This window comes from Herbaspirillum rhizosphaerae, from assembly GCF_046025915.1.
GTDB classification, from domain to species: domain Bacteria; phylum Pseudomonadota; class Gammaproteobacteria; order Burkholderiales; family Burkholderiaceae_D; genus Herbaspirillum; species Herbaspirillum rhizosphaerae_A.
Genome location: NZ_JAQQFR010000009.1, coordinates 1 through 57,671, shown reverse-complemented (window position 1 = coordinate 57,671; position 57,671 = coordinate 1). Strand labels below are relative to the sequence as shown.

Here is a 57,671-nt window from a genome sequence, read left to right as displayed (position 1 = left end):
CTGCAGCCGCCCGCCGGGCTGCCAAAAAAACGGAAGCAACGCATTCTGACGCAGACAAGCTTGCCGCAGCCGGTGCCGTGAATGCAAATCCTGCACCAGCAAAGGGTATCGACAAGTCCGATGGCAAGAAGCCTGAAAAAGACGCCTATTACCATCAGGTGGATCGCTCCGGCAAACAAGAGCCGCTGGTGCTTTACGATCAGGACGCCGAATTGAAATACGATTATCCGGCGAAAAAGGAGGAGGTTACGCCTCCTGCTCCTGCTACCTCCGCTGCCCCCGCGCATGGATCGTCAACGAACTAATGGGTTGACCAGGAAAATAGGGCATCGAAACGATCCGCATCGGTATTGGTTAGTCAGATAGCAGAGTAACGACGACCTGACTGAGCGGCTGCGCTGCAGTCTGTTCCCCCGAACATCGGCCTCACCGCCGGCTATGGGGTGCCCGACAATTCATCGTTTTGGCGGGCAACCCTCTGCGTTGCCCCTCTGAGTCGGGGGCAGGATGGCATTTTCGACGTCATCGCGCCTTTCGCCCCCAATAATCGCCTCGGAAAAGCGTCCCAATAGTCTCTGAACAGACGCTTTGACGGCGATAGGTGAATACGCACATTTTTTAATTGTATGTTATCGTACATCTATGCTATCTTTGCTCCGCTTAAGGCAAAAGCAGCAAGCAAGGTCGTTAGCAAAATAGCCAACCTGGATCATCATCCGGCAGGAGACAACGCAATGTTGCCGGTCATGAACCAAGGGTAAAAGGGTAGCGAGTCGGTAGTAGTAGTGACGGTGAGCGACAGTAACCAATAACAACAACGCACACACCGCAGGCAAGCGGCATCGCTTCGGATTCGGCAGTAAAGGTCCGATCGGCAAGGTCGCGAGCGCAGGGAAAATTCGTTTCACGGTGGATCGCCTTTGTTGTCCCGTTCCTCGTGTCCTCCACTGTCATTACATCGCCGAGCAGAGTAAAACGCCACGTATAAAGGGCATCATCGGCATGGGTTTTTCACTTAATTTTGGTCCTCTTGCGCCTTACTGGCCGGTTTTTCTGACCGGTGCATGGCTGACACTGAAGATGACCACGGTCGCAATCGTCGTCGGCGTCTCGGTCGGTACGTTGATCGCATTCCTGAAGCGCGGTAGCAACCGCTATATTTCCAAAGCCTGTTCCGCCTATATCGAGGCGGTACGCAACACGCCTTTCCTGGTGCAGATCTTCTTGCTGTACTTCGGTCTGGCCAGCCTCGGCATCCATATGCCGACGTTTGCTGCTGCGGTGCTGGCAATGATCATTAATATCGCTGCCTACGCTGCAGAAATCATTCGTGCCGGTCTGGAATCGGTACCAAAGGGCCAGATAGAAGCAGCCGAATGCCTCGGCTTGTCGCGCTGGCGCATTGCTTGGCATGTCATGCTGCAACCCTCGATCGAGCGCGTCTATCCCGCGTTGACCAGCCAGTTCCTGCTGATGATGCAAGCTTCCGCAATGGCTTCGCAGATCTCCGCCGAAGAACTGACCGCGATCGCCAACACCGTGCAGTCGGACACCTTCCGCTCGCTGGAAACCTATATTGTGGTCGCCTTCATGTACCTGGCGCTGTCGATTCTGGTCAAGCTGCTGGCATGGGGTTTCGGCGAATATCTGTTCAAGCGCCGCCGCGTGATTCGTCGTGCCGCCGCAGAAATGGCACGCCGCCGTCCACCTGCCATCCCGCCATTCCAGGCGAATGTTGCAGCCGCCACAACAACACCTTCGAACACCAACGGGAGCGCATCATGATCGGCAGTTTCTCCTGGGGACATTTCTTTTATCTGGTGCAGTCGATCTGGTGGACGCTGGTGCTATCTGGCCTGGCCTTTATTCTCGGCAGCATCGGTGGTTTTGCGGTGATGCTGGCGCGGATTTCTCCTCGCCGCTGGCTGTGGATGCCGACGCTGGTGTACATCGAGTGCATTCAGGGCATTCCGCTGCTGATCTTGCTGTTCATCGTCTACTTCGGTCTGTCGGTGTATGGTTTTGCCTTGCCGGCATTGGTGGCCGCCGGTCTGGCGATGATGGTCTATACCAGCGCCTATCTGGGCGATATCTGGCGCGGTTGCGTCGAAGCGATGCCGCGTCCGCAATGGGAAGCCGCCGAATGCTTGTCCCTGACCCGCTGGCAGACACTGCGTCTGGTGATCATTCCTCAGGCTTTCCGTTTGTCGTTGCCGCCGACCGTGGGCTTTCTGGTGCAGGTCATCAAGATGACTTCGCTGGCGTCCGTGATCGGATTTATCGAACTGACCCGCGCCGGTCAGATTATCAACAACTCAATTTTTCAGCCTTTCCTGATTTTCAGTCTGGTAGGGGTGTTCTATTTTGTACTGTGCTACCCGCTCTCGCGCTGGAGTGAATCGATGGAGAATAAGCTCAATGTCAGCAACCGTTAATACCCCTGTTGGCCAGGCAGGCCCTATCGTCAAGGTCGATCAGATCTACAAGAGTTTCGGCTCCAATCAGGTACTGAAAGGTGTTTCCTTCGAAGTACAAAAGGGCGAAATGATCGCCATCATCGGCGCCAGCGGCTCCGGCAAGAGCACCGCGCTGCGTTGTATCGATCGCCTGGAAAAGGTCGACTCCGGCACCATCGACGTCTGCGGCATGCGTGTCGACGATCCACATATCGACCTGCACAAGCTGCGCCAGGAAGTCGGCATCGTGTTCCAGAGCTACAACCTGTTCCCGCATCTGACCGTGCAGGAAAACATCATGCTGGCGCTGCGTCACGTCAAGCAACAACCGAAAGCACAGGCATTGACCGTGTCGATGGCTGCCTTGGAGCAGGTCGGCCTGGGCAACAAGGCCGATGCCTATCCTGAGCAATTGTCGGGTGGCCAGCAACAGCGCGTGGCGATTGCCCGTTCGCTGGCGATGGCGCCAAAGGTCATGCTGTTCGATGAAGTGACTTCGGCGCTTGATCCGCAACTGACCGGCGAAGTGCTGCGCGTGATGGAAGACCTGGCAGCCGGCGGCATGACCATGCTGCTCGTGACGCACGAAATGGCCTTCGCCAAGCGCGTGGCCGATCGCATCATTTACATGCATCAGGGCACGGTGTGGGAAGTTGGCCCGGGTGAGATGCTGGACAACCCCAAGACGCCCGAACTGCGCGCCTTCCTGAACAACGGCCTGTAATTCAATATTCTGATTTTTATTTTTTCATTGCAACACAATCAAACCAAGGAGACCTGCATGAAACTGAATCAACTCTTCGCCCGCACCTGTATCGCTGCACTGCTGACCGCCGGTCTGGCACATGTCGCCATGGCTGACCAGCTCGACGACATCAAGAAAGCCGGTAAAGTCCGCGTCGCAATCGCCATGGGTACGCCGCTGTTCAGCTTTGCCGATGCCAACCTGCAACCAGCCGGTTCCGACGTCGAAACTGCCGAGCAATTCGCCAAGGATCTGGGCGTGAAGCTGGAAATCGTGCCAGTCACCAACGCTGCGCGCATCCCGACACTGCAAGCCAACCGTGCCGACGTCGTCATCGCCGATTTGTCGATCACACCTGAGCGCGCTAAGGTTGTCGATTTCTCCGTACCTTACGCTGTCATCACCATCATGGTTGGTGGCCCCAAGAACATTCAGATCAAAGATTACAACGACCTTAACGGCAAACGTATTGGTCTGACACGCGCTACCGTCAACGACACGCTGACGACAGCGCAAGCCAAGGGCGCCGAAATCGTGCGCTATGAAGACGATGCCACGCTGATCACATCGATGGTCACCGGCCAGGTCGAAATCTTCTCCAGCACCCCATCCAATCTGGCAGAGATGATCAAGCGCGCACCAGGCAAGAACCTGGAACTGAAGTTCGCACAAAAAGACTTTGATCTGGGTATCGCTTTCAACCAGAATCAGCCGCGCCTGAAGGAATGGATCAACAACTGGGTCGTCACCAACCACCGCAACGGCAAGCTGGACGCGATCTACGTCAAGTTCCACGGTCGCCATCTGCCGGCTGCTATTACCAAGCAATAATGCCTGACAACGGCGCAGCATAACTAACAAAAACAGCCGTTATATCCTCCCTGCGTTGGCAGGGACGAACTGAAAGCTGCTCTCCGGAGCGGCTTTTTTATTTGCGGGGAAGCTAAGCGGAGGGCGCGTTCAGGATCGTGGCAATGTACTTGTCAAGCGACGCGCGCCGTTGAAGCGGCTTTGCCAGTAAGGCTCATTGAGACCTGATTCATAGACGGCGCCATGCTTGCGCGAGGCATGAATGAATTTTTTGCCGCCGACATAGACCCCGACATGAGAAACATGACGCTTTCCCTTGCCAAAAAAGACGAGGTCGCCCGGCTCGATATCGTTCAGCCCGACTTGCTTGCCCATATCGCTGATTTCTTTTGCGGTACGTGGCAAATCTCCACCGACGGCTTCTCTGAACAGATAGGCGACAAAGGCGCTGCAGTCCAGGCCACGATCAGGATTGGTGCCGCCAAAGCGATAACGGATGCCACTCGTCAGGCTGCTTACGGCTTCTTCTGCCAGCAGGCGATTGACTGAAGCTGGAGCCACGTCAGGCTCACCGGCTTGGGCAAGATGGAGAGGTGCGGCAAGTACGACAACGCACAGCAATCGGTAACAGGATCGGCAGGATGAGAAAAGTAGGCTGGATATCGGCATGAATGGCAAAAAATCCGTCCCACGGGGGCGAGAACGGGAGCAACAGGGGAAAATAAGGATGTCATCCGGCTCGATAGCCGGAAATCAGCCGCGAGTTTAGGGGCTTCGCGCAGTGGTTGATATAGGACGATTCTCAAAAAGCCATCTGATGCAGCGTTTCGTGAAAGAGCCCGGTCTCTCAATTAAAAAATCGCCCACAAGGACGATTTTTTGTTGAGGGGCTATCTCCATCCTCGCCGACAACATCAGGACAATTCCCGTCCGGTGGCGCTGTTGTCGCCGGCAGCAGCCAGTACTGCCGACGGTATCTGAGGATCAACCGGACGCGCAGCGAGCGTTGCCCGGATCAACTCTTCCACCACATCAATGTCGACCGGCTTGACCAGATGGTGGTCGAACCCGGCATTGGCAGAGCGCAGGCGATCGCTGGCCTGGCCATACCCCGTCAGCGCAATCAGGCCTATGCCTTGCAGATGCGGCAGGGCGCGTAAATGGCCTGCGACTTCATAGCCGTCCATGATGGGCAGGCCGATATCGAGCAAGGCGATGCGCGGTGTGAAATGCTTGACTGCATCGAGCGCCGACGGACCATCATAGGCGACACGAACATCGTGCCCTTGCATGGATAGCAATTCACCAAGGATTTGTGCGGCGTCCTGATTGTCATCCACGATCAGAATCGCGCAGGTATCACCGGCCGGAGTCAGCTCAATCGCATCTATCGTCGGTAACGGCAACAGAAGCGGTGTAGTTTCGCTCATCACGGCAGGCAGTTTGATGGTGAATACACTTCCCATACCTACACCCGCGCTATAGACATGTGCCGATCCGCCGTGCAGCTCGGTAAGGCTGCGCACAATGGCGAGTCCCAGCCCCAGGCCGCCACCAGCGCGGTCAATGGCTTGCGTCTCTTGCGCAAACATGTCAAAGACATGCGGCAACATCTCGGCCTTGATGCCGATCCCATTGTCACGCACATCAATCACTATCTGATTATTTTCCAGTACCGCCTCAATGCTGATGTGGCCACGATTTTCAGTGTATTTGCCGGCGTTAGTCAGCAGGTTGGCGAGTACTTGCGTCAGCCGCTCGGGGTCAGCATGCACCAACAGACCTTGTGACGGCACGTGGATGCTCAGGCGATGATGGCGCTCTTCCAGCAGCGGGCTGGCGGTTTCGATCGCCTTGGCAATGACGTCCGCGATTTCTATTTTTTTCTTTTGCAAGTTGATTTTTCCTTGTGCTACCCGCGATACATCCAGTAAGTCATCGACCAGTCGCACCAGATGGCGTGCCTGGCGCTCGATGACGCTGCATTCTTTTTCCACGCCGCCGCCACGCAGGCGCATCAGGTGCACCGCGGTCAAGATCGGCGTGAGCGGATTTCTCAATTCGTGGCCTAGCATGGCCAGGAATTCATCCTTGGTACGATTGGCGACTTCGGCTGCCTGGCGTGCTCGTGTCAAGTCGGTCACTTCAAACGCCACCACGGCAATACCCTCAATGCTGCCGTCGGGCTTGAGCATCGGTTGATAGACGAAGTCGAAGAAACGCTCTTCGGCAATCCCGGTGCTGCTGCGTTTCAGGCTGACACCCAGCGAGCGGCCGATATGCGGTTCGGCGTGACGATAGACATCGTCGAGCAGACTCAGCACGCTTTGCCCCTCCAGCTCAGGCAAGGATTCTCTGACACTTTTACCGATGATGGGTCGGTTGCCGATCAGTTCCATGTACGGCGCGTTGGCTAGCTCGAATACATGGTTGGGGCCGCGGGTAATCGCGATCGCGACTGGCGCTTGTGCAAAGATCGTACTCATGCGATCGGCATGGCGTTTTTCCATGGCGCGGATCTGCGAACGCAACAGCATGGATTCGATACGGGCGATCAGCTCGCGACTAGAAAACGGTTTGACCAGATAATCATCGGCACCGGCAGCGAGGCCTTCCAGCCGAGCCTCTTCACCTGCTCGCGCCGACAACAGAATGAAGGGGATATTACGGGTAGCGTCATCTGCTCGCAGCCGCTCCAACAGACCGAAGCCGTCGAGCTGAGGCATCATGACATCCGACAAAATCAGATCATGCGGGTAGCTGCGCGCAGCCTCCAGTGCGTCAAGACCGTTGGCGACGGTTTGTATCTCCCAATGCGGTTGCAGCAAATTGGTGAGGTAATCGCGCATGTCGGCGTTGTCGTCGGCGACCAGAATGCGCGCGCCCAAACAGACCAGTGAATCGCGGCTTGCCGATGAGCTTTGCAACGGCGACACCTGCAGGGCCTCTTGATCTGCAGCTTGATTCGCTGCAATCCAGCGAGTGGCTTCGGCCGCGTAAGTAGTTGCCAGAGGACTGAGTGAAGAATGCACCGCCTCGTCCTCCGCCGTATCCACGACACGATCTGCCGGAAGATGCGCACGCCCGGTTGGTATCGTCAGTACAAACGCAGAACCGAATTGCGGTGTACTGTCGACCTCAATCGTGCCTCCCTGCAGATTGACCAGATCGCGCACCAATGCCAGCCCGATACCTGATCCTTCATGCGTCCGCGCCTGTACGCCTTCGACGCGATGGAAGCGTTTGAATACCAGCGGCAACTGATCTTTGGCAATACCTACGCCGGTGTCCGTGACGGACAAAGCGATATGGTCGCCATGGCCGCTGAGTTTGATGCTGATCTTGCCATCCAGCGTGAATTTGAACGCGTTGGACAGTAGGTTGAGAACAATTTTTTCCCACATCGTGACGTCGATATAGGTTTCTTCCTTCAGATGAGGGCAGTCAACCTCAAACACCAATCCGGCGCCCTCGATGGTGGAACGGAAAGTGCTGGCCAGGTCCGAGGTAAGGGCGGCCAGATCGACTTTCGCATAAGATGCATCCGCGCGGCCAGCCTGAATACGCGAAAAATCAAGCAAGGTATTGACCAGCTTTTGCAGGCGCTGCGTGTTACGCCGCAACATGTTGGCGCGTTGCTGCTGCACCGGCGCGAGGGCGTGTTCATGGTCGCTGAGCATGTCATCCAGCGGCCCCATCATCAGTGTCAGTGGGGTACGGAATTCATGGCTGACGTTACTGAAAAATGCCGTCTTGGCCTGGTCCAGTTCTGCCAGCAGGTCGGCACGCTGCTTCTCGGCTTCGGCCGTACGGGCTTGTTGAATCGCCGCGGCTATCTGGCCGGCCACTAAATCGAAAAAGGTCTGGTAATCGTCGTCCAGCGGCCGTGTGGGATTGATACCGCAGATCAGTACGCCGATCGGCCGTTCGAGCCCCGGCGATGCCAGTGGCAACATAATGGCCTGGCGAATACGCTGGTCAGCCAGACCCAGCGGCAGCGTATCAATATGCGCTACATCAACAACTTCTTTTGTAACGTTCTCCAACACGTGCGCCACCGGCCAGAGTTGCCCATTGAGCGGAAGAACACGCATATCGATCTGCGTACCGACGGCGTCTAGGCTGATGTATTCAGGAGCAATGCCGTTCAGCGGCAGCATATTGACGGTTTGCTTCAGCACTGCCTGGCGCTGGCTGCAGTCGGTCAGATAGAGCAGCGCAAATGGCACGTCGTCGGGATTTTTCACCAGGATGTTTGCCGCCGTGGCCGCAGCAGCGTCGGCGGTGCGCTCCATCAATGCGCCGGAAGCCAGCTCGGACAGCGTGCGCAGACGGCGTGCATTGAGATGTTTGGCGGTCATTTCGGCGTTCGGGCAGAATAAACCGCCAACTTCACCCGACTCATCCCGGATCGGTGAATAGGAGAAAGAAAAGTAATTTTCTTCGGGGCCGCTTTTGCGGCTCATGAACAAGCGTACTTCGTCCACAAAAGTCGCTTCGCCGTGCTTGAACACCTTGTCTGCCAGCGGGCCACAAATGTCCCAGATTTCCGACCAGACTTCGGCGGCCGGACGACCGAGCGCCCAGGGATGTTTGGCCTGGCTGAGCACGTCTATGTAAGCGTCGTTGTAGAGAAAGGTAATTTGCTCACCCCATCCCAGCCACATTGGCTGGCGCGAATTGAGCATCAGGCTGACGGCAGTTTTGAGACTCTGCGGCCAGTGGCTGATCGGCCCCAGTGGCGAGGATGACCAATCATGTTCAAAAATCAGCTGGCCAAGCGTTCCCGTACCTTTAAGAAAGCCAAATTGGGCCGATGTGGAATCGAGATTCATGGGCAGCCTCTGCGTTCACCGGAATGAATCATATTATTAGATTATTGAGAGCTAAATCTCAGGCAACTGGGGTGGCGAATTGATGCGGCGAATCACATGCAGTTTGCCGCGTCTGACATCTTACGAAGGATTCACCAAAAATGGCGAATCCGCCCCCGCGCCGCAGGCCTTCTTACTTTGGAATGAGTGTTTGTCCTACAAACTATGTTGCATCAAAAGCAATGAAAAGCGAGCGCATCCGGCTTGATTACCGAAGGCGCCCGCGATGGCGTGGCGATGTGACAAAGAAACGTGCAGCCGGGTGGTTCAGCTCCAGGCAGGATTGGCGTTCCAGGCAGATAGCCACTGACGCATTTTGGGGCCAGGCATGGGACGCGAGATGCCGTAACCTTGCGCCAGCTCGCAACCCAGTTCCATCAATTTTTTGCCGTGGGCTTCGCTTTCTACGCCCTCGGCAATGACCTTGCGTTGAAACGCAGTCGCCAATCCGATCACGCCGCAAACGATGGCAAGATCTTCATGGTCGCTGAGCATGTCGCGTACAAAACTTTGATCGATCTTGAGCGTCTTTGCCGGCAGACGCTTGAGATAAGTCAGCGACGAATAACCTGTGCCGAAATCATCGATGGAAAACTGTACGCCAAGTTGACGGCAAGCTTGCATGACGTGCGAGACGGCATCGATATCGTGCATGGCGCTGGTTTCCAATATCTCCAGTTCTAGATCTGCAGGATCAATATCAGGGTAGCGCGCCAGCATGTTGGCGAGGATGGTGGGGAACAGTTCGTCCTGCAGCTGGTTAGGCGCCAGGTTGACGCTGACCGGCATGCAAATCCCTTGTCCGCGCCACAACTCCATCTGCGCCAGCGCGCGGCCGATGACCCAGATGCCCAACTCTTCGTTGATGGAGTGGCCGTCGATCAACGGCAGGAAAGCCGACGGCGACAACAAGCCGCGATCCGGATGCTGCCAGCGAATCAGTGCTTCGACACCGACCACTTCATTGGTTTTCATGTTGATCTTGGGTTGATAGTGAAGCAACAGTTCGTTGCGCTCCAATGCTTCACCCAAGCGGCGTACATAGACGTGACGGCTCTTGCCTTCAGCTTCGCGGAAGGCGTCGAAAATGTGAAACCGGTTTTTGCCTGCTTGCTTGGCCTCGTACATAGCCAGGTCGGCATGGCGCATCAACTGATCCTCATCGGCATCGTCATGCGGATAGGTGGTCACCCCGATGCTGGCGGTGACTTCCAGACGCTTGCCGTCGATCATGACAGGTTCGGCGCAGGCGCACAGGATGCGGCCGACGATGCGTTTGAGTTTCTCGGCGCTGTTGATGTCCATCAAGACCGCAACGAATTCGTCGCCGCCGATGCGCGCCAGCGTGTCGGCTTCGCGCAGGCTGCCGGCCATGCGGCGGGATAGGGCAACCAGCAAGGCATCGCCGACATCGTGTCCGTGGGTGTCGTTGATTTGCTTGAAGCCATCCAGATCCAGATAAAGCACCGCCAATTGCTGACTGCCACGCTTGCACAACGCCATGGCCTGACGCAGGCGATCGGTCAGCAGCAGGCGATTTGGCAAATCGGTGAGGCCGTCATAGTGGGCGATATGCTCCAGCTTTTCCTGATGCCGGCGCAGCGGCGTGATATCGCGTGCAATCTTCGATGCGCCGACTACATTGCCGTGACGGTCGCGAATCGGCGATATCGTCACCGATACATGAATCTGTTTGCCATCTTTGCGGATGCGTACGGTTTCAAAATGGTCGACCTTTTCGCCCGCAAGAATCTTGCCGAGAATGAAGGTCTCTTCTTCGATACGATCTTCTGGGAAAAGGCGCAGCGTCGGTTCGCCGATCATCTCTTCTTCGGTGTAGCCGAAGATGGTCTGCGCTGCATTGTTCCAGCTGCAGATGTTTCCATTGATATCTTTGGTAATGATGGCATCGTCGGACGAGCTGACCAGGGCGCGGAATTGTTCAGCGGCACTTTCCAGCTCGACCTGTTTGGTAATATCGCGGGCGATCTTGGATGCACCGACGATATTGCCTTCGCTGTCGCGTAATGGGGAGATCGAGACTGAGACGTGAACCGGCTTTCCACTCTTGTGGATGCGCACTGTTTCAAAATGGCTTACGGGTTCGCCGGCGAGGATTTTTTCGAGGATGTAATACTCTTCGTCCTGACGTTCGATAGGGAACAGGCGCAGCATCGGCTGGCCGATCATTTCACGTTCGGTATACCCGAAAATCGCTTCGGCGCCCGGATTCCAACTGGTGATGATGCCGGTCAGCGTCTTGCTGATGATGGCATCGTCGGAAGATTTGACGATGGCTTCGAAGCGGTCGTCGGATACCGTCGCCGTCACGAGCTGCAGCGGTGCAACACGCTGTTTGGGCGGACGCCGATGCTGCATGCCGCCGAAAGACCGGGCCGCGGATACGCGTTCACACAAGTTGGTTTTCATGGATTGCTATCCTTTGCATACAGTCGGTTTGGGGAACGACGACGATGAAGACGTCTCGGTGCCGGCATGTCATCCGTTGAAACTGCATGCGACTGCGGTGACAACTGCGGGGCCGGTCTGTGCCATGGAGAAATAATACGTGGCGACGAAACGACTTTGTATCGGGGATTTCCTGAAGGAGCCGTGACATCCTTGCCCGCCGCTAATCCTGCACGAGAGCGTTTCGGGCGGGCTTCAGTACTCATGCCTGCAAAATAAATTACTATCTGTAATGCAACATATCCTCAGAAAACAACGAACGACGACGTTCAACAACAAACCGCAACGAACTACAACGGAGAATCCATGCTGACGCTTCCCGAATACAGCGACGTGGTCGCCGCGGCAAAACGCCTTGAAGGCCACGCCAACAAGACGCCGGTGCTGACATCGCGCACCGCCGACGATGAAATCGGTGCAAAGATTTTTTTCAAATGCGAAAACTTTCAACGCATGGGCGCCTTCAAGTTTCGCGGCGCGATGAACTCGCTGGCGCGCTTCACGCCTGAGCAACGAGCCGACGGTGTTGTCACTTTCTCATCAGGCAACCATGCCCAGGCCATTGCCCTGGCCGCAAAAGTGCTCGGCATGCCGGCTACCATCGTCATGCCGGAAGACGCACCGGAAGCCAAAGTCGCCGCCACTAAAGGCTATGGCGGCAAGGTCGTGCGCTTTAACCGCTATACCGAGAACCGAGAAGAAATCTGCGCCAATCTCGCCGAAAAGCATGGCCTGACCATGATCCCGCCCTACGATCATCCGGACGTCATCAGCGGACAGGGCACAGCCGTCAAAGAATTACTGGAAGAAACCGGTCCGTTGGACGCCTTGTTCGTCTGTCTGGGCGGAGGTGGCTTGTTGTCAGGTTCGCTGTTGTCGGCCAAGGCTCTGGCACCTGAATGCAAAACCTACGGTGTCGAGCCGGAAGCCGGCAACGACGCCCAGCAATCGCTGCGCGCCGGCAAGATCATTCACATCGACACGCCACGCACGATTGCCGATGGCGCCCAGACCCAGCATGTCGGGCACTACACTTTCGAGATCATCAAGCGTGACGTGGAAGACATTCTCACCGTCAGCGACGACGAACTGATCGCGTGCATGCGCTTCTATGCCGAACGCATGAAAATGATCGTCGAACCGACCGGTTGCCTCAGTTATGCCGCCGTCCGCAAGATGAAGGATCAGCTCAAGGGAAAACGCGTGGGTGTCGTCGTCAGCGGCGGCAACGTCGATCTGGCGAAATTGGCAGGCTATTTTGCTGATGCATAAATTACCCTAAGTCACCCTGCAAGCACGTACTGTACGAATGAAACATAAGGAAACGCATCAATGACAAGTTCGACCACAACCGCCCCCCCGACCGCTCTCAATACATTACGCAAGCTCTATCCACCGATCAATCCGTATGACAGCGGCATGCTCGACGTCAGCGACGGCCATCAGGTGTACTGGGAGGTCTGCGGCAATCCCAAGGGGAAGCCGGTGGTGTTCTTGCATGGCGGTCCGGGAGGTGGTTGCGGACCATCGCATCGGCAGCTGTTCAATCCAGAGAAATATCGCATTGTCCTGTTCGACCAGCGCGGTTGCGGCCGCTCGTTGCCGCATGCCAATCTCGACGCCAACACGACCTGGGATCTGGTGGCCGACATCGAACGTCTGCGCATCAAACTGGGCATCGATAAATGGCAAGTCTTTGGCGGATCATGGGGTAGCACGCTGGCAATTGCCTATGCAGAAACGCATCCCGAACGCGTCACCGAAATCATCTTGCGCGGCATCTTCTTGCTGCGCCAGCGCGAGCTTGACTGGTATTACCAGGAAGGCGCTTCATGGCTGGCGCCTGACCGCTGGGAAGAGTTCCTCGCACCGATTCCGGAAGCGGAACGCGGCGACCTCATGGCGGCGTATCACAAGCGACTGACCGGTGACGATGAAGCTGCCAAGCTGGAAGCCGCCCGCGCCTGGAGTCAATGGGAAGCGGGCACCATCACCTTGCTTCCGAACCAGGGCATGATCAACCAGTTCGGCGACGCCCACTTTGCGCTGGCTTTCGCGCGCATCGAGAACCACTATTTCGTCCATAAGGGTTTCATGGAAGAAGGGCAGTTGCTGGCCAATGTCGCGCGCCTGAAAGATATCCCCGGCGTCATCGTACAAGGCCGCTATGACCTGGCTACGCCGGCAAGATCAGCATGGGAACTGCACAAGGCTTGGCCGACTGCGCAATTCCATCTGGTCGAAGCAGCAGGGCACGCCTATAACGAGCCGGGCATTCTCGACAAACTGATCGGCGCTACCGACGCCTTTGCGGATCAATAGGCGCAATGTCAGTGGCAGGTGCATCGGATACTACCAATATCATTGCTGCGGTCGTTTGCAACGATCAGGTTGTTGACGGCCATGGCAATGCTCTGCAAGAGTCCGCGCCGGTGCTGTGGTGGAGTTTCACCAAGACTGTTCTTGCGGCAGCTGCGCTTGCGCTTGTGCGGGATGGCAAGCTGGACTTGGATGCTCCGGCAGGCGGTCAGGCTTACACCTTGCGGCAGCTGCTACGCCATACTGCTGGCGTACCCAACTACTCCGATCTCAGCGCTTATGCGATGGCGGTCGAGCGCAACGAGTCGCCATGGATACCTGACGACATGCTGGAACGGGTTCGCAGCGATCAATTGGCATTTGCACCGGGCAATGGCTGGCGTTATTCCAACACCGGCTATCTGCTGATTCGCCAAATGATCGAAAACACTGTCGACGCTGATCTTCAGACCTCGCTTCAGCAACTCGTGCTGTCGCCGCTCGGCATCGACAAGGTATCCGTTGCGCTTACTCCTGAAGATCTCGACGAAACGGCATGGGGCAACCCCAGTCGATATCATCCGGCTTGGGTCTACCATGGCTTGCTGATCGGCCCGGCGGCATCGGCTGCCCTGCTGTTGGAACGTCTGCTGAAGGGGGCATTGCTTCCTGTAGCACTGCTGGAAGCAATGACGCAAGCTATACCATTGGGTGACAAAATTCCCGGACGGCCGGGAATCAATTTTGGCTACGGCATGGGATTGATGATTGCACGAGAGGGTCCGGCAGGCCCCTCAACCGGGCATACCGGCTCGGGGCCGACGAGTGTCGCCGCGGTATATCACTTCCCGGAGTGTCGCTGCACCGTGGCAACGTTCTCCCCGGTCAGGGATCAAGCCATAGTTGAATGGGCGGCGCACAATGCTGCCATGGCACATCAACAATAAGACAGAAAAAACGAGGACGAAGAATGAACATTTTCATCACCGGCGCCAGTGGCTACATCGGCGGCTCGATCTCCTTGCATCTGATGAAATCAGGCCACCAACTTCGCGGCCTGGTACGCGACGCGGCGAAAGCAGAGCGCTTGCGGGAGATCGGCATCGAACCCGTCCTGGGCAATCTCGACGACAAGGAAATACTGATACGCGAAGCCCGCAACGCCGACGCCGTCATCAATTGCGCCAGCAGCGATCATCGTCCTGCGATTGAGGCGCTGCTGGAAGGTCTGGCAGGGAGCGGCAAGCCCTTGTTGCATACCAGCGGATCCAGCACCGTCGGCGACGCGGTCGCCGGCAAAACACTCAGCGACAAGATATTTGACGAAGACACGCCGCTGATCGTTGCGGAAGGCAAGCAGGCCCGCTACGAGCTTGATCGCCGCATCATTGACGCGGGCAAGACCATGGGCATCCGTACGGTCATCATCTGCAACACGCTGATCTATGGCACCGGTAAAGGTCTGCATCCGGACAGCGTGCAAATCCCCGCGGTAGTCGATCATGCGCGCGCTTGCGGCGTCGTCCAGATCGTCGGCCCCGGTCTCAATCGCTGGGCCACCGTACACATCGACGATGTCTGCGCGCTATATCAACTAGCGTTGGAAAAAGCCCCGGCCGGTTCCTTCTATTTTGCGGAAAATGGCGAAGCGTCTCTTGCCGACATCGCCGCCGCGATCAGCAAACGTCTTGGCATCGCCAAGATAGAAGGCATCACGGAAGAAGCTGCCATTGCCATCTGGGGACTGGGCCGTGCGCGCTATTCACTCGGATCAAACAGCCGCATCCGCGGCGTTCGTGCCAGAAAAGAACTCGGTTGGCAGCCTGCACATGCATCAGCGATTACGTGGATTGAGCAAGAGATGCCTGCGTAGGCTGGCGTAGACAAGCCGGAAAAGAGAATCACGGGCTGGGATTTCGATTCAAAAAACAGTCTGAATTGCCATTCTTGCAATAGTGAACATGTTGATCCATGCAACAATCGGATGTGTTGATCCATCCCGATTCACTACTTCTATTTTTCACATGACCTCTCTGCGACTTTTAGGTTTGGCGGCGCTACTGACTTCAGCAAACGCCATGGCCGCCGACTCCTACATACGGCTGATCTGCGAAGAAGAGGAAAAGGGCTCCGACGTCATACTCGATGGTGAATACAAAGGAAAATGTCCGGTCGACATCACCACCAAACCAGGTGCTCACCGGCTGGAAGTCGTAACAAAGAAGGACGGCAAATATAAGTTCGTCTACAGTACGGACGTCCCCTTGGGCGCCGGCGTGGCGCAGCGCATTGAGTTGCCCAAACCACCGGGCTATGCGCAACCGCCTGAGTGGGACAGCTTCTGGGCAAGGAGAACACCGTTTCCGGTGCTTATGCGCAGTGTCGCCGCCGGCAGTCCGGTCGCCAAAGCTGAACTGGCGCAGAACTACCTGGCGGACGCCAAAGGCTGCTACTTCCTGCTGATCATGCCCGAAGAAATGCGCCCCTCCGTCACTTCCTGGAGCGGCGCCTGCAAAGGCGGAGCAGGATCAGGCCCGGGAGACCTGGTCTGGTCGGCGGACGGCCATGCCGAATATGGCCGCCTTTCAGGCAACTTCGTCCAAGGAAAAATCGAAGGCAAAGGCCGTCAATTCTTTCACAACGGAGAAGTCTACGAGGGTACATTTGTCGCTGGTCAGCAACGCGGGCAAGGTAGCCAACTTTATGCCAACGGAGATCGTTACGAAGGTGAATTTCAGGATTGGAAGACCACCGTCAAAGGCGTGTTGATCAAGAAAAACGGCGACCGCTATGAAGGCGAATTCCGAGCCGGGCAAATGAACGGAAAAGGCGTATTGATTGGTGCCGACGGTACCCGCACAGCGGGAAAATTCCAGCAGAACAAATATATCGGTCCTGAATGACGCATATTGTCGCGAGAGCGTATTATCGCGACGACGTGATGCTTCGTCTTCTGTGTTGTACTAGTTGGACTTTGCCTCGACGGATTGTCTTAGTGCCTGTTGTTTGTTCACTCTCAGTTCATGCAACTTGCGGGTCAAGATATCCAGTTCCAGATTCTTGATTGTAATTTCATCGCTCAGAAGACGGTTTTCGTTAGACAGCTCTTTGCGAAGGAATGCTTCATCAATATGCGCACGTAGCTTGACCTCGTCCCATGGCTTCGTTAAGAACTTGTAAACTGCACCATCGTTGATTGCATCTGTCACGGATTGCAATTCTGAAAAACCGGACAAAATAATACGCACGGTTTCTGGATAAAGCACCTGGACGCGGCGCAGCAGCTCGACCCCTGTCATTTTCGGCATGCTCTGGTCGCTAAGAATAACGTCAACGTTGTGTCTGCCTAATATCTCCAATGCTTCCTCACCGTTAGCAGCTGCCAGTATTTCGTAATTGTCCCGGCGAAGCGGCTCTTGCAATTGAAGAAGCATTTCTGCGTCGTCATCGACGATTAGAATTGTCCGCGTAGCATTGCCAGCTCCGAACAGATAGGACGGAAGGCGCTTATTCTCTTTCAGCAGGGCCTCAAGGTCTTGCGACGAAATACCTCGTGAAAAGAAATAGCCTTGCATTTCATCGCATTGCTGATCCCGGAGCAGGACAAATTGCGCTTCAGTTTCGACGCCTTCAGCAATGACTTTGATCCCAAGGCTATGCGCCATCGAGATGATCGCTTTGGTAATGGCAGCGTCGTCGCTGTTTTCTGCAAGGTTGGTGACGAATGAGCGATCGATTTTTACGCGATCGAAAGGAAAACGCTTCAGATAACTCAATGATGAAAACCCGGTTCCAAAATCATCGAGGAGCAGGTCAATTCCCATCGCTTTCAATCGCTTCAATGTAGTTCTGGTGTTTTCCGTGTCCAACATGACCGCACCTTCGGTGATTTCGAGGCACAGCATCGATGTGTCCAGCGCGTTGCGTTCAATGGCACGTTGAATCAGATCGGTCAGGCGAGGGCTGCTGAATTGATAGGGAGAGACATTCACCGCCACACGCAGTGGTACAAGCCCTGCTGCTTCGCGGTTCCGCATGTCGAGGCAAGCCGTCATCAAGACCCATTCACCGATATCCTCAATCAGACCCAACTCCTCGGCGACAGAAACGAAATGCGAAGGAGGAACCACACCAAGAGAAGGATGCGTCCAACGGATCAATGCTTCAAATCCGATGATGTCACCAGTGCGCATTGAGATGACAGGCTGATATTGAAGATAAAACTCTTTATTAAGAACGGCCTGTCTCAACGATGACTCGAAAAACAGGCGCTCTTTCTCTACCTGGTTCTGCTCGTCGACCACAATCGGGGTCGGATAGATATCAGGCTGCCAGGAGTAACCGCTTTGACTCAGTCCATTGAAACGATCGCTGACATCCATCAACACAGCAATGAAATGGGTAATGGCACCATGTGTATCCGTCATCAGCGACAGCGTCACCTCGTTCCAGAAAGGGGTGCCGTCCTTGCGATAATTACGCGCAACCAAACGGGTATGTCCTTGCCGTTGCATTTGTTTTAATGCATCTTCCGCGCGTTCCGGTCGCTCACGGCCCTGAAGGAAGCGGCAGTCTCGCCCCACGATCTCGTGCAACGGATAGCCTGTCAATTCGCTAAAAGCTTTGTTGACGAAGATAATGGGGGCGTTCTCTACGGAAGCGTCGACCACCATCAATGCGGCGGTCCAGGTATTCAAAGTAGCCAGATCGACGATGGGTAAAACAGATGCCAGACTTGTATTATTTTTTGTGTTTTGCATGGCGCAGCACCTTTCGGTACAGAGATTGATCTTGTCCTACTTGGAGAGATATAGACTACCACGCAAGTTGACAGGGGGTGCGGCTTGCTCCAGATCGGGCGTCTTGCTGATAACCGAATGCAGTTAACCAGCAACGGGATGAGTCGCGAAAACTGGTCACAATTTCTCCTGCGAATGCCGATCCGCCACAAGGTAATTCAAATTAACGTACACTCACGCAACGCTGCCAACAGCGAGATGTCGTGAAGCAATAAATACAATACTATCTTTTCGAATCATCTCTCGCGCTGCCGTACACGCGTTGTGATTCAACTTGTTACTCAACTTGCATCGAATCCAGCCATCCCGCGTGTGACCGGAGCTTGCCGCAAATTTTCATTGACCGCTTTCTGTACATGATCGTGCAGGACAGCGGACGTTTTAACGCTAATACCAAGTGCGTCATCAAGGCCACCATGAAACTGTACTATTTCATCACTAAGCACATCGACGATATCCTGGCTGAATGGGCGCGGTTCGCACATGTGGTCTCGGGTGATGTGCATGAGAAACCAGATTTGGTTCTGCGCGATTATGCGCGTGAAATTCTTCAGGCAATTGCGGTCGATATCGAGACCTTGCAGAATCCCGAACAGCAACAGTTAAAGTCGCAAGGGCTGGCGCCGGGCTTGTATTCTCAGGGCAGTGCTGCTTCCATTCATGGCGCCTTGCGCCAGGCGGGCGATTTTTCCTTGTTGCAGGTGAGTGCCGAATATCGCGCTTTGCGCGCAACGGTCTTGCGTCTGTGGCTGCCGCTGGCCGAAACGATGTCCGAGGAAACGATTCAGCAAATGGTGCGCTTCAATGAGTCGATCGATCAGGCCCTGAGCGAGTCGATTTTGACTTTTTCCGCACGTGCCGAACACACCAGAGAATTGTTCCTGGCGATTCTCGGACACGATCTTCGTGCGCCGTTGACCAACATGGGACTCACGGCCGACCTGATGATGCACGCCACTTTGCCGGCGGAAAAAGTCGTTGAACTCGGCGCTCGGATCAAGCGTAGTTCACGCATGATGAATTCCATGGTCGATGACTTGCTGGGCTATACGAGGACACAGCTTGGCAGCGGCATGCCGACATTTTGCGTCCCGACCAATCTGCTTGATATCTTCCGCTCGGTCGTCGAAGAAGCTGCCTCCATGCATCCTCAAATGCAATTTGAGTTGCTCACCGAGGGCGACATGAACGGCTCTTTTGACGCTGTCCGCATGCACCAGCTGTTTTCAAATCTGCTTCTGAACGCCGCACAGTACGGCACGCCGGAACGCCCCGTGACGCTGGAGGCGCGCCGCGGGCCGGCCGGAATTGTTGTCAGCGTGAAGAATTACGGCGCCAAGATACCGTTCGAATCCCTGCAATCCATCTTCAAGCCATTGATCCAGTTACCAACTGAATCCGGCAACGACGGCCGTCCAAGAACCAGTCTGGGATTGGGCTTGTTCATTGCACGTGAGGTGGCAATCGCGCATGGTGGCAGCATCAAGGTGGAGTCAAGTACCGAGTTGGGAACGATTTTTACGGTTGAACTTCCCGGGAACAACACTTGAGACTGCTCCTTTCCTGAATCGTCTTTCCGTGTTTAGCGCATGGGGTTGTTGCACGACACGACGTCATCAATCAATCCATACGCTTTGGCGCCGTCGGCAGACATGAAATTGTCCCGCTCCGAGTCATGGGCAATCTTGTCCAGTGGTTGATCGCAGCGCTCGGCGAGGATGTTGTTGAGACGTTCGCGCAGGTACAGAATTTCGCGTGCCTGAATTTCCACATCGGCAGCCGTACCTTGTGAGCCGCCAGACGGCTGATGGATCATGATGCGGGCATTGGGCAGGGCCAGACGTTTTCCCCTGGCACCTGCGGCAAGCAAAATGGAACCCATGCTGGCGGCAAAACCGGTGCATAAGGTGGACACCTGCGGACGGATGAACTGCATGGTGTCGAAGATCGCAAGGCCCGCATAGACGGCTCCGCCGGGAGAGTTGATGTAGAGCGATATGTCCTTGTCAGGGTCTTCGGATTCGAGAAACAGCAACTGGGCGATGATCAGATTTGCAGATTCGTCCGTCACCGGCCCGACGAGGAACACGATGCGCTCACGCAGCAGTCGTGAGTAAATATCGTAAGCCCGTTCGGACCGGCCTGATTGCTCGATGACGGTGGGGATCATGCCAAGAGCATGTGGAACGGATGCATGCATATGCCTTTCCTTTCAGGTAATGTAAGCGATGTCGATAGCGTGGATACCGTGACTTGACGTCGGCGAGGCACTGCTCGTGACAAAGAAAAAATATTTTTCACGTTCTGTCACGTTTTCCAACTCACCATCGTCAAGCAGGTAAGCATGCGTGTATGACGCCGCACGGTTCAGGCGGCAGTTCGCTATCCTGAAGTCCGGAGTCCTGATTGGGAGAGACAAATGAAAGAAAAACAGACAGAAGAATCCACCTCTCTTTTTGAGGCTTCCCGCCGCAGATTGCTATCGATTTCCTATCGGATGCTGGGCAGTTTTTCCGAGGCAGAAGATGTCGTTCAAGAGACCTGGTTACGCTGGCACGATACCGACCATCGTAAACTGAAAACGCCGGTTGCCTGGTTGACAACCGTCACGACACGCATCGCCATTGATCGCTTGCGCTATCTGCAACGCCAGCGCGCGATGGAGCCCGTCGACTGGTTGCCGGATCCATGGCTGGACAACCATGCCCCATCTGCGGAAGATACGGTGTCCATGCTGTCGGATCTGTCGTATGGCGTGTTGCTGCTGCTTGAGCGTCTGAGCGCAGATGAAAGAGCGGCTTTGCTGCTGCATGAAGTCTTTGATTGCCAATACGAGGAAATCGCAGCGACGCTCAACAAGACGCCGGTACATTGCCGGCAACTGGTGCGACGGGCGAAGGAGCGCGTGCAATCCGACCGCGCGCGCCGTATCGCCGATGAGCAGGTATGCGAGCGGCTGGTGCAGGATTTCTTGCATGCGATAGCGCATCAGGACAAGCCTGCGATGCTGCGACTGCTAGCGGCGGACGCAACGGTCATCGGAGACGGCAGCGTCAGCAGTATCGGCGGCCACATCAGCACTCCAGTCGCGAGTTTCGCCGTCACGCAATCTGCAGGAGGATTCGTCAACGCCCTGGCATCGATGGGGGCGTTTATTGGTCAGATCGACGCGGCATGCATTAACGGAGGGTGGGGCGCCACCATCACCCTTCAAGGTCGGATTGTGCTGGCGCTCAGCTTTGCGATTGAGGCAGAAGGTATCAGTACAATCTATGCCGTTGCAGATCAACGCAAACTGAAAAGTTTGCATCGGACTGGTGAGATACTGACGCAAGCCGACGTCTGCACTCAATGAACCCAATAGCACAAGTTCGCTACCATGCGGCGGCCTCTGAAACAGTATCGTTTTCGTCAAAAGTTATCTGTATTGCATCGGCACAGTTATGCCTTTGAATTGCCACTTAACCCGCCCTGAGCGTAGCTTGTCACTGCGCAACCAGCTTCCTTCCTGCATATAAATTTGCAATTGGCATTGAACATTTTTCGCTACCGCGCGTTCATACCATTTTTCAATCCTCATCTTGCTCAATTGTCCGAACATGGCGGCGCTGTCGCCATGCGTCGATACCGTTTATTTTTATTACAACAACAAGGATATCAATGCGAAGTCGAATGCATTCGCTTGCAGCGGTCATGTTACTGTCCGCTTCCGGTGCGGCTCCCTTAGTTCAGGCTGCCGACGCTGGTGCCGATACTGCTGCTCTATGCGGCGGTCCCGATCTGAAAATCGACAAGGAAAAGCTGGCAGCACGCCTGCTTGCCGCTTATCCCGTGAGTACAGCATATTTATCGGTGGGTGACCATCCGGCGCCGCTGTCGTCATACCGGCAACTGGCCTCATGGCTGCTGAAGAAGCAGGCCGCGGAAAAAGCCGGAGGAGGGGCGTGCAAGGGTGACAGTTGCAACGCCGACCACATCGCCGAAGATCTGCAAAGCCTGCTTGACGGCAAAGATGCGCAATTCAAACCAACGAGTGGCGCAGCGGCGAGCACCTTCTTTGAGGCCGGCAACCAAAGCAGCCTGGTGTGTGTAAAGAGCGATGTTCAGCTCAGCTTGCCGCATGCGGCATCCGCTGCCAGCATGACCACGGCTGCCGCAGCAGGCGGAGCATCTGCAACCGGAGCTGTTGGTTCTACCGTTGCCGCCAATGCATCCGGTGCTGCGGAATCAACCACACCGGCGGCGCATGAGCCTAGCTGGCTGGATCCTGTACGCGTGCGCGGCAATCCCGATCAGTTATCCATTGATCGCAGCAACCAGGCTGCCTATGCCTCCGTCGATCGCGCGCATCTGACGCTGGCCAACGACGACGTGGCGCAATCGCGCACCAATGACATCGTGGTCTATACCGGCTACTCGTTCGACAAGCGTCCGATGGATAGCAACGGCAGCACCTACGAGGCGGTGCCTTACGTCGGCTTCAAGCAAAATCGCGTCACCAATTACAACGGCGGCGTGGTATCGGTGGATACCACGCGTACGGGCCAGATCGGTATGCTGTCGGCGTTCCACTTCGCCCATCCGGGATCGGCCAACACTGAAGACCTGACAGCACGGCCTGACTACCTCATCAACAGCACCGATGGAAGCCGCCTGCTCACCGTCAACTTTACCTACACGATGGTGCGTCCCGGCATCCTCAATGATTTCATTCGATGGAACAACGGGCTGGCCTTCAAACCTATCCTGATCGGCCAGAGCCGCAATGGTATGTATGTCGATCGCGGCAACCCGACCGTCTATGACCAGCATCAGGACTTTATCCGCCTGGGTGCGCAGGCAGGCTTCACGCTGGCATCGACCAACCCCAAATTGCCGTTTGATTTCACCACCACCTACACCGGCCTCAAGGCGTTGGAAGGATCGCGCAGCATTCACTATTGGCGAAGTGCATTGACCTACAATTTCAATCAGAGCGTCGGGTTGAGCCTGGATTATTCAAATGGTCTGTTGCCGGACACTGGCGACCCGGAGCGTAAATGGGGATTGGGTATTTCGACCAAATTCTGATCCTTGGCTCGTTCCCTTCATGGAGTGATTTACTGAACGAAGTCAATGAACGCGCGCAACGGCGCAGGCAAATGGCGCCGGCCCGAGTAGTATAAAAATGGGCCGGGAAAGCTCAGCCACCAATCCTGCAGCACTGGTTGCAACTGGCCGGCGCTGATGTACGGCTCCAGCCATTCTTCAAAAAGGTAAATCAATCCATGTCCCGCCACGGCGGCGCTCACGGCAAGGTCGGCGACGGTGGGCGTGACGATCAACGGGCCGGTGGGTTCGACGGTGAGTGTTTGTCCGTCGCACTCAAACTCCCACGGATAGATCGCGCCACTGAGAAATTTTCCGCGCAGGCAGGCATGTTGCAGCAGGTCGCGTGGATGTTCCGGGATGCCACGCCGTGCCAGATAAGAGGGTGCTGCAGCCACGGCGAAGCGCTGGGTGCGAGGGCCGATGGGCACGGCGATCATGTCCTGCTCCAGTTTTTCCCCATAGCGGATACCGGCATCACAGCCGCTGGCCACAAAATCCACAAAATTATTATCGACGACCAGCTCCAGCATGATTTCCGGATAGGCGCTGAGAAATTCGTTGACCATCGGTTGCAGAAAGAAGCGCGCCGCGCTCACCGGCACATTCAGGCGCAAGGTGCCTCGCGGACGATCGCGCAACTCGTTGAGTACGTCGAGCGCGTTGGCGACTTCATCCAGCGCCGGCTTGAGACGGCTCAGCAAAAGCGCACCGGCCTCAGTGGGCGTCACGCTGCGTGTGGTGCGTAACAGCAAGCGTATCCCCAGTTTGTTTTCCAGCCGGCGCACGGCCTCGCTCAGCGCCGAAGCGGATTGCCCGCTGGCGCGGCCTGCCTGGCGAAATCCCTGATGCTGAACCACCAGAGCAAAGGTCGACAGATCTGCCATGGAGTGAATGTCTGTAGTCATCGGTGCCACCTTATTGTGCGGAATTTCGTACAACCTGTACGTCATTGCCCGGATTATCACACGCGCCTGTCTTCATTACCATGCAGTGATGCCGCTGTATCACCTGCCTCGTGAGGTAGGGATGCCGCGAATGTCGAGTTAACCCCATCAACATCCATTCAGGAGCTTTCATGACCGCTTATTCACCGTCCAGCGACCAGTTTTCCCCCGCGCATTGCGACATCAGTTTCAATCGCATTGGCTATGGCGCCATGCAACTGGCCGGCCCGCATGTCTGGGGCCCGCCTAAAGATCGTACCGCTGCCGTGGCCGTATTGCGCGAGGCTATCGAGCTGGGCATCAACCACATCGACACATCGGATTTCTATGGGCCGCACGTCACCAACCAGATTATTCGCGAAGCGCTGCATCCTTACCGGGACGCGCTGACCATCGTCACCAAGATCGGCTTTGTACGTGGCGAAGATCAGTCGTGGATACCGGCGGCGTCGGCAGAACAATTACGCGCCGCCGTACACGACAACCTGCGCAATCTGCAATTGGATGCCCTGGATGTCGTCAATTTGCGTGCCCCCGGACTGGAGGGGCCGGATAGCTCCTCGATCGGCGAAGCACTCACTACGCTGGTGAAGATGAAAGAAGACGGCCTCATCCGGCATATTGGACTCAGCAATGTCAATGCGAAACAGATCACCGAAGCGCAGCAGATCACCGACATCGTTTGCGTGCAGAACATGTACAACCTGGCTGCTCGCGGCGATGATGCCTTGATCGATACGCTGGCTGCGCAGGGCATTGCCTATGTGCCGTTCTTCCCGCTGGGTGGCTTTTCGCCGCTGCAATCGGACACCCTGACACGTGTCGCCGCATCCGTGCAGGCAACGCCGATGCAGGTGGCGCTGGCCTGGCTGCTTCAGCGCGCCCCGAATATTCTGGTAATCCCAGGTACCTCATCGGTGGCGCACTTGCGCGAGAACGTCGCGGCGGGAGCATTGCAACTGGACGCCGCAACGGTAGCAGCACTTAACGCCATGTGATCCCAATGACGAACCTCAGCCGCGCCGTGCTGCTTCGATGGCGGAGATGTCGATCTTTTTCATCTTCATCATCGCTTCGAAGGCACGTTTGGCGACGGCCTGATCAGGATCGGTGACGGCGGCAATGAGCACGCGGGGAGAGATCTGCCACGATAGTCCCCATTTGTCCTTGCACCAGCCGCATGCGCTTTCCTGGCCGCCGTTGTCGACGATCGCGTTCCACAAGCGATCGGTTTCTTCCTGGTCATCGGTGGCGACCTGAAACGAGAAGGCTTCGCTGTGCTTAAAGGCCGGGCCGCCATTGAGGCCGAGGCAGGGTATGCCCATCACGGTGAACTCAACCGTCAAGACATTGCCTTCCTTGCCCGCAGGATAGTCTCCCGGCGCGTGATGAACGGCTCCTACTGCGCTGTCGGGAAAAGTCTTCGCGTAGAACGTTGCCGCATCCAATGCATCGCCGTTGTACCAGAGGCAAATGGTGTTTTTGCTGCTCATTGTGTGTCTCCTCAAGGATCGTGAACAAGAAAGTTGTTGCCTGCCCGTCAATGTTTTATTTCGTTTTTATTTGTTTGGCCCGGCGAACCTGTTTTCGATTTGATTTGCCGGAAATGGTGCCGTCAAAATTCGCAAGATGTCAGAATGATCGAAACAAAAACAGCCTCTGTTCAGAGGCTGTTTTCTTATGAAGCATGCGCATCCGGCGATATATCGCGTGAATTATTGCGTCTCGACGTACTTCTTGAAATTATTCAGAATGCTTTGCCAGCCTTGTTGTTGCTGCTCGACCGGATAGAGCGTCTCAGCCTCAAAGCTTACACGGACCAGAACACCATCCGGCGTTTCGGAAAACTCCACCTGCGCAGTACGATCGCCGAATGCATATTCAATCAACTGGTTTTCGATGACTTGGGTGTACGTTCCCGCAAAGTCAAATCCCATGCTGCCATCCTTTGCCTCCATGCGAGAGGAAAAAGCTCCTCCCACGCGCAGATCCACTGCGGCGGCGGTCGTGTGCCAGTCGGGAGATGCGGCATTCCACTGTTTGATGTCTTCGGGTGTGGTGTAGGCGTGCCAGACTTTGCCGATGGGCGCAGCAACAGTGGTTTCAACGGTAATCTTCATAGGTGCTTTCCTTTCTTCCTCAATATCAACGATGGTGAGTGATTGTGCATATGACGCGCTATAAAGCTTAGTTCACTTCCGGCGACAGGCCATGCTCTTTCATTGCCTGACGTGCGCTCGCGTCAGCGAACATCGTCAGAAAAGCGCGCGCCGTCGCCGACGATGCAGGTGATGCTGCATGAGATGAGGTCGCGCCCGCATAGACAGTGTAGTTCTGGATCGCAGCGGGTAACGGGCCGATCAGGCGCGCGCCTTTGACTTGCAGAATTTCGCTTTGCTGATGCAAGGCCAGCGCTGCCGAACCATCAACCAGTTTCTCTGCCACCAGACCGCCAGGCACCAACACTTCCTTGGCATGCATCTGTGCGGCGATGCCGAGCTTTTCAAATAACTTCTCAAGATAGATGCCGCTCGATCCGCCGGCCTTGGGATCAATCACCGCCACGGACGGCGCATCCAGCAATGCTTTTCTGAATTGCGCCACGGTGGCAATCGCCGGCGCCGGTGCACCTTGTTTCACGGCGACGCCGATTCCTACGCGTGCAATCCCACGGCCGCTGGCGACATTCAGATAACCGTCCTTGGCGAGCTTGTCCAACACGCCATCCGGCACCACGGCGACGTCAAAGGCGGCGCCAGAACGGATCCGCTTGTCGGTCGCGCCTGCAGTAGCGTTCTCCACCGTGACGTGAATGCCGCTGCGCTGTTCAAAGGTGGCTGCGACGGTGCGTACAACCGGGGCAATCGCACCGGCTGCAAAAACCTTGAGGTCGTCGGCAGAAGCGGGCGCAGCGGTCAGGCCAGCGAGGGAAGCGATGACTAAAAACTGCAGAGAAGGCAGAGACAGCAAACGCACGGTTTTTCTCCTGAAGAGCGAAGAAGTACAAAGAGGTTCGAAGAAGTACGAATGTGGCTTGGATTATACGATGCGCCTTTGCAGCGCTTTACCCGTCTGTACAAAAGAAAACGGCTTGCAATGTTGCAAGCCGTTTTGATTGAATCCAGCCGAGATAGCTTATTGCAAGAAATCCGCAATGACAGCGACAGTCGCCTTCGGTTGCTCTTCCATCAGCCAATGGCCGGCGTTGGGGATCACCGCGCCGCGTACGTCTGAGGCGGCAAAACGTGTAACGGCTTCCATGGTCGACCCGAAGGATTTTTCGCCACCAACCGCCAGAACCGGCATCGGCAAGAGGCCCTTGGCGATATAGGCCTTGTTGTCGATCGCATCCTGATCGAAAGCATGGAACTGTTCAAAGCCGGAGTGCATCGCGCCTGGTAATGCATAGAACTTTGCGTAGTGACGACGTGACGCTTCGTCAAAATGCTTGGGATCTGCCGAGAACTCGTTCCAGAAACGATCGAGGTAGATACGCTCGCGGCCTTTCACGAGGCGCTCCATATCGGGGCCGCCGAAACGGAAATGCCAGAGCAAGGGATTTTTCAGGATTTCTTCCCACGGGCCGACGCCGGGCAGAGGGGCATCCATCAATACCAGCTTGGTCACGCGTTCAGGATGTTCTGCTGTAAATGCGTAGGCAACCATGTTGCCGATATCATGCGCGACCACATCGACCTTACCGATCCCGAGCGCGTCCAGCACGCCGGTGATGTCGCGCGCCTGGTTCTTCTTGTCATAGCCGGTTGCGGGATGATCGGACAGTCCCATGCCGCGCAGATCCGGGACGATGACCGTGTGCCTGGCGGCGAGCTTGGCAGCCAGTGGTGCCCACATATCGCCGGTTTCGCCATAGCCATGCAGCATCACAACTGCAGGCCCCTGACCGCCAACGCGGACGTGAATACGCGCGCCGTTGGTGGAGATTGTTTGTGTCTTGAAACCTGATGGAAAAGAGAAACCAGCTGCCCAGGCTGGGATAGACTGGAGAGAGGCAATGACGAGCAGCAGAGCTAATATTTTTCGCATTTCTGAAACCCCCGTTCGTTGTTCAGGCCGGCTGGCCTAAGGACGGATACTGTCATACATCCCTGATCTGGAAAATGAATTTTCCACGCGATGCGATCAAGTCAGCAAATGCGATATAAAAAGATCAATATTTTTGCGGTAAAAAAACATCATGCGTGAGCAGAAGAACAACATCCTCCGAACAGCGCATGATGTCACCATAAGGTCACCAAAGCATCAATGTGTTTGGCCGGCAGCTTCCAGAATCAGATTGGCAATTTCATCCGGGTGCGACAGCATCGACAGATGGCTGGAGGCGATCTCGACGGTCTTGGCCTTCATGCGTTGCGCGAGGAAACGTTCCAGCTGCGGCGACGTGGTACGGTCATTGGTGGAAATGGCATACCAGGTCGGCTTGCTACGCCATGCGGCTTGCGTGGTGCGCGAGGTGAACAGCGTGTCAGAAATGCGGCCTTGTTCCGCGTACATGACCTTGGCTTTGACCGGATTGATGTCGCCCGCGAAATCACGCAGGAAAGCCTCTTCGCTCAGCTGCGCAAAGCCGCCGGCTTTGACCAGCCCGGCGCTTGCCGGTGGTGTCGGGAATTTGCCTGCCAGTGCACCGTAGTCTTCGCCGGCATCAGGCGCGCGCGCAGCAACGTAGACCAGACCGGCAACTTTGGGATCGTTACCGGCTTCACTGATGACAGTGCCCGCCCACGAGTGGCCAACAAGGATGGTAGGGCCGTCTTGCAATGCCAGGATGCGGCGGGTTGCGTCGACATCGTCAGCCAGCGAAGACAAGGGATTTTGCACGGCCGTCACATGCAGACCGGCTTTTTGCAGGCGTTCGATGACTTCCGACCAGCAGGATCCGTCGGCATAAGCGCCGTGTACCAGCACGACGTTTTTGACTGGTGCAGGTTTTGCGGTGTCTTCAGCGAAAGCAGCATGGGTCAGGAGCACGGCGGCAACGCCGGCAATTGTAGACTTCATTGCAGACTTCATGAATGAGCGTTTAGCGAACATGGCGATAATTCCTTCTGGGTGAGTGAAAACGGGAAATGCGGTGATCGGCGAATTCATGCAGATACAAATGCGCAGGACGCACGACTCCATCCGCTCCGATCAGCGGTTATTTTTATAACGAGGAAAAGGTCTGAGCTACATCTGATTTATATCTGAGTCACGACTGCGGCCGGTTAGGCTCGATGGCCCTTTGCACCGGCAAGGTTGACGGCGTATCGGACGGGCTGACAACGGCGTAGAAATAGCGTCCCTGACGCCAGTATTGCGTCAGCAGATTGCCGTCCTGGCGATTGCCCGCGCCGAAGTTGAACAGCTCGCCCGGCGGCCGGACGTAGTACACGATGGCTTGCCCGGCATCGTTCTGATACAGCACCATCGCTGCCGCGCCTTTATCGCTGGCCATCAGGCGACCGCCCACCGGTTTGAATCCATAGGCGCTGAAGTCCGGCATCGGCGCGGCCTGGACAAAATGCTGATTCAGCCAGCCTTGCAACTGATCGGGTTCGCTGGTCTTCATGTCTACCTTTTGCGCCATGTCGCTGGTCGCAAACATCCGATACGCCTGCGTGGCATCGGCCATCGGCAGATAGGTCTTGCGCATCGACATGTCGCGCAATTGCCAGCCACCCAACGTCCCTAAACTCAAGGTCAATACCAGCGATGCAGCAATCGCCATGCGCCGCTGCGAGCGTGCGCGCAGTTCACGACGAATGCGGAAGGGATCCAGACGTGGCGGAATCGGTGCGGCAGGAATATTTTCCAGCGAGGCGCGCAGGCGCTGATTATCCAAACGCAGTTGCTCGACCTCACGAGCGGCATCAAGATGGCTCGCCAGATAAGCATCGATCTGGCGGCGCATCGCTTCATCCAGCTGGCCGTCGACGTAGGCGTGCAGATCGTGTTCGGAGGGAGAGAAAGCGTTCATTTGAGTATCCGCAAAGAGGGATTTACCGGCAAACCATCATTGAGCGCGCGTAGTGCTTTGCGGGCTCGCGACAGGCGCGACATGACGGTACCGATGGGGATATCCATGGTGTCGGCGACTTCCTGATAACTGAGACCTTCGACTGACACCAGCAGCAACAAGGCGCGCTGCTCTGCCGGCAATTTGCTGAAATCCTGCAAGGCCGAGCGCGACATGGCGACGTCTTCGGCGGAGGGAGCGAGGTCTTCTTCGGTCCGGCCAAACAACGACAGCAAACCGGCATAGCGCTTGGCGCGGCGCTGACCATCGAGGAACTGGCGATACATGATCTGAAACATCCAGGCGCGCAGATCGCCATCGTCGCGGCGGCGGTCGGCGCGTGACAGCGCGCGTTCCAGGCAGGACTGCACCAGGTCGTCGGCGCTGTTTTCATGGCGCGTCAGCGACAGCGCAAAGCGCCGCAGCCGGGGCAGCAGTTCGCGCAAATCGTCGTCGCTGAAATCTTTACTCATGGCAATCAGTCGTCCGCTTAGTGTCCGGGTAATGATATCGTTCATGCACAGTAAGACGAACAGCCCGCAGGCTTATTCCCGCCGGACGCAATTATTTTTCAGAAATACAAAAGCAAGATCCGGCAAGCGCTCTGGCTTGCTTTGACGCATCATAGCGGGTTACACGCGGTGGATCTCTGCGGCGTTCTCAATTGCCATCATGACAAAACAACACACTGACAACATTCCCGGCCTGATGACTGCAGACGATGGAGCCATCTACTGCACCTGGCATGCATCCATGCCTGAATATCACAGCGGCGAGTGGGGCAGACCGGTGGCAGACGATATCCGTTTGTTCGAGAAGATCTGCCTGGAAGGATTTCAGTCCGGCATGGCGTGGATCACCATCCTGCGCAAACGCGAGAATTTCCGCGCCGCATTCGATGGCTTCGATTTCCACCGAGTTGCCCGTTACGGTGAGGAGGATATCGCCCGCCTGATGGCCGATGCCGGCATCGTGCGCAATCGCGCCAAGATTGTCTCCACCATCAACAATGCGCAGCGCGCGCTGGAACTCATAGACGAAGCCGGCTCTCTGGCGGCCTGGTTCTGGCAGTTTGAACCGCCTGCCAAGGAACGTCCAGAGGTCGTGACGCTGGACTATTGGACGGCTAATCCAAGCTCGGAAGCCTCCACCAATCTGTCCAAAGCACTCAAGAAACGCGGTTGGACCTATGTCGGCCCGACCACCATCTACGCCTTCATGCAAGCCATGGGGCTGGTCAATGACCATCTGACCGGATGTGCCTGTCGTGATCGCGTCGAAGCAGAACGCAAAGCTTTCAAGCGTCCCGTGCAATAGCGTTCAATACTTCCACCCGGCGTTGTCCGACCATGCGGTTCTTTATCAATAAAAGGACCTGCAAGTGACAGATACCGCAATCGATCTCTCCAAAACCATCCCGCAACGCTGCGTCATCATTGTCGATGCGGCCTTGCCGGTCGGCAAAGCCGCCAATGCTGCTGCCGTCATCGCACTGACCATCGGCCAGCGCCATCCCGAACTGGTCGGGCCTGCGCTTGTCGATGCAGACGGCTGCGCCCATCCAGGCCTGATCCCTATCGGAATTGCCGTGCTGGCTGCAAGCCGCGACGAACTGACGAACATCCGCGCGAAAGGCGTGGAGATCGGATGCGATGTGGTGGATTTTCCCGTGCAAGGGCAAGAGACGACTGACTATCAAGCCTTCAGCGATGCAGTCCGCAAAGTGGCGACCATCGATCTCGGTTATCTCGGCGTGGCTCTGATCGGTGAGAAGAAACCAATCAGCCGCATCGTTGCCAACATCGGCCTGTTGAAATAGCGCGGCATATCAGCGAGCGACCAAGACGCTGCCAAAAGCATTGCGGTAGGCACCCGGTGTGATTCCCATGATGCGGCGGAACCAGCGCGTCAGGTGCGCCTGATCCGAGAATCCCGTCGCCGCACTGACGTCCGCCAGTGAATGATTGAGGCGAATCAGGCTCCTGGCAACGCGCACACGGGCCTGGCGCTGATAAGCATGCGGCGTCATGCCGGTGGCGCGTTCGAAAGCACGGAACAGCCGGAAAGCCGGTAAACCAGACGCAGCAGCGATGTCTTGCAGATGGACTTGCCGTCCCAGATGCTGATCGAGATATTCCTGCGCCAACCGGATCGCACGGCTTTCCTTGCCCACAATGGCGGGCGTCTCTGCATCGCGAACGTGGCGGTCGAACAGACGTGCCGCGAACTTCAGATAGACCTCTTCGCAATACAGTGCAGAAGCCGCATCAGGAGCTATGTCAGATGTCAGTAATTGCGAGCAGTTATGCATTTCGTAAAACAGCTCAGCCAAGCCCTTGTCACGAATCAAGGGGCCGGCGACCGAGATGCTGCGCACGACGTTCTCGTCGCGCACCAGCGAGCGCAAGTAAATGAGATCGACGTACAAGGTGCGTTGCTGCCAGCCATCGCTGTCGACCGGCCAGCCCGCGTGCGGTTGATCCGCGTCGATGGCGTAGAGGTCTCCGGCCTGTGCGATGAATTCCGTGCCGCGCATGCGGATACGGATTGCGCCGCGCGTCAGCAGGGCAAAGCAGGCGGTATCGTGCGTATGGACGTCATAAGAAAAATCGACGAACCGTGCACGCAGCAATTCCGCCTGCAAATTGGGCGCGTGCCACAGCGTGATGTCGTTAGCTTCGTTGCGCATGACGGAGTCGGGGTAGGGACAAGGAGCAAAAAAATCGGGTACGCCCGAAAGCATACCCGAAATGGTTTTACCTCATCCGGCGAGCCAGGAACTCCGGCAGTTCGGCGACAGCGGCTTAGATACCGCCCATGCAGAGATACTTGATGACCAGATAGTCGTCGATGCCGTAATGCGATCCTTCGCGTCCCAGGCCGGATTGCTTGACGCCGCCGAACGGGGCGACTTCGTTGGAAATCAAGCCGGTATTGATACCGACCATGCCGCTTTCCAGACCTTCCGCAACGCGCCAGATGCGGCCGATGTCGCGGGAATAAAAGTAAGCTGCCAGCCCGAATTCGGTATCGTTGGCCATCGAGATTGCTTCGTCATCGCTGGTAAAACGGAACAGCGGTGCCATCGGGCCGAAGGTTTCTTCCTTGGCGATGATCATTTTCGATGTCACGTCGGCAATCACGGTCGGCTCGAAAAAGCTGTGGCCGAGTGCGTGACGCTTGCCGCCGATCAGCACGCGGCCGCCTTTGTCACGCGCATCGGCGATGTGCTGCTCGACTTTCTTGACCGCTTTTTCATCGATCAACGGGCCTTGCGTGACGCCGCTTTCCAGACCATTGCCAACCTTGAGCTTGCCGACAGCGGCCACCAGTTTTTCAGCGAAAGCATCGTACACACCGTCCTGTACGTAAATGCGATTGGCGCAGACGCAGGTCTGACCCGCGTTGCGGAACTTGGATGCAATCGCGCCTTCGACGGCGGCATCCAGATCAGCGTCATCAAACACGATGAAGGGCGCATTGCCGCCGAGTTCCAGCGACAGCTTCTTGACGCTGGAGGCGCATTGTTCCATCAGCAGTTTGCCGATCGCCGTCGAGCCGGTGAAGCTGAGCTTGCGCACTATCGGGTTGCTCGTCATCTCGCCGCCGATCAGCTTGGCTGAACCGGTGACCACGCTGAAGACGCCGGCCGGCACGCCTGCACGCTCAGCCAGTACCGCCAATGCCAGCGCCGAGAAGGGCGTCGCTTCAGCCGGTTTTAACACCATCGGACAGCCCGCAGCCAGGGCTGGGCCAGCCTTGCGCGTAATCATCGCCGCAGGGAAATTCCACGGCGTGATCGCTGCACAAACGCCGATCGGCTCCTTGGTAACGACAATCCGGCTGGTCGGTGATGGGGAGGGAATCGTATCGCCGTAAGTACGTTTTGCTTCTTCGCCGAACCACTCGATGAACGAAGCGGCATAGGTAATTTCCCCCTTGGCTTCAGCCAGCGGTTTGCCTTGCTCGGTCGTCATGATCAGTGCCAGGTCGTCGGCGTTGGCTAGCATGAGATCGTTCCATTTACGCAGAATGACGCTGCGTTCTTTTGCTGTCTTTTTGCGCCAGCCGGCCCATGCAGCTTGTGCCGCCTCAATGGCGCGGCGTGTTTCGGCGGCACCCATGTCGGGGATGGTGCCGATTTTTTCGCCTGTGGCGGGGTTGTGCACGTCGTGTGTGCCACCGTTGTCGGCATTGCACCAGGCGCCGTTGATGTAGGCTTGCTGGCGCAACAGGGTAGGGTCTTTGAGGTGTTCGGAGAGCAGCATGAATTTTTTCCTTAAAATTTGGCCGCCGCTTTATTACGGCCACGCAGCCATTCCAGCACCAGCAAGAGACAGGTGGAGAAAATAATCAGGATGGTCGCCAGCGCAGCGATGGTGGGGCTGATGTTGTCCTTGATGCCGGCGAACATCTGACGCGGCAAGGTTGCCTGATTGGGCCCGGCAACGAACAGCGTCAGCACGACTTCGTCAAATGAGGTGGTGAAGGCGAACAGTGCGCCCGAGATCAATCCCGGCGCAATCACCGGCAAGGTAATGCGGAAAAAGGTGCGCAAGGGGCTGGCGCCGAGGCTCAGACTAGCCCGCACCAGATTGTGGTTGAATCCCTGCAGCGTCGCCAGTACGGTCGTGACGACAAACGGCGCTCCCAGCGCCGCATGCGCGAGAATCAGGCCGGTATAGCCGTCCGACAGACCGATCTGCGCAAAGAACAGATACACGCCGACACCGACCACCACCACCGGCACGATCATTGGCGAAATAAGGATCGCCATCAGAATGCTTTTGCCGCGGAAATCTGCTTTGTTCAAACCAACCGCGGCCAGCGTGCCGAGCACGGTCGCAATGATGGTGGCGGCAGGGGCGACGATAAAGCTGTTGCGCGCAGCGCGCATCCACTCGTCGGACTCAAACAGGTTCTGATACCAGCGCAGCGAGAAACCCTTGATCGGATACATCAGGAAGCTGCTGTCGCTGAACGACAGCGGAATCATCACCAGAATCGGCAGGATCAGGAACACCAGAATCAACACATTCAGGCTGCGCGAGACGAAAAACCACGCACGCTCCGGCAGCGACATGTAGGGCGGGAAATCCGGCAGGAATGTTGAGAACGACAGCGAAGGCATCTTGATCATGGCGTTATCCGATAACCGGTGTGATGTTGTTGAACACGTTAAGTTGCATGACAATGTGACAAGATGGCCTAGGCAATGCCGACATCGATCTTGGCGAACCGGCGATATACGCCATACAGGATCAGGGTTCCGGTCAGCAGCAAGCCGCCCAGTGCACATGCCATGCCCCAGTTGATCGTGGTGTTGATGAAATAGGCGATGAAATAACTCACCATCTGTTCGTTCGGGCCGCCCAGTAACGCCGGGGTAATGTAGTAGCCGCCCGCCATGATGAACACCAGCAACACGCCCGCACCGATGCCCGGATAGGTCTGCGGCACGTACACACGCCAGAACGCTGCAAACGGATGGCTGCCCAGCGAGATGGCGGCTTTGAGGTAGGTCGGCGGCACCGACTTCATGACGCTGTAGAGCGGCAGGATCATGAACGGCAACAGGATATGGGTCATTGAGATGTACACGCCGACACGGTTGAACACCAGCTCCAGCGGCGCCTGCGTCAGCCCGCTCAGCATCAGCGCAGAATTGACCAGTCCCTCCGATTGCAGCAGCACGATCCAGGCGGCGACACGCACCAGAATCGAGGTCCAGAACGGGATCAGCACCAGGATCATCAGCAGATTGGCGCGGCGTTCGGACATGGTCGACAACCAATAAGCCAGCGGATACGCCAGCAGCAGCGTGAACAGGGTCACCATCGCGCTCATCCACAGCGTGCGGCCGAAGATGGAGCGATAGATGGAGGCTTCCGGATCGGACTGAATGATATCGCCGAAGGCGTTCTGCTTCAGATCCAGAGATGCCAGCAGGTAATAGGGGGAATAGATCGACCCATTGCGAGCGATCACTTGCCAGCTATCAAGCTCAGCCCATTGCGGATTGAGCGCGATCATTGCTTCCTTGATCCGGGCGGCCTGCGAGGGTTGTGAGGGCTGCAACTCCTTGCCGTCGGCATCGTGCAGCGGCAGAGCGCGCGCAGTCCCCATGACCAGCGAACGCGCGCCGGAGAGTTCGGTATTGATACGCCGCGCCAAAGGCCCGGCGGTGCTGTCCTGTTTTGCCTTGAGCAAATCGGCCGCCATCGCGGCATAAGCCTGATCCGGCGGCGGGCTCTTGCGGTCCCACTTGGCCAATGCGGCGACCGTTTTGGGCAGCGTCGAGGCGATCTCAGGGTTCTCGACCGCTCGCACCAGCAACATGACGATCGGTGCGACGAAGGTCATCATCAGAAAGATTGCCAGCGGCGCAATCAGTATCAGTGCGCCAAGACGCTTGCGTGTTTCCGCCAAGCGTAAATCGCGCTTGAGCTGTTGTGGCGTCGGGTCGGCAGAGGCCGGCTTCTTCGCGTCGACTTCGGTGGCGATGGGCATGACTGCGCTGGAACTGGTGGCGAGAGTATTCATCGTGACTCTTGATTCTGAATGCTGCCTGACAATGGAAAATCGGATGCGCAAACAACGGTCGGAGAACAGTCTGATAGCGGGCTAAGAACGGGCTAAGAGCACTACACTGCAACTGCTGCCTGCGGCATCCTTGCTAGGTGACTAGCTGATGAACAGCTTTACTTGATCCTGCGTTGATCCAGCGTTGCCTTATTTGGCAACCCATGCAGCAAAGCGTTGTTCGAGTTCTTCACCATGGTCGGTCCAGAATTGCTGACTCAGTTGGATCGCATCTTTAGCATTAGCCGTCGACGTCGGCAGATTTGCCAATGTCTTCGCATCCAGCAGCTTCAGCGTGTTCTTGTTGACCGGGCCGTAAGCGATGTTGTTGGCATAGACCTTCTGGTTCTCGGCATTGGTTGCAAAGGTGATGAACTTCTCGCCCAGCGCCTTGTTCGGCGAACCCTTAGGAATCACCCAGTAATCCAGCGTATAAACGCTGCCGGACCAGACTACCTTGAGGTTCTTGCCTTCACGCTGCGCGGCATCGATACGGCCGTTGAACGCGGTCGACATCACGACGTCGCCAGACACCAGGAACTGTGCCGGCAATGCGCCTGCTTCCCACCATTGAATATTTGGCTTGAGCTGATCGAGCTTTTTAAACGCGCGATCCACGCCGCCCTTGGCGCTGAGTACCTTGTAGACATCCTTGGTCGGCACGCCGTCGGCCATCAGAGCGAACTCCAGCGTGTACTGAGCGCCTTTCTTCATGGCGCGTTTGCCGGGAAATTTCTTGGTATCCCAGAAATCTGCCCAGCCTTGTGGTGCAGTCTTGAGCTTGTCGCCGTTGTAGGCCAGGACGGTCGACCAGACGAAGGCGCCCATACCGCATTCGCTATTGAGCGACTCGGGAATGTAATCGTCTTTCTTGATTGTCTTGATCAGATCGAGTTTTTCGATCAGGCCGTCTTCACAGGCGCGCGCCAGATCGCCGCCGTCGATTTCCACCACATCCCAGGTGACTTTCTTGGCTTCGACCATGGCCTTGACCTTGGCCAGTTCACCGTTGAATTCGGCAGTGACCACCTTGGTGCCGGTGCTCTTTTGAAACGGCTCCACATAGGCGACCTTTTGCGCGTTGGCATTGGCACCGCCAAAATTGACGACGGTCAGTTCAGCCGCCTGGCTGAGACCGGCCGAAAACAACAAACCTAAAGCGAGCGGAGAGAGCAGAGCGAGAGCAGGGAGTTTCATGTGTTCCTCTTTGGTTGTGGTTCTTGGTGATGAAATCAAAAATGAAAAACGAAAACTTGGTCTAAATCGCATTTATTCGTCACAAGTACTAAAGCATGTCGTCCTGACGGAAGTCAGGACCCAGTGCCGTATCGACCGTCTTTACGCCACTGGATCCCAGCGTTCGCTGGGACGACTACGAAATGAGATCAGGCAAACACGCGCAGGCGGTCCGGTGCGATGAGCAGCCCGATGTTGCTGCCTTCGGCGAGATCGGCCAGCGCCGGGTCGCTCAATGACAGTTTGACGAAACAATCGTCCTGCCCGCTGACGACACAGCGCACACGCACGTGATCGCCGAAATAGATCAGGCCGGCAACGCTGGCCTTGATGAAATTGCCGCCATCCTGCATCGACAAAGGCTGTAAGCGGATGCGCTCCGGACGCACACAGGCGACCACGCTTTGTCCGGTCTGCGCACGATGCACGTTCAGACCGGAGAGTGTTGCGCCGTCCGGCAGGCGAATCGTGCAGCGTTCTCCGTCAACGCTTTCCACGCTTGCCTTGAAGCGATTGTTATCGCCGATGAAGCTGGCCACGAACTGGTTTTCCGGGAATTCATACAGATCTTCCACCGGTGCGAGTTGCTGGATCACACCCTGGTCGAAAACGGCGACGCGATCCGACATGGTCAGCGCTTCGCTCTGGTCGTGCGTCACGTAGACGAAGGTCACGCCGAGCCGCTTGTGCAGCGCCTTCAATTCCAGCTGCATGTGCTCGCGCAATTGCTTGTCGAGCGCTCCCAGCGGCTCATCCATGAGCACCAGTTGCGGATCGAACACCAAGGTGCGCGCCAGCGCCACACGCTGCTGCTGGCCGCCGGATAACTGCGTCGGATAGCGATCACCGAATTTTCCCATCTGCACCATATCCAGCGCCTGCTTGACCTTGGCGGCACGCGTCATGCTATCCATCTTGCGCACTGACAGCGGATAGGCGACGTTCTGCGCAATCGTCATGTGCGGGAACAGCGCATAGTTCTGGAACACCATCCCGATGTTGCGCTTGTGCGGTGGTACACGATTAAGCAGTTGCCCGTCCAGCCGGATCTCGCCGCTGGTCGGATACTCGAACCCGGCCAGCATCATCAGGCAGGTGGTCTTGCCCGAACCGGACGGCCCCAGCAAGGTCAGAAACTCGCCGCGGCGAATTTCCAGATCGAGGTTCTTGACGATCAGGTTTTCACCGTCGTAAGTCTTTTTCACGCCGCAGAACTGCACCAGCGTATCGACCGGCTTCACTTGCTCCGGCACTGTCTCCATCGCATTTGTTCTCATGCTTGCTCTTTCGGGGTATCTGGAAATGAAAGCTGAAATGAATGCCGGCTCAGGCTTTGGCGATGTGTGCGTCGAGGATCGCCTTCTCCAGAATGACCAGCGCTTCGTCCATGACGGTATCCGGAATCGTCAGCGGAAACAAGAAGCGAATCACGTTGCCGTAGCTGCCGCAGGTCAGCAGCAGCAAACCATTTTTCAAGGCATTGCTCTGCACGCGCTTGGCGAATTCCGCATCCGGCTTGTCGGTGCCGGGCTGGACGAATTCCACCGCAACCATCGCGCCAAGGCCACGTACTTCACCGATAGCCGGCGTCTTTGCACCCAGACCGATGAGGAAGTCTTTCAGTGCAGAACCCAGGCGTGCACCGCGTGTTACCAGGTTTTCTTCCGCGATGACATCCAGCACCGCCAGCGCCGAGGCGACTGCCAAAGGGTTGCCGGCGTATGTGCCGCCCAGACCGCCCGGCGCCGGCGCATCCATCACCTCGGCACGGCCGCAGACGGCAGCCAGCGGCATACCGCCTGCCAGGCTCTTGGCCATCGTCATCAGGTCCGGCAAGACGTCGTAATGTTCCATTGCAAATAATTTACCGGTACGCGCAAAACCGGTTTGCACTTCATCGGCAATCAGCAGGATGCCGTGCTCGTCGCAGATTTTGCGCAAACCGCGCATGAAGTCCACCGGCGCTGCATAGAAGCCGCCTTCGCCTTGCACCGGCTCAATAATGATGGCAGCCACACGCTTCGGATCGACGTCGCTTTTGAACAAGCCGTTGACTGCCGCCAGCGCATCATCAGTGCTCACGCCATGCAGCGCCGTCGGGAAGGGCGCGTGGTATACCTCGCCGGGGAAAGGACCGAAGCCCAGTTTGTAAGGCGCAACCTTGCCGGTCAGCGCCATGCCCATCATCGTGCGGCCGTGGAAAGCGCCCGAGAACGCGATGACGGCGGCGCGGCCGGTGGACGCGCGGGCAATCTTGATGGCGTTTTCCACTGCCTCGGCACCGGTGCTGAACAGCGCGGTCTTCTTGGCGTGCTCGCCGGGTGTGATGGCGTTGATACGTTCTGCCAGCTCGACATAGCTCGCATAGGGAACGATCTGGTAGGCGGTATGGGTGAAACGCTCCATCTGGGTGCTGATTGCTTCCAGCAGCTTGGGATGACGATGACCGGTATTCAATACGGCAATGCCGGCGGCAAAGTCGATGTAACGGCGGCCTTCGACATCCCACAGCTCGGCATTGAGGGCGCGATCGGCGTAAAAGTCGCACATCACACCGACGCCGCGTGGCGTGGCTGCGTTCTTGCGCGCCTGCAGTTCACTATTGGAGACGGCCTTGGCCGAAGGAATTGATATGACTGAAGTCACTGCTACAGGTGCGACGCTCTTGAGTGCATTGGATGTCATTGCTTGCTCCGGTATCCGCTTTGAAGAAACTGAAAGAAAACTACGTTGAAGCAATACTAAAGCTGTAATGGACCTGTAATATAGAGCCAATTCTAAATATTTGATGGATCCACTTTGCGCATCGTCTCTTTGTCGGATTATTTGCTGCTACGCGTCAATCGCGCTTCTTCAAGCCAGGGAAGTGCTCGCATTCCGCGCGCCCCGGTCAATCGTCAGATTTATCAGCTGATACGCGAAGCCATCCTTGCCCAAACCTTGCCTGCCGGTTTGCAATTGCCATCTTCGCGTGATCTCGCGGGGGAGCTTGGCATGTCACGCAACACGGTTACTTACGCTTACGAACAATTGCTGGCCGAGGGTTATCTCGAAAGCCGCGCTGGCGCAGGCACCTTCGTCGCCGATACGGCGCCTGACCAGATTCCGGAAACGGTCGAGCGCAATGTGCCGCTCACCGATCCTTCCGGCAAATCCGAACTCTCCGCGCGCGGCGCCATGCTCACGCGACAAGCCGGTGTGAGCGACAAACAGTGGGGCGCCTTCATGCCCGGCATTCCCGATGTCACGCAATTCCCCAGCAAGGTTTGGAGCCGCCTGCAAAACAAACACTGGCGCCGCTCGCAAGCGGAAATGCTGACCTATGGCCCCGGTGCAGGTTACGGCCCACTGCGTGAAGCCATCGCCGAATACCTGCGCATCTCCCGCTCGGTGAATTGCAATGCCAGCCAGGTGTTGATCACCACCGGCATCCATCAATCTCTTGATACCGTCGTCAAACTGCTCGGCGAGCACGGCGACTCGGCCTGGATCGAAGATCCTTGTTACTGGGGTACGCGCAGCGTGTTGAGTTCGCTGGGGATTGAATCCGTGCCAATCCCGGTCGATCAGGAAGGCATGCGCATGCGTCTCGCTAATCTGCGCCGTCCGCCACGCTTCATCTGCACGACCCCGTCCCATCAATATCCGCTTGGCATGGTCATGAGCTTGTCACGCCGCCGCATGCTGCTTGAGTACGCCGCTGCGCACAAGGTATGGGTCATCGAAGACGATTACGACAGCGAGTTCCGCTACGGCGGCCGGCCGCTGGCATCGCTGCAAGGCATGGACACGCACAACCGGGTGCTCTACATGGGAACCTTCAGCAAGATCATGTTTCCCGGTCTGCGCATCGGCTTTCTGGTCGTACCGGAAGCGCTGGCTCCGGCCTTCAGCACAGGCATGGCCGAGCTGTACCGATCAGGGCAAGTGTTTCTGCAAGCGACGCTGGCCGACTTCATGGCCGAAGGCCATTTTTCCTCGCACATTCGCAAGATGCGTGTGCTGTACGCCGAACGATTACGCTTGCTGCAGCAAGCTATCCATCGCAACTTCGGCGACGAGATGAACATCACCGGCGGTGAGGCCGGGCTTCACCTCACCGTGTCGCTGCCACCCGAGTGCAATGACAAGCTGGTCTGCGAAGACGCCCGTAAGGAGGGCATCATCGTACGTCCGCTGTCGACGTATTACATGTCGCCCAAGACCGCGCGAAGCGGACTCTTGCTTGGCTATGCGAGCGTGCCGGACGAAGCCATCGGGCCTGCTTTCGACACCCTGGCGAAAGTCATCCGGCGGCATGTTTCCCCGACAGGATTACCTGTAGGGCAAGCGCACCTTCAGAAGACATTTGCCTGATAAGTTGCTCATCAAACAAGCAATTTACATCCCTCCGGCCGGCGCCCAAAACACGGCCTTAAAAACATGCCCGGAAGGAGGTATGTTTTTCTATCGTTCTCATGATCCAGCGCATTGACGCCCATCTTTTATACGCGCATCCTAGCCACTTCGCATAGCCATGCGGCAATATCCGACTGACTTCGGGAGAAGTCATCCGATAACACATTCAGCCCTAGCCAAGTAAGAACACATCACCACCGCACGTCGATACATCGATGCAAGCCCGGCATTTCAACCGGCCCGCATCGCGTGATTTAAATCTTGTTATGGGTCGCTCATGCTCAATGCAGTTGCAGCTTTTTCTGCCTTCATTACCTTGTCACCGACAAGATATCCAGCGCTACTCAGCACCATTTTCCCCACATATTCGTCACGCCTCCGGCGCACTTCACGCGCAGTTGATTTTCTTTTTCCATCCCGTTTTCAAAAATAACATCCCCTCCTTGAAAGGCAGTAACCATGGAATGGCTACACCATTTGTTTGCACGCTCCCCCGAGATTGCCTTATTCCTATCCCTGGCCGTCGGCTACTACGTCGGCAAAATTCAGTTCGGTAAATTTCAACTCGGCGGCGTAGCAGGTTCGTTGCTGGTCGCCGTGCTGGTCAGCCAGGTCGGTGTGAGTGTCGATCCTGGCGTGAAGTCGATACTGTTTGCGCTCTTCATCTACGCCGTCGGCTATGAAAGCGGGCCGCAATTTTTCAACTCGCTGGGCAAGCAGTCGATACGTGAAATCATCCTCGCCGCCGTGCTGGCCATCACCGGCCTGGCGACGGTAGTCATCATGGCAAAACTATTCGGCCTCGACAAAGGGTTGGCTGCCGGAGTTGCCGCCGGCGGCCTGACGCAATCGGCCATCATCGGCACCGCTGGTGACGCCATTGCCAAACTCGGACTTGCTGCTGATGAAGTCAAACGCCTGCAGGGCAACGTCGCCGTCGGCTATGCCGTGACCTATGTGTTTGGCTCGTTCGGCGCGATTCTGGTGTGCGTGAATCTGCTGCCAAGACTGATGGGGCGCAGCATCAAAGAAGATGCGGTACGTGCTGAAGCCGCCATGCAATCGGGTGTGCAAGTACTCGCACCGGGCCAACAAGAAGCAGCGCCTGATCTGATCGGACGGATCTATCAGATCGGCGACCACACCACGCTCACCATTGAGCAACTGGAAAAAGAGCACGCCGCCCACGGCATCACGATCGAACGCCTCAAGCGCGGCGGCAAGATCATTGAGGTCGCGCCTGAGTTGCCGTTGGAAGCCGGCGATATCGTACTTGCCGTCGGCCGCAGGCAGGCGATGATCAACGTGGTGCCGATGTTCAGCAAGGAGCTGTACGGCATTGAAGGCATGGAGTTGACCGTGGAACGTCGCGATGTCGTGCTCTCGAACAAGGAATATCACAACCGCACCGTCGGCGATATCCGCACCAACACGGCACTGCAGGTAAAGCATGGTATCTACGTCGTGCAGCTCATGCGCATGGGCAAGGTATTGCCGCTGCAGGAGAAAACAGTCGTCCAGATCGGCGACGTGGTGTCGGTGTTCGGCTCCGAGCAAGACGTCAAACGCGTTTCTTCGCTGATCGGCTACGTCCTCGTACCCAGCGCAAAAACTGACTTTGTCTATCTCGGCGCGGGTCTGGTCGTGGGTCTGCTGGTGGGCTTGCTGACGGCGCGCGTCGGTTCGATACCATTGACGCTTGGCAGCGGCGGCGGGGCATTGTTGTCTGGCTTGCTGTTCGGCTGGCTGCGGGCAAAGCGGCAGACCTTCGGCGCGATGCCGACCGCTGCGGTACAGATCCTCAAGGATCTTGGCCTGGCGGGTTTTGTCGTCGTGGTTGGTTTGTCATCCGGCTTGCAGGCCGTGCAAACCGTCAAGGCGCAGGGCCTGACATTATTCGGCGTCGGCGTGGTTGTCACCATCTTGCCGCTGGTTCTGACGATGCTGATTGGACGCTATGTTCTGCGTTATGAAAACACGGCTGTGTTTGCCGGTGCGCTCAGCGGCTCGCGCAGCGCCAATCCTGCCTTCGGCGAAGTCCTCGACAAGGCCGAGAACGCCATCCCGACCGTTCCCTTTGCCATCACTTACGCGCTTGCCAATGTCTTCCTGACTTTGCTGGGGCCGCTGATTGTGGCGCTGGTGTAGGGCAGGTGCAAGCGAACCGGCCACCTGTTTAGATTTGCGATTTCACACCTATTTTCGCCGCTGACACAGGGCATCGTTTTAAATAAAGGAGCAGCACCATGGATTTTAGCGACCCAGCAAAGCTTTCCCTATTGAGCCCATTCGAACTCAAAGACGCGTTGATACAAACCGCGTTGCAAAGCAATAAACTCATGCTCAATGCCGGCCGCGGCAATCCCAATTTTCTCGCCACTACGCCGCGTCATGGCTTCTTCCAGTTCGGTCTGTTCGCCATGTCGGAAGCCGAGCGCTCTTACATCTACATGGACGGCGTCGGTGGTTTTCCCAAGCGTGACGGCATCGAGGCCCGCTTCGAACTGTTCGCCAAAAACCATGCCGGCGTGCCCGGCATCCGCTTCATCGAAGCAGCTGTGTCTTATGTGCGCGATCAACTCGGCATGTCGGCCGGCGACTTCATCTATGAGATGTGCGAAGCCATTCTCGGCTGTAACTATCCCGTGCCGGACCGCATGCTGCGCATGACCGAACGTATCGTCGGCAATTACCTGCACAAGGAAATGATCGGCACGCATCCTTTCGTTGGCCATTTCGACATGTATGCGGTGGAGGGCGGCACGGCGGCAATGACGTATCTGTTCGGCAGCCTCAAGGCTAATCACGTCATCAAGGAAGGCGACACGATTGCCTTGGGCATGCCGATTTTCACGCCCTACATCGAGATCCCGCACCTGTCCGAATTCAACCTGCTTGAGCTGGTGATCGACGCGCCGCAGTCGAACAACTGGCAATACACCAAGAAAGAACTCGACAAGCTGCTCGATCCCAAGGTCAAGGCCTTCTTCCTGGTCAATCCGAGCAATCCGCCATCGGTCAAGATCGACGACAAGACGCTGGCCTATATCGCCGAGATCGTTAAAAAGCGTCCTGACCTGATCATCCTCACCGACGACGTCTACGCCACCTTCGCCGACAACTTCACCTCGCTGTTTGCGATCTGCCCGTACAACACCATCCTGGTGTATTCGTTCTCCAAGTACTTCGGCGCAACTGGCTGGCGCATGGGCGTGGTCGCCACGCACAAGCACAACGTCATCGACGAACTGATCTCCAAACTGCCGGAAAAGACCGCTCTCCAGCTCGATGAGCGTTACAGCTCCATCACCACGGCGCCACGCACGATCAAATTCATCGATCGCCTTGTTGCCGACAGTCGCACTGTGGCGCTGAATCACACGGCAGGTCTGTCAACGCCGGTGCAGGCGCAGATGAGCCTGTTCTCCTTGTTCTCGCTGATGGATGAAGCCGGCAACTACAAGGCTGCAATGAAGCGCATCGTCCTGCGCCGCAAAGAAGCCCTGTACCGGGAACTGGGTCTGCCCATGCCATACGACGCCAACTCGGTGCGGTACTACCATCTGCTCGACATGGAGTTGCTGGCCGCACAAATGCACGGCGAAGAGTTTTCCAAATGGCTGCTCAAACGTATGAAACCCAACGAAGCACTCTTCCGGTTGGCGGAAGAAACCGGCGTCATCCTGCTGCCGGGCAAAGGTTTCGGCGCATCCCATCCATCCGGCCGGGTCTCCTTGGCCAATCTCAACGAATACGACTATGCCAACATCGGTCGTGCGATCAGAAAGTTGGCCTCGGAGTATTTCGCGATATTTGAGAAAGAGAAGGGCGGGGCAAAAAGTAAGGCCGTGAAAGTAGTGAAGGCGGCGAAGGTAGCGAAAGCCCCCAAGACGGTCAAAGCAAAAAAGTAACAATGATCTGACATTGGATCAAAGGACAGGAAGCCCGGTGTATGCCGGGCTTCTTGCATTTCAGCAGCCATCAAGTGATGTTGCCGGCCATCATTCCATCCGGCAACATTGCGCGAATCAGCACATTACGGCTATAACATGGGTACGTGACGCGCAGTATGTTGTCACGAAGGCATCAGGTCTCTGCGCTTCCAGCGTATGAGACGTCTGAACATCGAGGTGCAACATGAGCGATAGACGTATAACGCCGGTCCGACCTGTTGAGGGTGTCATTGCGACCGAGGCAACCAGTTTCAGAAAGACGTATTTCGAGCAACTGCATTACTGGCGATCGATGTCCGAGCACTATGCCCGGCAACGGAAAGCCAAAGAGGCCACGACGACCTATAAAGAAGAACTGGATAAAAGAACGCGATAAGTTCGGGCGGATCGCTTGTTGTCAGCATCCGGATTTGAGTAAGCGGGGATGACCATGAATGCCAGAAGAAAGTTTGCTCCTCGCTTGACCGAAGGGTTCGGCGCATATTTGTTTGCCGTCCTGATTATTCTGGCCTGCTTAGTAGCGGCAGGCCGCCTTAGCTATGTCCAGGCTGAACGCGATCTCTTTGCCCAGACCTCATTCGTCGCGGAAGAAGTGCTTCAACGCAGTGAGATGGTAAGCGACCAGATGCAACACGCCCTCGACAAGCTGGAGGCGCGCAACGATCCCAATCCCTGCAGTGCCGCCAACATTGATCTCATGCGCCGTGAAAATATCAGTTCAAGCTACTTGCAACTGATCGGATACACACGTGGAAATCGCCTGATGTGCTCTTCTTACGGAGACCATGGCGAGGGTATTGACCTGGGGCCGCCAACATTTGTCACCGAAAAGAATAATGCCGTTCGCAACAAGGTGAAACTGACCCTGGAGGAAATGGGCATCTATGTAGCCGTCACACATGTCTCTACCGGATTCACCGCGTTCGCGCTTCCCGATCTTGCGCTGGATGTGGCCAAATCAGACCAAAAACTGGCGCTGGGAACCTATGGGGTGACGAGTGGAATTCCCATTCTCGGCAGAGGAGAATCACAAGAGAAGTGGTTTCGTACCGATCTCAAAAAAGGGGAACGCCGCCATTTCGTTACTTCAACCAGCGTCATTGCGTTGGCAAGTTCCGAACGCTACTTGTTTGTCAGCTATTGCGCATTTCCGGTGACACAGCTCTACGCCGCATGGCGCAACTATGCCTACTTCTTTGTCCCCTTGGGAGTCATTGCAGGATTGTGCCTGGCCGGACTGGCCATTCTTTTTGCCCGCAGACACCTGGGCATGCGTTTTCAACTACGAGAAGCCATCAAGAGCGAAGCACAGCTCTACATGCTGTACCAGCCCATCGTCGAACTTGATTCCGGACGCTGGGTCGGCGCCGAATCGCTGGTGCGCTGGCGCCAACGCAGCGGGCAAGTCATTGCACCGGATGTGTTCATCCCGATTGCCGAGATCACCGGACTCATGCCGCGACTGACTGCCAGAGTGATCGAAATGGTCGTTAAGGACCTTGCCCAATTCCTCCGGCGTTATCCCGATTTCCCCATCAATATTAATTTTGCTGCCTCAGATCTGGAATCCACCGGGTCGCTCGACCGGCTTCGCAGCCAACTTGCCAGTTTCGGCATTGATGAGAATCGCGTGACGGTAGAAGTGACCGAGGGATCTCTGCTGAAAATCGAATATGCCCGCCGCAATATCGGCCTCATGCGCGAAGGCGGCTTGCGCATCGCCATCGACGATTTCGGCACCGGCTATTGCGGCCTTTCCTACCTTGTCTCGCTTGATCTGGATTTCTTGAAAATCGACAAATCCTTCGTCGACACGATCGGCACCGATGCCGCAACCCGCAGCGTTGTCCCGCATATCGTGCAAATGGCAAAGACCCTGGGATTGGAAGTCATCGCAGAAGGTGTCGAACGACAAGAGCAAGTCGATTATCTGCGTCAGCAAGGCGTGAAATATGCCCAGGGATGGTTGTATTCCAAACCGATGCCGATTGCTGAACTCGCGCAAAAGTTGTCCGATTCCCGCCGTATAGATGGCCCTCATGCCTATAGTCAGCGAAGCAAGCAGGATCAGCCACCTCCGCTGCAAGCCCCGGCGTTAACAAGCCACGCCGATGATTGATGTCCTGTCTTATTCAACAAACTCAAGCAAGACCTGAAACGCCGGCAGCGCCAGCGTAAGCCTGTCGGCATCTTCCCGCATCGGCAACCCCAGCGATCGCGCCCGGACGGCAATGTCCTTGCGATCACCACCGCGAAAACGGATCGCAGCAAAAAACGCGTCACGCTGCGGCGCATACCCGGCAAGCTCCCCAAATCGCGCCGGCAAACTATCCACGTCCGTAAACTCCAGCTCAAAATCCACACCCCAGCGCCCCATGCGGCCGTAATCGTCCGCTGCTTGCGCAGGATCCTTATCCACCACCAGCATGCTGACAATGCCCCGCACGCCATTCGGATGCGACATCCATTCCTGCCGCCAGACCAGCTCCGGCGTCAGATGACGACAGGCATAAACACGGCCTGCCGCAAATTGTCCAGGCAACAGCCGGACCGTAGAAAACCGCGCATCAATCGCCTTGCCGTCAACGTCCACCGGACGCGAAAAATGCTGAACCGGTGTCGTCTTCAATCCCATCGCAATCCAATCGTCGTGACAGGCCTGCACATCCTCCACGGCATAGACCAAACCGTCGATGCCGACCGGACTGTCGAGGATTTCCTGGCGCACCTTGTCACTATCGCGCGGCTGGCCGATTAATTCCAGATAACCGCCGGCAAGGACGATCAGATGATTCACTGACCCTAGGGTGTGATAGCCGCGCGGGGTGATGGTGAAGCCCAGTCCCTCCAATAATGCCTGGGCGGCGTCGATGTCGTAGTGGGTATTGATCACCAGATGGTCGAGTGAAGCCGGGCTCTGACTGACCGCGGATTGTATTTGGGTGTTGTGCAAGCTCATGACTATTGGGATGAGAGGAAATGAGAGGAAATGGAATTCAGGACGCGAGGATTGTTTGAAATGCAGTTTACCTCAGAGCAGGATAACGATAACGGAGTCAAGAATCAGCGGCTCTCGCAGAATGCCAAGATGTTTTATCATGAGCTTTCATTCATGAATCTGTTTTAAAAGCCTGCGGAGAAACTTATGAGAGATCTGCCTCCTACCGCCACTTTACGCGCCTTTGAGGTTGCGACACGGCACGCAACATTCACTGCTGCCTCGGAAGAATTGCATGTCACCCAAAGCGCAGTAAGCCATCAGTTGAAGAACCTCGAAGAACTATGGGGATTGCAGTTATTTCAGCGGGGGAAATCATTGAGCCTGACACCCGCAGGCGCAGCGCTCGCGCCGATCGTCCGTGAATTCTTCATGAATCTGGAGGCTACACTCTCCGATCTGAGAGAACAAAAGGGCAGGGTTCGACTCAAGGTCAGTACAACCTATTCATTTGCGCTAAAGTGGTTGCTGCCACGCTTGCCAAGTCTGTCGCAGCAACATCCCGAAATCCTGGTCACGCTGGAAACCACCGACAAGGCCATCAATTTTTCAAGCAACGAGTCAGACGTTGCGATTCGCTTTGGCAATGGAAATTATCGAGGCCTGCACTCGGAATTCATGTTCAGAGAACAGATTTTTCCGGTTGCCAGTCCTGATCTGTTGAAACGCTTCGGGACGCCACGCGAACCCGCCGAACTATTGCGCTATCCGCTGTTGACACGCGACGGCGCAGACCTGGTGCCTAAATGGGAGCTTTGGTTTCAACAGGTAGGCGTCAGCATTTCAGCACTCAAGGAGAATGTCCGCTTCGCCGACACCAACATGACCATTGAGGCGGCATTGCTAGGGCAGGGAATAGCTCTGGCGCGAAGCGGGCATGTCGAGGCTGAAATCAGCGATGGTAGTCTGGCCAGGCTATTCGATCTGCCGTTTCCATCCCCGGTTGCCTACTATTTCGTTTGTCCCAAAGGGATAGAGTCGCAATCCCACGTCGTCAGTTTTCGTAACTGGCTCCTTGCCGAATCAAGCAAGGCACAACAAGATTATCAATAAGCGCATAACAATGCATGAGGATTTGCTCATCCCACAATGAGGAGACTTCGCTTTAATCGCAACGCCGGTCTGCTTAATATGGCGTATGCCTTTTCATATCGTTTTACTCATACTTTTTGCAGCGCTGTTGCACGCAGGCTGGAATGCGCTCCTCCGTGGCGGCGCCGACCGGCTCTGGACGATGACCGTCATGTGCGTGGCCGTAGCCATTGCCAGCGCCACAATCGCCTTGTTTCTGGAGCCTCCGGCCAAAGCCAGCTGGATGTACGCCGCACTTTCAGCCGGGCTGCATGTCGGCTACAACCTGTTTCTCGTCAGGAGCTATCAGGTCGGAGACTTGGGACAAACCTACCCGATTTCTCGCGGCTCCTCTCCCATATTGATCACCATCGCCGCCTCAGTTTGCGCAGGGGAGAGCGTTGGGATGAACGCCCTGTTCGGCATTACTCTGGTATCGGGCGGCATTATTTCCCTGGCCTTTAAAGGACGCAAGCTTGCGGTCCCCAGTCTGCCGTACGCGCTGGGCACCGGATGTTTCATTGCCGCCTACAGCGTGACGGACGGTATCGGCGTGCGGCTGTCCGGCGCGCCCATGGCATATACGGCGTGGATGTGCGCTTTGTGGGGAGTCTTGATGCCGCCCGTCTACATCGGCCTGCGCGGTGCAAGCAGTTTATTGACTATCCGCCCAGGATTCGTCACGGCCTTCATCGGCGGACTGGTTTCTCTTCTGGCCTATGGAATAGTCATCTACGCCATGTCTGGCGCCCCCATGGGAGCAGTATCTGCATTGCGCGAAACCAGTGTGCTGTTCGCAGCAGTGATCGGGTACTTTTTCTTGGGCGAGAAATTGACGATCCGCAAAGTGCTGGCGTGCGCCGTGATTGCCATCGGTACGATCATCATCGGCTGACAGCAGCAAATTTGACTGCAATTAATAATTCATCACCCCGTGGAGGCTTACCAAATGGATACATTTCCTCAAATCACTCAAGCACCGGTCATCCTGATCACCGGCGGAAGTCGCGGCGTAGGAGCAGCCACTGCGCGGCTTGCTGCCGCAGCAGGTTATGATGTGGCCATCAGCTTTGTTTCCAACGAGTCCGCTGCGCTAGCCGTGAAGACTGATGTCGAGGCCACCGGACGCAAAGCTTTGGCGATTCGCGCAGACAGCGCGGATCCAGAGCAGGTCGCCCAACTGTTTGGCGCAATCGACCGGGAGTTCGGACGGCTCGACGTACTGGTCAACAATGCGGCGGTACTTGCACCGCAGACCCGGCTTGAGGACCTCCCATTCGAGCGGATGCAACGCATCTTCGCAGTCAACGCCATTGGCCCCATTCTTTGTGCCCAACAGGCGACGAAGCGCATGTCCTATCGTCACAACGGACGAGGTGGTTCTGTCATCAATATCTCGTCGGCATCCGCCCGACTCGGCAGTCCAAATGAATATGTCGACTATGCCGCATCAAAAGGCGCCGTCGAAACATTCACCACCGGCTTCGCCAAAGAAGTCGCCCGGGAAGGAATACGCGTCAACTGCATCCGCCCCGGACATATCTATACGGAGATGCACGCCAGCGGCGGAGAGCCGGGACGCGTAGATCGCGTGAAGGACTCGATCCCCATGGGCAGAGGCGGCCAACCTGAAGAGGTAGCGCGCGCGATTTTATGGCTGGCGAGCACCGAGGCATCTTTTATCACGGGGACGTTTCTTGATGTTACTGGGGGGAAGTGAACAATGCCTGACGAGGAGGGCGTGTCTTCTTTTAATTGCGCCCTTATCGAAACAAAATTTTCGCCGAGGCGATCACGGCAATTGATCGTCTTATTGTCCGTCAACCAAGTCGTGCCAGAACGGCATAGGCAACGTACGCCAGCAGAAACGCAGGGACATTGATCCCGCCCTCACTCTTGATCACTCTAAGGTGAGCGTCATTGTCCAGATTCAGCAGATCAGCTTCCCTGATCACCGCCACAGCTTTTTTATAATAGGCGGCGTTAGCCCAATAGCCGATACCGATTCTGATCAGCAGAAGCCAACTCGCACAAATCAAGTAAAAGAAGGCATTGACCGAACCAATAAGGTTTCTAAAAAAATCACCAAACAAGAACATCGGACTGAACAGGATCAATTCAACGAGTGCAGCCAATGCGCCCTGGGTATAGAGCTTCCTATAGAAAAACCATTGTGCTCCCAATATGGCCGCCCATCCATTCCAGCCGAGATGCCGGGATTTCCCCTCGCGATACTTTATCCATTCATTAGGATAAATTCCTCCACCGGTAAAGGCGCTGAATTCAGCTTGAGAAATGGAGTCGTCTCCGCAAGTCTCTTTTGACAGAATCGATATGCTCATGATGTGTGTTGATAGATCTTCTGATTGATGAGGAGCGCTCTAATGGGGATTGGAAAAACTATCTTCATTTCTTGGTCGGCACCATGATAAACATTTGTGTCGTCGGCTTCGGACACGTATTCGACGCCTTGATAATCTGCACATCCGCCTTCTCCAAACGATCAGCCAGGTTTGGATAGTTCTTCTTCAAATAAGCTGTCGCGGCTGCAATGTTGTCTTTGTAATTGAAGTGCAGTCTCAGCCACGAGTTGGAAGATGCGTTTTGCTCTTCCGACGGACTAAAATCGAAATCCCCGAGGTAAAGCACCTTACCCTTGGGAACATTGAATACGGCCTTGTCGCCACCGCCGCAAGACTCGTAGATTTTTCCCATCAATCCCTTTTCGGAGTTGAGGGTGCGACGCACAGTCGTACTCTCCATCGTGATTCCTGATGCGACATGGCCAACTACGTAGCCGTCAACCGGCGTGCCTATGAGCCATTGGTTCGCGGGCGTATTTTTAGGCCCCCGGTAGTCAATCGTTTTGAAATTGACGGCATAGTATGGCTGGGTAACTCCGATCACGAGGATGGATTCATCTTCGCCAATGGCAAGCACATCGGGCTTAAGTACGCCATGACCAGGAAGGGGCGCGCAAGCCGTCAGAAAAATGCTGGAAAGAACACTGCAGACCATGCTACTGCGGATGATTTTTTTCATCTTTACCCCCTCATTATTTATTAATGTTTTTTCTTAAGATGCCGACCAATAGCGCTCAGCATGCTGCCATGAAAGCAGGGAATTGACAATGGATCGGTGATGTCGCAACGGCAGATTATCTTCATTGGTGTGATCGCATGATCACGCTTACTTACCGGAAAAATAAGACCGGCGCGCTGCACTTCCACAGAGCCGAGAATGGTCGTCAGTCCTATCATTTGCTGCGCTCTATCTGGTCGAGCATTGTGGGCGTCGATGAGCAAGGGCGCTCATTGTCGAACATTGATGTTCGCAACCCGGCCAAGTTCGGTTTTGGGAAAGAGGGCGTGCACAAACTGGCGGCTTATATCGCTAAATACTGTGGGAAGGATATGGATTGCCGCGAACTGGATCAAAAGCGCTATTTCGCATCGCGGGGAATTCCTAAGCCGGAGATGCAAAGCTGGCCCATTGCCAGCATGACGGCCTTGGGCGCTGTTCAAACGGCGTTTGCCATCGCCGAATCAGGTCTGCTTGATGGTGCACAGTTTTGGTACAACAAGGCCCTTGACGTAATTTGGATTGCAACAGGGCCGCATAATGGCGGAGACGTACTGGAACCGTTTTAAAATGAGTAAAGCTAACTAGGGGGAAATTAAAAATGGAAATCGTTGGGAATGGTGACTATGTAGTTAAGGATTTAAATTTAATAAATATTTTTATGGGGAAAAATGGGTGTGGAAAAAGTACGGCACTGAAAGCGTTTGATACGCATCTTCGCGGGGACGCCAGATTTTCGCAATTGCGCTACATAGCTCCGGAACGTGGAGGAGCTTTGATGTTTAATGCGACCGTGGCGCAAAATATTAGTAATCAGGTTTGGCTGGAAAATCAGAGTCGACAAAATCAATTCAATCAATTTAAAGAAAATACTTTACTTAATTATCGAAAATTGGAACTTCTGGCCCTTCGTGAAATGGAAAAAAACGTCCAAAACTCGTTGCCCGCAGAATCGTTTCAAGACACTGTTGATTTGATAAATTTGTTGCTCGACAATGTACAAATAAGAAGAGAAGACAATGATTTTAAAATCTACAAGACAGACGGGGTTCAATTAACGCCACAGCAAATTAGTAGCGGTGAATCAGAGCTGATCGCCTTAGCGATTGAGTGTTTGGTTTTCTCTAAAGAGGCCACGCCCGGGAAAGAAAATATTTTATTCTTAGACGAACCTGACGCGCATCTGCACCCCGATCTTCAGGCTAGGTTCGGCAAGTTTTTGAAGACTCTCGTTGAGAAGTCAAATTTCCGAATTATTGCAGCAACGCACAGCACTTCATTTTTAGGGGCCTTTAGTGAACAAGAATACAAAGATGTATCAGTGGCTTTTATAAATGCGGGCCAAAAGATTATTCAAATGAGACCTATAAGCGATCTATATCGGAAGGTTCTTCCTGTTTTTGGTGCTCATCCATTGTCTAATATTTTCAATGAATCGCCGATATTGCTTGTAGAGGGTGAAGATGATGAGAGAGTTTGGCAGCAGGCCGTCCGAACATCCAAAGGTAGGATAAAAATATTTCCGTGCGCAGTAGATAGCATTAATAATTTAAACGAATATGAGATTGAAATTGCTAGCGTAGTCTCTTCTATTTATGATAATCCCAAAGCTTTTTCCCTGAGGGATCGTGACGAGACAGATGATTTCATCAATGATATTTTGCCGCTAATAAGAATGAGGCTTTCTTGTCGTGCTGCCGAAAACCTGCTGTTATGCGACGATGTGCTTGCAAGACTTAACACCTCGTGGGAAGCTTTGAAGGTAAAGATAGAGGAATGGATCGTCCGAAATGATGATCACATCCATATTGAAGAGATGAGGAAATTTCAGGCTGGAGATTTTTTGAGAAAAGACTACGACCTTAAGACGATCAGAAATGATCTAATGGGGATCATGGGTAGTAATAAACCGTGGGAAGTCGTTGTTGGGCAATGTATTGGAATGATGGTAAATGCCCGGTGGGAAACTCCAAATAGTCTCGCCAATTATCTTGGTGAGAAAGTCGTGAATAATTTAATTGTCTAAAAAAAGCCCCTTGCGGGGCTTTAGTTTTTTGGGGCTTAATGTCGTTAGAAAAACGATTTCAGGACGAGGGCGGCGACGCCTGCGACGATAAGACCGAGCACCGTCAAATCGGTTCTGATCGGAGCCAGTTCGATTTGTAGGTCTTTTTTCGACACTGTATCAGCGGTGTCCGACGCGGTTTTAATTGCTTCGGAAATAGCTTCCGCCTGAGCTTCGGCTAAGCCTGCGGCTTCAAGCTTTTTAATGAACTGGTGGGTGTCAAAAGTCACGGTTGTCATATGAGTGGGTCGTTTCTGTCAAAAGTATAGCATTTAGTGGGATTAAGCAGCCTGGCTGTTGCCTTGGCCGGTTTGAGTCGGTGCCGGTAGGTCATCTGGCTGCCGGATATCTTTGAACGCGATCACGTCAGCGCTGGCGACGCCGAGCTTGGTACGCATGCGGCCTAGACCGGTCTGGTGCATCCATAGGTCATATTCAAGGCGCTGTAGTCGCATGATCTCTGGAATCCACCACGGCATTTTCTGTTTGCCGTTGAGCCATCGCTGGACAGTGCGCTTGTCGCGTTTGAGGCGCTTGGCGATCTCGCTGGCTGGCTGACCTTGGGCGTAGTACTGAAATTCAACCGGATTACCGTAACGGGAGTTTGGATAACGCATGATGTTTTTCGAGTTGGTTGGCGTGAAGGAGGTATCGGCAAGATGGGCTAAAAGTGTTGCCGAATTGAACATTGTTGAGACTTTTTGCCAAGACTTAAAATTCGCATAATTTACATTATGTAAAATAGTATATGTTTAAGGAAAGCCTGGATAAACGCACTCGTTGGTTTGCATAAAGTTGTATCCACTCTGTGCAGAAATTTGTTCCCAAGCGGCTGTGGCACTGCTTGTACCGGTCGGCCGCATGCCCATGAGCTTTGCAGCCGATATCCAGGTTCTGTCGCTTTCTGCTGTTCCCAAGGGCCTGCGTTGTGTTTGCCTGGCACAATGCCCTATATGAGCTAGCCTCTCGTTCGGTAAGCCTCATGCTCAATCAGAACCTTCCAAATATCCGAACTTTCATCCGGCTGCACATGTGAGGCCGAGTTCTCCCATACCTTACTAGGCGGTAGCCAAATATCTGAGTTACAAATTTCTCCAACCCAGAGAGCTTTACGGCAAAGATTTCGGATTTTAAGGTCGCAACGATTCTTCTCTCGGATAGCCGCTTGTGCTGCGATCTGGGCCCGGCGTTTTTGCTCAATTTCTGCCAAGCGCTGCCTAGGGGTAGCAGCCTTGCCTAGCATATTTTCATTCCTCATTAAGAAGCGACGTCCATCCGCGCTCCCTACTCTCTTTGTCGCTTGTGTAATTAGACGTCCGAGATCATCAGCGCTACTTCCTCCACAGCCCCCCACGCTCGACCTGTAGTAGTTTAGCCAGCTTCTTGATATTGCCCCAAATCGCTTTTCGTTCTTCCGGCGTACCTCCTGTTTCTTCCACTGCCATAGTCAGCATGGACAATGGAGCTTCATCCAGGAAATGTATTACGTTGGTCTTTATCCTATTTGGCACTTGCAAAGTCAAAAGAACAGCCCGCAGTTCCTCTGTTGATATCTGGCTTTTATAGCTGACGTTTGTATTTTGAGCTGCCATCCATAGGCCTTGTTTTCGCTCTCGACCGGTGATCGACAGCGAACCAAAGGATAGTCCTAGGAGCTGAAGGAGGATTTGCAATTTGTAAAAACCCATGTCCTTAAGCTGTCCTTGCTCAAGCTGGCTAACCGTTTTTCTAGAGAGTCCTGCCAGCCTGGAAAGTTGTGCTATCGACAATCCTAGTTCCTGC

General features: G+C 55.6%; 52 protein-coding genes (1 of these 52 running past the window's edge). 26 read left to right on the top strand and 26 right to left on the bottom strand.

Features of this window, described 5'->3' with window-relative positions; genetic code table 11:
• From PQR63_RS14510 to PQR63_RS14490, 5 genes are all read left to right on the top strand, one after another.
• Positions 1 to 305, top strand: the 3' portion of a protein-coding gene (locus tag PQR63_RS14510) for a hypothetical protein (RefSeq protein WP_408168658.1). The gene continues 247 nt to the left of window position 1, outside the view; the window shows 305 of its 552 coding nt (coding positions 248–552); the start codon falls outside the window, past its left edge; it ends in the stop codon at positions 303 to 305.
• Between the two features lie 697 nt (positions 306 to 1,002).
• Positions 1,003 to 1,785, top strand: coding sequence for an amino acid ABC transporter permease (locus PQR63_RS14505; protein WP_408168657.1), 783 nt, complete (start codon positions 1,003 to 1,005; stop codon positions 1,783 to 1,785).
• Positions 1,782 to 2,435 (top strand): amino acid ABC transporter permease, encoded by a 654-nt coding sequence (locus PQR63_RS14500; protein WP_094563942.1) that lies wholly within the window; start codon positions 1,782 to 1,784, stop codon positions 2,433 to 2,435. Before PQR63_RS14505 ends, PQR63_RS14500 begins: the two co-directional genes overlap by 4 nt.
• Positions 2,419 to 3,180, top strand: a complete 762-nt coding sequence (locus PQR63_RS14495; protein WP_408168654.1) for an amino acid ABC transporter ATP-binding protein — start codon at positions 2,419 to 2,421, stop codon at positions 3,178 to 3,180. Before PQR63_RS14500 ends, PQR63_RS14495 begins: the two co-directional genes overlap by 17 nt.
• A 57-nt stretch (positions 3,181 to 3,237) precedes the next feature.
• Positions 3,238 to 4,032 carry a transporter substrate-binding domain-containing protein gene (locus tag PQR63_RS14490; RefSeq protein WP_408168652.1) on the top strand — a complete coding sequence of 265 codons (795 nt, stop codon included), beginning with the start codon at positions 3,238 to 3,240 and terminating at the stop codon, positions 4,030 to 4,032.
• A gap of 129 nt (positions 4,033 to 4,161) precedes the next feature.
• Here the strand turns inward: PQR63_RS14490 and PQR63_RS14485 are convergent, their stop codons facing one another.
• The 3 genes from PQR63_RS14485 to PQR63_RS14475 form a co-directional block, all read right to left on the bottom strand.
• Positions 4,162 to 4,572 (bottom strand): C40 family peptidase, encoded by a 411-nt coding sequence (locus PQR63_RS14485; protein WP_408168650.1) that lies wholly within the window; start codon positions 4,570 to 4,572, stop codon positions 4,162 to 4,164.
• A 353-nt stretch (positions 4,573 to 4,925) separates the two neighbouring features.
• Positions 4,926 to 8,846 (bottom strand): ATP-binding protein, encoded by a 3,921-nt coding sequence (locus PQR63_RS14480; RefSeq protein ID WP_408168649.1) that lies wholly within the window; start codon positions 8,844 to 8,846, stop codon positions 4,926 to 4,928.
• A gap of 306 nt (positions 8,847 to 9,152) precedes the next feature.
• Complete coding sequence (locus PQR63_RS14475) at positions 9,153 to 11,315, bottom strand: EAL domain-containing protein (RefSeq protein ID WP_408168648.1); 2,163 nt, start codon at positions 11,313 to 11,315, stop codon at positions 9,153 to 9,155.
• Between the two features lie 345 nt (positions 11,316 to 11,660).
• On the opposite strand from PQR63_RS14475, the gene PQR63_RS14470 reads away from it, so the two are divergent.
• The 5 genes from PQR63_RS14470 (at position 11,661) to PQR63_RS14450 (ending at position 16,555) form a co-directional block, all read left to right on the top strand.
• Positions 11,661 to 12,626 carry a threo-3-hydroxy-L-aspartate ammonia-lyase gene (locus PQR63_RS14470; RefSeq protein ID WP_408168647.1) on the top strand — a complete coding sequence of 322 codons (966 nt, stop codon included), beginning with the start codon at positions 11,661 to 11,663 and terminating at the stop codon, positions 12,624 to 12,626.
• A 60-nt stretch (positions 12,627 to 12,686) separates the two neighbouring features.
• Positions 12,687 to 13,676 (top strand): prolyl aminopeptidase, encoded by a 990-nt coding sequence (gene pip, locus PQR63_RS14465; RefSeq protein ID WP_408168646.1) that lies wholly within the window; start codon positions 12,687 to 12,689, stop codon positions 13,674 to 13,676.
• An 11-nt stretch (positions 13,677 to 13,687) separates the two neighbouring features.
• Complete coding sequence (locus tag PQR63_RS14460) at positions 13,688 to 14,599, top strand: serine hydrolase domain-containing protein (RefSeq protein ID WP_408168645.1); 912 nt, start codon at positions 13,688 to 13,690, stop codon at positions 14,597 to 14,599.
• A 23-nt stretch (positions 14,600 to 14,622) separates the two neighbouring features.
• The gene (locus PQR63_RS14455) at positions 14,623 to 15,525 is read left to right on the top strand and encodes an NAD-dependent epimerase/dehydratase family protein (RefSeq protein ID WP_408168644.1); all 903 of its coding nucleotides are present in this window, start codon (positions 14,623 to 14,625) and stop codon (positions 15,523 to 15,525) included.
• A 205-nt stretch (positions 15,526 to 15,730) separates the two neighbouring features.
• Positions 15,731 to 16,555, top strand: coding sequence for a PEGA domain-containing protein (locus PQR63_RS14450; RefSeq protein ID WP_408168643.1), 825 nt, complete (start codon positions 15,731 to 15,733; stop codon positions 16,553 to 16,555).
• A 60-nt stretch (positions 16,556 to 16,615) separates the two neighbouring features.
• Here the strand turns inward: PQR63_RS14450 and PQR63_RS14445 are convergent, their stop codons facing one another.
• Positions 16,616 to 18,412: an EAL domain-containing protein gene (locus PQR63_RS14445; RefSeq protein ID WP_408168642.1), complete on the bottom strand. Its 1,797-nt coding sequence runs from the start codon at positions 18,410 to 18,412 to the stop codon at positions 16,616 to 16,618.
• A gap of 362 nt (positions 18,413 to 18,774) precedes the next feature.
• Here PQR63_RS14445 and PQR63_RS14440 point away from each other — a divergent pair, with 362 nt between their 5' ends.
• Entirely contained in the window at positions 18,775 to 20,001 is a 1,227-nt protein-coding gene (locus PQR63_RS14440) for a sensor histidine kinase (protein ID WP_408168641.1), read from the top strand.
• Between the two features lie 32 nt (positions 20,002 to 20,033).
• Here PQR63_RS14440 and clpP read toward each other — a convergent pair whose 3' ends face one another.
• The gene (clpP, locus tag PQR63_RS14435; protein WP_408168640.1) at positions 20,034 to 20,651 is read right to left on the bottom strand and encodes an ATP-dependent Clp endopeptidase proteolytic subunit ClpP; all 618 of its coding nucleotides are present in this window, start codon (positions 20,649 to 20,651) and stop codon (positions 20,034 to 20,036) included.
• 219 nt (positions 20,652 to 20,870) lie between these two features.
• Between clpP and PQR63_RS14430 the strand changes: the two genes are divergently transcribed.
• Positions 20,871 to 21,806 (top strand): sigma-70 family RNA polymerase sigma factor, encoded by a 936-nt coding sequence (locus PQR63_RS14430; RefSeq protein WP_408168639.1) that lies wholly within the window; start codon positions 20,871 to 20,873, stop codon positions 21,804 to 21,806.
• 338 nt (positions 21,807 to 22,144) lie between these two features.
• Positions 22,145 to 23,521, top strand: a complete 1,377-nt coding sequence (locus PQR63_RS14425; RefSeq protein ID WP_408168638.1) for a hypothetical protein — start codon at positions 22,145 to 22,147, stop codon at positions 23,519 to 23,521.
• 29 nt (positions 23,522 to 23,550) lie between these two features.
• Here PQR63_RS14425 and PQR63_RS14420 read toward each other — a convergent pair whose 3' ends face one another.
• Complete coding sequence (locus PQR63_RS14420) at positions 23,551 to 24,447, bottom strand: LysR family transcriptional regulator (protein WP_408168637.1); 897 nt, start codon at positions 24,445 to 24,447, stop codon at positions 23,551 to 23,553.
• Between the two features lie 170 nt (positions 24,448 to 24,617).
• Between PQR63_RS14420 and PQR63_RS14415 the strand changes: the two genes are divergently transcribed.
• Positions 24,618 to 25,484, top strand: coding sequence for an aldo/keto reductase family oxidoreductase (locus PQR63_RS14415; protein WP_408168636.1), 867 nt, complete (start codon positions 24,618 to 24,620; stop codon positions 25,482 to 25,484).
• A 15-nt stretch (positions 25,485 to 25,499) separates the two neighbouring features.
• Here the strand turns inward: PQR63_RS14415 and PQR63_RS14410 are convergent, their stop codons facing one another.
• The 7 genes from PQR63_RS14410 to PQR63_RS14380 form a co-directional block, all read right to left on the bottom strand.
• Positions 25,500 to 25,979 carry a VOC family protein gene (locus PQR63_RS14410; protein ID WP_408168634.1) on the bottom strand — a complete coding sequence of 160 codons (480 nt, stop codon included), beginning with the start codon at positions 25,977 to 25,979 and terminating at the stop codon, positions 25,500 to 25,502.
• A 222-nt stretch (positions 25,980 to 26,201) separates the two neighbouring features.
• Entirely contained in the window at positions 26,202 to 26,606 is a 405-nt protein-coding gene (locus tag PQR63_RS14405; RefSeq protein ID WP_408168632.1) for an SRPBCC family protein, read from the bottom strand.
• Positions 26,607 to 26,673: 67 nt separating this feature from the next.
• Entirely contained in the window at positions 26,674 to 27,462 is a 789-nt protein-coding gene (locus tag PQR63_RS14400; protein WP_408168630.1) for a molybdate ABC transporter substrate-binding protein, read from the bottom strand.
• Positions 27,463 to 27,621: 159 nt separating this feature from the next.
• A complete protein-coding gene (locus tag PQR63_RS14395) occupies positions 27,622 to 28,533 on the bottom strand; it encodes an alpha/beta fold hydrolase (RefSeq protein WP_408168628.1) in 912 nt (303 codons plus the stop codon).
• Between the two features lie 216 nt (positions 28,534 to 28,749).
• A complete protein-coding gene (locus PQR63_RS14390; protein ID WP_408168626.1) occupies positions 28,750 to 29,508 on the bottom strand; it encodes an alpha/beta fold hydrolase in 759 nt (252 codons plus the stop codon).
• A gap of 190 nt (positions 29,509 to 29,698) precedes the next feature.
• Complete coding sequence (locus PQR63_RS14385; RefSeq protein ID WP_408168625.1) at positions 29,699 to 30,466, bottom strand: anti-sigma factor family protein; 768 nt, start codon at positions 30,464 to 30,466, stop codon at positions 29,699 to 29,701.
• Positions 30,463 to 30,978 carry a sigma-70 family RNA polymerase sigma factor gene (locus tag PQR63_RS14380; protein WP_408168624.1) on the bottom strand — a complete coding sequence of 172 codons (516 nt, stop codon included), beginning with the start codon at positions 30,976 to 30,978 and terminating at the stop codon, positions 30,463 to 30,465. The genes PQR63_RS14385 and PQR63_RS14380 overlap by 4 nt, the downstream gene beginning before the upstream one ends.
• A 199-nt stretch (positions 30,979 to 31,177) precedes the next feature.
• Between PQR63_RS14380 and PQR63_RS14375 the strand changes: the two genes are divergently transcribed.
• Positions 31,178 to 31,822: a DNA-3-methyladenine glycosylase I gene (locus tag PQR63_RS14375; RefSeq protein WP_408168623.1), complete on the top strand. Its 645-nt coding sequence runs from the start codon at positions 31,178 to 31,180 to the stop codon at positions 31,820 to 31,822.
• Between the two features lie 64 nt (positions 31,823 to 31,886).
• A complete protein-coding gene (locus PQR63_RS14370; protein WP_408168622.1) occupies positions 31,887 to 32,324 on the top strand; it encodes a DUF2000 domain-containing protein in 438 nt (145 codons plus the stop codon).
• Between the two features lie 9 nt (positions 32,325 to 32,333).
• Here PQR63_RS14370 and PQR63_RS14365 read toward each other — a convergent pair whose 3' ends face one another.
• The 7 genes from PQR63_RS14365 to gabT all read right to left on the bottom strand — a co-directional run bounded on the left by PQR63_RS14365 (position 32,334) and on the right by gabT (position 41,008).
• Positions 32,334 to 33,194 carry an AraC family transcriptional regulator gene (locus PQR63_RS14365; RefSeq protein ID WP_408168621.1) on the bottom strand — a complete coding sequence of 287 codons (861 nt, stop codon included), beginning with the start codon at positions 33,192 to 33,194 and terminating at the stop codon, positions 32,334 to 32,336.
• Positions 33,195 to 33,309: 115 nt separating this feature from the next.
• Positions 33,310 to 34,773 (bottom strand): NADP-dependent succinate-semialdehyde dehydrogenase, encoded by a 1,464-nt coding sequence (gene gabD / locus PQR63_RS14360; RefSeq protein ID WP_408168620.1) that lies wholly within the window; start codon positions 34,771 to 34,773, stop codon positions 33,310 to 33,312.
• Between the two features lie 11 nt (positions 34,774 to 34,784).
• The gene (locus PQR63_RS14355; protein ID WP_408168619.1) at positions 34,785 to 35,645 is read right to left on the bottom strand and encodes an ABC transporter permease; all 861 of its coding nucleotides are present in this window, start codon (positions 35,643 to 35,645) and stop codon (positions 34,785 to 34,787) included.
• Positions 35,646 to 35,713: 68 nt separating this feature from the next.
• Entirely contained in the window at positions 35,714 to 37,015 is a 1,302-nt protein-coding gene (locus PQR63_RS14350; RefSeq protein ID WP_408168887.1) for an ABC transporter permease, read from the bottom strand.
• A gap of 222 nt (positions 37,016 to 37,237) precedes the next feature.
• Positions 37,238 to 38,284, bottom strand: a complete 1,047-nt coding sequence (locus PQR63_RS14345; RefSeq protein WP_408168618.1) for an ABC transporter substrate-binding protein — start codon at positions 38,282 to 38,284, stop codon at positions 37,238 to 37,240.
• Positions 38,285 to 38,472: 188 nt separating this feature from the next.
• Positions 38,473 to 39,600 (bottom strand): ABC transporter ATP-binding protein, encoded by a 1,128-nt coding sequence (locus tag PQR63_RS14340; protein WP_408168616.1) that lies wholly within the window; start codon positions 39,598 to 39,600, stop codon positions 38,473 to 38,475.
• Positions 39,601 to 39,649: 49 nt separating this feature from the next.
• Entirely contained in the window at positions 39,650 to 41,008 is a 1,359-nt protein-coding gene (gene gabT / locus PQR63_RS14335) for a 4-aminobutyrate--2-oxoglutarate transaminase (RefSeq protein ID WP_408168615.1), read from the bottom strand.
• 114 nt (positions 41,009 to 41,122) lie between these two features.
• Between gabT and pdxR the strand changes: the two genes are divergently transcribed.
• From pdxR to PQR63_RS14310, 5 genes are all read left to right on the top strand, one after another.
• Positions 41,123 to 42,679 carry a MocR-like pyridoxine biosynthesis transcription factor PdxR gene (pdxR, locus tag PQR63_RS14330; RefSeq protein WP_408168614.1) on the top strand — a complete coding sequence of 519 codons (1,557 nt, stop codon included), beginning with the start codon at positions 41,123 to 41,125 and terminating at the stop codon, positions 42,677 to 42,679.
• A 501-nt stretch (positions 42,680 to 43,180) separates the two neighbouring features.
• Complete coding sequence (aspT, locus tag PQR63_RS14325; RefSeq protein WP_408168612.1) at positions 43,181 to 44,869, top strand: aspartate-alanine antiporter; 1,689 nt, start codon at positions 43,181 to 43,183, stop codon at positions 44,867 to 44,869.
• A gap of 98 nt (positions 44,870 to 44,967) precedes the next feature.
• Positions 44,968 to 46,632: a bifunctional aspartate transaminase/aspartate 4-decarboxylase gene (locus tag PQR63_RS14320; RefSeq protein ID WP_408168611.1), complete on the top strand. Its 1,665-nt coding sequence runs from the start codon at positions 44,968 to 44,970 to the stop codon at positions 46,630 to 46,632.
• A 226-nt stretch (positions 46,633 to 46,858) separates the two neighbouring features.
• Positions 46,859 to 47,050 carry a hypothetical protein gene (locus PQR63_RS14315; RefSeq protein WP_408168610.1) on the top strand — a complete coding sequence of 64 codons (192 nt, stop codon included), beginning with the start codon at positions 46,859 to 46,861 and terminating at the stop codon, positions 47,048 to 47,050.
• Positions 47,051 to 47,098: 48 nt separating this feature from the next.
• A complete protein-coding gene (locus PQR63_RS14310; RefSeq protein WP_408168609.1) occupies positions 47,099 to 48,793 on the top strand; it encodes an EAL domain-containing protein in 1,695 nt (564 codons plus the stop codon).
• 9 nt (positions 48,794 to 48,802) lie between these two features.
• On the opposite strand, the gene PQR63_RS14305 is transcribed toward PQR63_RS14310, so the two are convergent.
• Positions 48,803 to 49,633 carry a VOC family protein gene (locus PQR63_RS14305; protein WP_408168607.1) on the bottom strand — a complete coding sequence of 277 codons (831 nt, stop codon included), beginning with the start codon at positions 49,631 to 49,633 and terminating at the stop codon, positions 48,803 to 48,805.
• Between the two features lie 186 nt (positions 49,634 to 49,819).
• Here PQR63_RS14305 and gcvA point away from each other — a divergent pair, with 186 nt between their 5' ends.
• The 3 genes from gcvA (at position 49,820) to PQR63_RS14290 (ending at position 52,463) form a co-directional block, all read left to right on the top strand.
• On the top strand, positions 49,820 to 50,725 hold the full coding sequence (gcvA, locus tag PQR63_RS14300) for a transcriptional regulator GcvA (protein ID WP_408168606.1): 906 nt from the start codon (positions 49,820 to 49,822) through the stop codon (positions 50,723 to 50,725).
• Positions 50,726 to 50,810: 85 nt separating this feature from the next.
• Entirely contained in the window at positions 50,811 to 51,638 is an 828-nt protein-coding gene (locus PQR63_RS14295; RefSeq protein WP_408168605.1) for an EamA family transporter, read from the top strand.
• A 54-nt stretch (positions 51,639 to 51,692) separates the two neighbouring features.
• Entirely contained in the window at positions 51,693 to 52,463 is a 771-nt protein-coding gene (locus PQR63_RS14290; RefSeq protein ID WP_408168604.1) for an SDR family oxidoreductase, read from the top strand.
• 100 nt (positions 52,464 to 52,563) lie between these two features.
• Here the strand turns inward: PQR63_RS14290 and PQR63_RS14285 are convergent, their stop codons facing one another.
• Both PQR63_RS14285 and PQR63_RS14280 read right to left on the bottom strand, forming a co-directional pair.
• The gene (locus PQR63_RS14285) at positions 52,564 to 53,085 is read right to left on the bottom strand and encodes a DUF2628 domain-containing protein (RefSeq protein WP_408168603.1); all 522 of its coding nucleotides are present in this window, start codon (positions 53,083 to 53,085) and stop codon (positions 52,564 to 52,566) included.
• A gap of 64 nt (positions 53,086 to 53,149) precedes the next feature.
• The gene (locus PQR63_RS14280; RefSeq protein ID WP_408168602.1) at positions 53,150 to 53,785 is read right to left on the bottom strand and encodes a hypothetical protein; all 636 of its coding nucleotides are present in this window, start codon (positions 53,783 to 53,785) and stop codon (positions 53,150 to 53,152) included.
• 137 nt (positions 53,786 to 53,922) lie between these two features.
• Between PQR63_RS14280 and PQR63_RS14275 the strand changes: the two genes are divergently transcribed.
• Positions 53,923 to 54,393, top strand: coding sequence for a hypothetical protein (locus PQR63_RS14275; protein ID WP_408168601.1), 471 nt, complete (start codon positions 53,923 to 53,925; stop codon positions 54,391 to 54,393).
• Between the two features lie 32 nt (positions 54,394 to 54,425).
• Complete coding sequence (locus PQR63_RS14270; RefSeq protein ID WP_408168600.1) at positions 54,426 to 55,850, top strand: AAA family ATPase; 1,425 nt, start codon at positions 54,426 to 54,428, stop codon at positions 55,848 to 55,850.
• Positions 55,851 to 55,894: 44 nt separating this feature from the next.
• Here the strand turns inward: PQR63_RS14270 and PQR63_RS14265 are convergent, their stop codons facing one another.
• From PQR63_RS14265 to PQR63_RS14255, 3 genes are all read right to left on the bottom strand, one after another.
• Positions 55,895 to 56,128 (bottom strand): CCDC90 family protein, encoded by a 234-nt coding sequence (locus tag PQR63_RS14265; protein WP_408168599.1) that lies wholly within the window; start codon positions 56,126 to 56,128, stop codon positions 55,895 to 55,897.
• Between the two features lie 42 nt (positions 56,129 to 56,170).
• The gene (locus tag PQR63_RS14260; protein ID WP_408168598.1) at positions 56,171 to 56,506 is read right to left on the bottom strand and encodes a helix-turn-helix domain-containing protein; all 336 of its coding nucleotides are present in this window, start codon (positions 56,504 to 56,506) and stop codon (positions 56,171 to 56,173) included.
• A gap of 714 nt (positions 56,507 to 57,220) precedes the next feature.
• Positions 57,221 to 57,671: helix-turn-helix domain-containing protein (locus tag PQR63_RS14255; RefSeq protein WP_408168597.1), on the bottom strand; the 451-nt coding region annotated here is incomplete at its 5' end.

Coding starts and splice junctions, on each gene's coding strand:
- PQR63_RS14430 (WP_408168639.1), top strand. CDS start 20,871: ATGAAAGAAAAACAGACAGAAGAATCCACCTCTCTTTTTGAGGCTTCC.
- PQR63_RS14475 (WP_408168648.1), bottom strand. CDS start 11,315: ATGAAAACCAACTTGTGTGAACGCGTATCCGCGGCCCGGTCTTTCGGC.
- PQR63_RS14450 (WP_408168643.1), top strand. CDS start 15,731: ATGGCCGCCGACTCCTACATACGGCTGATCTGCGAAGAAGAGGAAAAG.
- PQR63_RS14455 (WP_408168644.1), top strand. CDS start 14,623: ATGAACATTTTCATCACCGGCGCCAGTGGCTACATCGGCGGCTCGATC.
- PQR63_RS14445 (WP_408168642.1), bottom strand. CDS start 18,412: ATGCAAAACACAAAAAATAATACAAGTCTGGCATCTGTTTTACCCATC.
- PQR63_RS14345 (WP_408168618.1), bottom strand. CDS start 38,284: ATGAAACTCCCTGCTCTCGCTCTGCTCTCTCCGCTCGCTTTAGGTTTG.
- gabD (WP_408168620.1), bottom strand. CDS start 34,773: ATGCTGCTCTCCGAACACCTCAAAGACCCTACCCTGTTGCGCCAGCAA.
- PQR63_RS14315 (WP_408168610.1), top strand. CDS start 46,859: ATGAGCGATAGACGTATAACGCCGGTCCGACCTGTTGAGGGTGTCATT.
- PQR63_RS14385 (WP_408168625.1), bottom strand. CDS start 30,466: ATGAACGCTTTCTCTCCCTCCGAACACGATCTGCACGCCTACGTCGAC.
- PQR63_RS14295 (WP_408168605.1), top strand. CDS start 50,811: ATGCCTTTTCATATCGTTTTACTCATACTTTTTGCAGCGCTGTTGCAC.
- PQR63_RS14320 (WP_408168611.1), top strand. CDS start 44,968: ATGGATTTTAGCGACCCAGCAAAGCTTTCCCTATTGAGCCCATTCGAA.
- PQR63_RS14285 (WP_408168603.1), bottom strand. CDS start 53,085: ATGAGCATATCGATTCTGTCAAAAGAGACTTGCGGAGACGACTCCATT.
- PQR63_RS14340 (WP_408168616.1), bottom strand. CDS start 39,600: ATGAGAACAAATGCGATGGAGACAGTGCCGGAGCAAGTGAAGCCGGTC.
- PQR63_RS14415 (WP_408168636.1), top strand. CDS start 24,618: ATGACCGCTTATTCACCGTCCAGCGACCAGTTTTCCCCCGCGCATTGC.
- PQR63_RS14395 (WP_408168628.1), bottom strand. CDS start 28,533: ATGCGAAAAATATTAGCTCTGCTGCTCGTCATTGCCTCTCTCCAGTCT.
- aspT (WP_408168612.1), top strand. CDS start 43,181: ATGGAATGGCTACACCATTTGTTTGCACGCTCCCCCGAGATTGCCTTA.
- PQR63_RS14305 (WP_408168607.1), bottom strand. CDS start 49,633: ATGAGCTTGCACAACACCCAAATACAATCCGCGGTCAGTCAGAGCCCG.
- clpP (WP_408168640.1), bottom strand. CDS start 20,651: ATGCATGCATCCGTTCCACATGCTCTTGGCATGATCCCCACCGTCATC.
- PQR63_RS14350 (WP_408168887.1), bottom strand. CDS start 37,015: ATGCCCATCGCCACCGAAGTCGACGCGAAGAAGCCGGCCTCTGCCGAC.
- PQR63_RS14355 (WP_408168619.1), bottom strand. CDS start 35,645: ATGATCAAGATGCCTTCGCTGTCGTTCTCAACATTCCTGCCGGATTTC.
- PQR63_RS14505 (WP_408168657.1), top strand. CDS start 1,003: ATGGGTTTTTCACTTAATTTTGGTCCTCTTGCGCCTTACTGGCCGGTT.
- PQR63_RS14375 (WP_408168623.1), top strand. CDS start 31,178: ATGACAAAACAACACACTGACAACATTCCCGGCCTGATGACTGCAGAC.
- PQR63_RS14265 (WP_408168599.1), bottom strand. CDS start 56,128: ATGACAACCGTGACTTTTGACACCCACCAGTTCATTAAAAAGCTTGAA.
- PQR63_RS14490 (WP_408168652.1), top strand. CDS start 3,238: ATGAAACTGAATCAACTCTTCGCCCGCACCTGTATCGCTGCACTGCTG.
- PQR63_RS14425 (WP_408168638.1), top strand. CDS start 22,145: ATGTTACTGTCCGCTTCCGGTGCGGCTCCCTTAGTTCAGGCTGCCGAC.
- PQR63_RS14270 (WP_408168600.1), top strand. CDS start 54,426: ATGGAAATCGTTGGGAATGGTGACTATGTAGTTAAGGATTTAAATTTA.
- PQR63_RS14420 (WP_408168637.1), bottom strand. CDS start 24,447: ATGACTACAGACATTCACTCCATGGCAGATCTGTCGACCTTTGCTCTG.
- gcvA (WP_408168606.1), top strand. CDS start 49,820: ATGAGAGATCTGCCTCCTACCGCCACTTTACGCGCCTTTGAGGTTGCG.
- PQR63_RS14500 (WP_094563942.1), top strand. CDS start 1,782: ATGATCGGCAGTTTCTCCTGGGGACATTTCTTTTATCTGGTGCAGTCG.
- PQR63_RS14390 (WP_408168626.1), bottom strand. CDS start 29,508: ATGAAGTCTACAATTGCCGGCGTTGCCGCCGTGCTCCTGACCCATGCT.
- PQR63_RS14480 (WP_408168649.1), bottom strand. CDS start 8,846: ATGAATCTCGATTCCACATCGGCCCAATTTGGCTTTCTTAAAGGTACG.
- PQR63_RS14380 (WP_408168624.1), bottom strand. CDS start 30,978: ATGAGTAAAGATTTCAGCGACGACGATTTGCGCGAACTGCTGCCCCGG.
- PQR63_RS14310 (WP_408168609.1), top strand. CDS start 47,099: ATGACCATGAATGCCAGAAGAAAGTTTGCTCCTCGCTTGACCGAAGGG.
- PQR63_RS14365 (WP_408168621.1), bottom strand. CDS start 33,194: ATGCGCAACGAAGCTAACGACATCACGCTGTGGCACGCGCCCAATTTG.
- PQR63_RS14275 (WP_408168601.1), top strand. CDS start 53,923: ATGATCACGCTTACTTACCGGAAAAATAAGACCGGCGCGCTGCACTTC.
- PQR63_RS14495 (WP_408168654.1), top strand. CDS start 2,419: ATGTCAGCAACCGTTAATACCCCTGTTGGCCAGGCAGGCCCTATCGTC.
- gabT (WP_408168615.1), bottom strand. CDS start 41,008: ATGACATCCAATGCACTCAAGAGCGTCGCACCTGTAGCAGTGACTTCA.
- PQR63_RS14280 (WP_408168602.1), bottom strand. CDS start 53,785: ATGAAAAAAATCATCCGCAGTAGCATGGTCTGCAGTGTTCTTTCCAGC.
- PQR63_RS14405 (WP_408168632.1), bottom strand. CDS start 26,606: ATGAAGATTACCGTTGAAACCACTGTTGCTGCGCCCATCGGCAAAGTC.
- PQR63_RS14290 (WP_408168604.1), top strand. CDS start 51,693: ATGGATACATTTCCTCAAATCACTCAAGCACCGGTCATCCTGATCACC.
- PQR63_RS14470 (WP_408168647.1), top strand. CDS start 11,661: ATGCTGACGCTTCCCGAATACAGCGACGTGGTCGCCGCGGCAAAACGC.
- pip (WP_408168646.1), top strand. CDS start 12,687: ATGACAAGTTCGACCACAACCGCCCCCCCGACCGCTCTCAATACATTA.
- PQR63_RS14260 (WP_408168598.1), bottom strand. CDS start 56,506: ATGCGTTATCCAAACTCCCGTTACGGTAATCCGGTTGAATTTCAGTAC.
- PQR63_RS14410 (WP_408168634.1), bottom strand. CDS start 25,979: ATGAGCAGCAAAAACACCATTTGCCTCTGGTACAACGGCGATGCATTG.